Below are 56740 nucleotides of genomic sequence, written 5' to 3'. Positions count from 1 at the left end.
CCCAGTCGCCCGCCGCCGCCTCGCCGGCGATCGCGCGCAGGCCGCCGAGCACGCTGTCGGCGCGCGTGGCGCCGCCGCAGAAGAGCGGGCGCAGCTTGGGCCCGAGCGCGCTCCAGTCGTGCGTGGCCCACTCCGTGTCATCCACCGAGAGCACGACGAAGACCGCGTCGACCGCGGGCGCGGCACACAGCACCGAGAGCGCGTGGTGGATCAGGGGGCGGCCGAGCAGCGACAGATACTGCTTGGGGCGGGTGGCAGCCATGCGCGAGCCGCTGCCTGCGGCGGGCACGATGGCGAAATGGCGTGGGTGGGTGGTCTGCATGGCGCGCATTCTAGCCGCGCCGCCCGTGGCGCGGGCTTGTGCAAGCACGGGTTTCGAGGCGGGACGATCCCGGCCGGGCTGCCTATAATGGGAAATGTTCCAACGCTGACATCCCCGCAGGATTGCACCATGGCACTCGCTTCGATCCGCCCGGCAGCCGTGGCCGGGCAGTTCTATCCCCGCGACGAGCGCGTGCTGCGCACCCAGCTCGCCGAGATGCTCTCCACCGCCGTCGCCTTCGAGTCGGCGCCCGCGCCCAAGGCGATCATCGTGCCGCACGCCGGCTACATGTATTCCGGGCCGGTGGCGGCGAGCGCCTACGCGCTGCTCGCGCCGCTGCGCGAGCGCATCCGCCGCGTCGTGCTGCTCGGCCCCACGCATCGCGTGGCGGTGCGCGGCTTCGCGCTGCCGGCGGCGCAGCGCTTCGCCACGCCGCTCGGCGAGGTACCGGTCGCGCGCGGCGACTGGGAGGCCTTGCAGGTACGCGACGACGTGCTGGTCGACGACCGCCCGCACGCCGAGGAGCACTGCCTCGAGGTGCAGCTCCCCTTCCTGCAGGTCTGCCTCGAGCGCTTCGAGATCGTCCCCGTGCTGGTCGGCGACGCCTCGCCCGAAGCCACCGCCAGCCTCATCGAGAGCCTGTGGGGCGGCCCCGAGACCCTGATCCTGATCAGCTCGGACCTCTCGCACTACCTGAGCTACCGCGAGGCACAATGGTCCGACCGCGCCGCGGTCGACCAGGTGCTCGAGCTGCGCGCCGGGCTCAACCACGAGCAGGCCTGCGGCGCCACCCCGATCAACGGGCTGCTGCACGCCGCCCGCAAGCACCACCTGCAGGCCCACCTGCTGGACCTGCGCAACTCCGGCGACACCGCGGGCGACCGCTCGCGCGTCGTCGGCTACACCAGCATCGCCTTTTGTGAAGCGGAACCCCCAAGCCATGCCCGACACTGATTTCGGTACCACCCTGCTCGCGCTCGCCCGCGCCGCGATCGCCCACCGCCTCGGCCGCGGTCCCGCCCCGGTCGTCCCGGACGATCCGCGCCTGCGCGAGAAGGGCGCGACCTTCATCACCCTCGCCAGGGACGGCGAGCTGCGCGGCTGCATCGGCAGCCTACGGCGCTCGCGCGAGCTCGGCGAGGACGTGATCCACAACGCGCTCGCGGCGGCCTTCGAGGATTCGCGCTTCGAGCGGCTCGCCGCCGAGGAGCTCGACGCGGTGGCGATCGAGGTCTCCATCCTCTCCGAGCCCGAGTTCCTCGACTTCTTCGGCGAGGAAGAGCTGCTCGCCCAGCTGCGTCCCGGCGAGGACGGGCTGATCATCTTCTCCGGCTGCCACAGCGCCACCTTCCTGCCCCAGGTGTGGGAGCAGCTGCCCGAGCCGCGCCAGTTCCTCGCCGCGCTCAAGCACAAGGCCGGCCTGCCCACCAACCGCGAGGTGGTCGAGCTGATGGCCGCGCGTTATCACGTCGAGAAGTGGAAGGAGTCCGAACGGGAGGCCTCATGAACACCCAGCCCGAGCCGGCGGCCGACGCAGGCCGCCCCGAGGTCGGCAGCCGCCATCCCGCGCGCTACTGGCATCGTCTCGACGATGGTCGCTACCAGTGCGACCTGTGTCCGCGCCTGTGCAAGCTCCACCCCGGGCAGCGCGGCGCCTGCTTCGTGCGCATGCGCGAGGGCGAGGACATGCTGCTCACCACCTACGGGCGCAGCTCGGGCTTCTGCATCGACCCGATCGAGAAGAAACCGCTCAACCATTTCTACCCGGGCAGCAAGGTGTTCTCGTTCGGCACCGCCGGCTGCAACCTGGCGTGCAAGTTCTGCCAGAACTGGGACATCTCGAAGTCGCGCGACCTCGACACGCTGATGGACCAGGCCTCGCCCGCGGAGATCGCCGAGACCGCGCTGCACTGGGGCTGCCACAGCGTCGCCCTCACCTACAACGACCCGGTGATCTTCGCCGAGTACGCGATGGACGTCGCCGACGCCTGCCGTGCGCGCGGGCTGAAGACCGTCGCGGTGACCGCCGGCTACATCTCCGAGTGCGCGCGGCGCGACTTTTTCTCGCGCATGGATGCGGCCAACGTCGACCTCAAGGGCTTCACCGACGACTTCTACGTCAAGCTGTGCGGCGCCCACCTGCAGCCGGTGCTCGACACCCTGGTCTGGCTGCGCCACGAGACCGACGTGTGGGTCGAGCTCACCACCCTGCTCATCCCCGGCCACAACGACTCCGACAGCGAGATCGGCGCGCTGGCCGGCTGGGTGCGCAAGGAACTCGGCGCCGAGGTGCCGCTGCACTTCAGCGCCTTCCACCCCGACTTCAAGATGGACGACCTGCCGCCCACGCCGCCCGCCACACTTACGCGCGCGCGCCGCATCGCGCTCGACGCCGGGCTGAAGCACGTCTACACCGGCAACGTGCACGACACCGAGGGCGACACGACCCGCTGCGCGAGCTGCGGCGAGACCCTGATCGTGCGCGACTGGTACGAGATCCGCCGCTACGCCCTCGGCGCCGACGGCCACTGCCCGCACTGCGGCTGCGTGCTCGCCGGCCGCTTCGGCGCGGTGGGCGCCGCGGTGGGCGAGGCCTTCGGCGCGCGCCGCATCCCGGTCGCCATCCATCGCCGCCTTGCCTGAGCAGGCCAAACGGAACGTGAAACTGCGCAACACTCCGATCAGCATGCCCGCCCAGGGCGTCTGGCTCGACGGTCTCCTGAGCCACGCGCCCGACGTCCGCGGGCTCGCCATCCACCTCCACTCCACCGGCCACCCGCCGCTCGGCGCGGTGACGCCGCCGCTCGAGGCCGAGCTGCACGCGCATGGCTTCGCCACGCTCACGCTCGACCTGCTCACCCGCCAGGAGGTCGCGCGCGACCCCGACGCGCCCTACAACATCCCGCGGCTCACCGAGCGCATCCTGTGCGCCGCCGAATGGGCCTTGCACCAGCCACCGCTCGCCGCGCTGCCGCTGGGACTGATCGCGCAGGACACCGGCTGCGCGGCGGCCATCCGCGCGGCGGTCAAGGTGCCCGAGCGCTTCACCGCCCTCGCCTGCCTCGACGGCCGCGCCGACCTCGCCGGCGCCGAGCCGCTGCGCACGCTGCGCTGCCCGGTGCGCTTCGTGATCAGCCCGGGCAATGCGTCGAGCGCGATCCTCGAGAAGGCGTTCGGCCTCGTCGGCGGCCCGCGCCACTGGCTCGCCCTGCCGGACGCCCGCGACCCGAGGCTGCAGGAGCAGTTGCTGGCGCGGGCGGCGGCGACCTGGCTGGAGCAGCACGGGGTGGCGGCGCAGTCGGCGACGGGTTAGGGGGCGAGGACGGAAAGCGGGGGACGGGAAGCGGCCAGGGACTGCGGCGGTGCGGCGGGAACGCCCGCTTCGCGCCTGCCGGCGCTCCTACATGAACCACCGCGCGTCCAGAGGGCATGCAAAAGCGCCCGAAGGCACGAACAACCGCAGGATCAAAGGCACCACGCTCCGGATGGAATGTAGGAGCGCCGGCAGGCGCGAACAACCACAAACCCAAGGCACCACGCCCCGGGTGGGATGTAGGAGCGCCGGCAGGCGCGAACAACCACAAACCCATGGCACCACGCCCCGGGTGGGATGGGTAGGAGCGCCGGCAGGCGCGAACAACCACAAACCCAAGGCACCACGCTCCGGATGCGATGCAGGAGCGCCGGCAGGCGCGAACAATCGCCGTGCGCGCCCCGCAGCGCATTCCCCGGTGCCCGCAGCGCGCGGGATGAAGGATAATTCCCCCCTTCCCCGCACGCGTTTCCCGCGGATTCCCGCCGCATGCGTCCGACGCACACGAAGACACGATGTCCCTCTCCCTAGACGCCCTCCTCTCCCGGCTGTCCACGCAAAGGATGCCCAAGCCCGGTGGCCGCCTCGAGCTCGACCCGCTCGCCGGCTCGGCCGACGCGCTCGCCATCGCCCAGCTCGCCAGCCGCGGCCGCATGCTGGTGGTGATCACCGCCAACCCGCTCGACGCCCAGCGCCTGCAGGACGAGATCGCCTGGGTCGCGCCCGGCCTGCGCGCCCACCTGCTGCCCGACTGGGAAACCCTGCCCTACGACAGCTTCTCGCCCCACCAGGACCTGATCTCCGAGCGCCTGTCCACGCTCTACGCGATCAGCCGCGGCGAGACCGACCTCGTGCTGGTGCCGGCGTCCACCGCGCTCTACCGCATGGCGCCGCCCGCCTACCTGGCCGCCTACACCTTCTTCCTCAAGCAGGGCGAAAAGCTCGACGTCGAGCAGTTCAAGGCGCAGATGGCGCTCGCCGGCTACGCGCACGTGACACAGGTGGTGAGCCCGGGCGAATTCTCGGTGCGCGGCGGGCTGGTGGACCTGTTCCCGATGGGCTCGCCGCTGCCCTTCCGCATCGATCTGTTCGATGACGAGGTCGAGAGCATCAAGACCTTCGACCCCGACACCCAGCGTACGGTATATCCGACCAAGGAGATCCGCCTGCTGCCGGCGCGCGAGTTCCCGCTCGACGACAAGGGGCGCACGCGTTTCCGCAGCCGCTTCCGCGAGACCTTCGAGGGCGACCCCACGCGCGCCTCGATCTACAAGGACGTCTCCAACGGCATCGCGCCGGCCGGCATCGAGTACTACCTGCCGCTGTTCTTCGACGACACCGCGACGCTCCTCGACTACCTGCCCGCCGAGACGCCGGTGCTGCTGCACCGCGACGTGCCGGCGGCGATCGCCGAGTTCTGGAAGGACACGCGCTCGCGCCACGACCTGTTGAAGGGCGACCGCACCCGCCCGGTGCTGCCGCCCGAGCAGCTCTTCCTGACCGACGAGGCCTTCTTCGTCGCGCTGAAGAACCTGCCGCGCCTGGCGATCGGGGCCGAGATCACGGCCGCTGCGGCGGCCGACTCGATCCGTGCAACAGCCGAGACCCCGGCGGCCGACGCCCCCCAGGCGCTCGCCCTGCCGCCGCCCGAGGTCGCGGTCGAGCGCAAGGCCACCGACCCGCTGCACAAGCTCAAGACCTTTCTCGACGGCTTCGACGGCCGCGTGCTGCTGCTGTCGGACTCGCCCGGCCGGCGCGAGACCATGGCCGAGTTCTTCGCCGAATACGGCGTCAAGCCCGAGGCCAGCGCCGACTTCGGCGCCTTCCTCGATGGCGACGCCCGCCTCGCGCTCGGCGTCGCCCCGCTCGCGCGCGGCTTCGTGCTGCCGACCGCAAAGCTCGCGGTGCTCACCGAGACCGAGCTCTACGCCGCCACCGCGCGCAGCCGCGCCCGCCGCGACAGCCGCAAGGCGGCCACCATGGAAGGCTGGCTGCGCGACCTGTCCGAGCTCAAGGTCGGCGACCCGGTGGTGCATGTGTCGCACGGCATCGGCCGCTACCTCGGCCTGCTGCACATGAACCTCGGCGAGGGCGACACCGAGTTCCTGCACCTGGAATACAACGGCGGCGACAAGCTCTACGTGCCGGTGTCGCAGCTGCACGTGATCACCCGCTACGCCGGCGCCGACCCGGACGCGATCGACCTGCACCGCCTCGGCTCCGGCCAGTGGGAGAAGGCCAAGAAGAAGGCCGCGATGCAGGTGCGCGACACCGCCGCCGAGCTGCTCGCCCTCTACGCCCAGCGCGCCGCGCGCCCCGGCCACCGCTTCGACTTCAAGCAGCACGACCTGGAGGCCTTCGCCGAGGCCTTCGGCTTCGAGACCACGCCCGACCAGCAATCGGCCATCGACGCGGTGGTGAGCGACATGAAGTCCGGCCGCCCGATGGACCGCCTGGTGTGCGGCGACGTCGGCTTCGGCAAGACCGAGGTCGCGCTGCGCGCCGCCTTCATCGCGGTCGCCGACGGCAAGCAGGTGGTGGTGCTGTGCCCGACCACCCTGCTTGCCGAACAGCACTACCAGACCTTCGCCGACCGCTTCACCGACTGGCCGATCAAGATCGCCGAGCTGTCGCGCTTCAAGTCCGCCAAGGAGCAGGCCGAAGCCCTGCAGCAGCTGTCGGAAGGCAAGGTCGACATCATCATCGGCACCCACCGCCTGCTGCAGAAGGACGTGGTCTTCAAGCGCCTGGGGCTGGTGATCATCGACGAGGAGCACCGCTTCGGCGTGCGCCAGAAGGAGTCGCTCAAGCAACTGCGCTCCGAGGTCGACATCCTGACGCTCACCGCCACCCCGATCCCGCGCACCCTGGGCCTGGCCATGGAGGGCCTGCGCGAGTTCTCGGTGATCGCCACGCCGCCGCAGAAGCGCCTGTCGATCAAGACCTTCGTGCAGCCGTCGAGTCGCGGCGTGATCCGCGAGGCGGTGCTGCGCGAGTTCAAGCGCGGCGGGCAGGTCTACTTCCTGCACAACGAGGTCGACACCATCGAGAACATGAAGGACGACCTCGAGGAGCTGCTGCCCGAGGCGCGCATCGTGGTCGGCCACGGCCAGTTGCCCGAGCGCGAGCTCGAGCGCGTGATGCGCGACTTCACCCAGCAGCGCGCCAACCTGCTGCTGTGCACCACCATCATCGAGACCGGCATCAACATCCCCACCGCCAACACCATCCTCATCAACCGCGCCGACCGCTTCGGCCTGGCGCAGTTGCATCAGCTGCGCGGCCGCGTCGGGCGCAGCCACCACCAGGCCTACGCCTACCTGCTGACCATGCCCGGCGCCAAGCCCACCGCGCAGGCGCAGAAGCGGCTCGAAGCCATCGCGATGATGGAAGACCTCGGCTCCGGCTTCTACCTGGCGATGCACGACCTCGAGATCCGCGGCGCCGGCGAGGTGCTGGGCGAGAACCAGTCGGGCGAGATCCAGCAGGTCGGCTTCAGCCTGTACACCGAGATGCTGAAGCGCGCGGTCAAGGACCTGCAGGCCGGCAAGGAGCCCGACCTGTCGCAGCCGCTGGAGGTGGTCTCCGAGATCAACCTGCACACCCCGGCGCTGCTCCCCACCGACTACTGCCCCGACGTGCAGGAGCGCCTGACGCTGTACAAGCGCCTGGCCAACTGCGAGCTGGAAGAAGACCTGCGCGCGCTGCAGGAGGAGCTCATCGACCGCTTCGGCGAACTCCCGCCGCAGACCGCCGCGCTCGTCGAGACCCACCGCCTGCGCATGCTGGTGAAGGACTACGGGGTGAACAAGCTCGACGCGTCGGAGGCGCAGATCAGCGTGCAGTTCGCCAAGGACGCACCGATCGACCCGGTCAAGGTCATCTTCCTGATCCAGAAGGACCGCAGCACCAAGATGGCCGGCCCCGAGAAGCTGGTGCGCCGCGCCAGCCTGCCCAACCTCAAGGAGCGGGTGAAGGCGGTGAAGGACCTGCTCGACGCGGTGAGGGCCGATGAGCCGAAGGTCGACGGCGCAAAGGCCGACGGCGCAAAAGCGAAGGCGTTGAAGACCTGAGCGAGGACGCACCGTGATGCTCATCAACTCCACCGCCTACCAGCACGGCCGCAAGCTCGCCGACATCCCGGTCGAGGACATCAGCGAGTTGAGGACCTGATCAAGGAAAGACCGCGATGCTGATCAACTGCACCGCCTACCAGCACGGCCGCAAGCTCGCCGACATCCCGGTCGAGGACATCAGCGAGTACGTGCAGCAGCCCGAGACCTTCGTCTGGGTCGCGCTCAAGGACGCCAGCGCCGAAGAGCTCGCGGTGATGAAGGAGGAGTTCGGCCTGCACGAGCTCGCCGTCGAGGACGCCGACCACCGCCACCAGCGCCCCAAGGTCGAGGAGTACGACGACGAGCTCTTCGTGGTCATGCACCTGGTCGAGGAGCGCGAGGGCAAGCTCGAGGTCGGCGAGGTGCACGTCTTCGTCGGCACCAACTACATCCTGTCGGTGCGCAACAACCACGCGCGCGACTTCCTCGGCGTGCGCGCGCGCTGCGAGCGCGAGCCGAAGATGCTCGCCAAGGGCCCGGGCTACGTGCTGTATGCGCTGATGGACGCGGTGGTCGACGGCTACTTCCCGCTCATCGACAAGCTCGAATCCGAGGTCGAGGCCCTGGAGGAGCGCATCTTCACCAAGGGCGCGGGCAATACCAACATCCGCCGCCTGTACCGCCTGAAACGCAAGGTCACCCTGCTCAAGCACGCGGTGCTGCCGCTGATGGAGGCCGCCGGCAAGCTGCACAGCGGGCGCGTGCCCGAGGTCTGCGCGAAGAGCCGGCATTACTTCCGCGACGTCTACGACCACCTCGCCCGCATCAACGCCTCGCTCGACAGCATCCGCGAGACCATCGGCACGGCGATCCAGGTCAACATCTCGCTGGTCACCATCGACCAGACCGAGGTCAGCAAGCGCCTCGCCGCCTGGGCCGGCATCTTCGCCGTCGCCACCGCCTTCGCCGGCATCTGGGGGATGAACTTTGCCCACATGCCCGAGCTGGAGTGGGAATACGGCTACCTGTTCGGCCTCGGCGTGATCGCCAGCGCCAGCGCCTTCCTGTGGTGGCGCTTCCGCAAGGCGAGATGGCTGTAGCCTCGCGGCCGCCGCCGCGCCACAGGCCGCTCCAGCCCCGCCGGTTTTTTGTAGGAGCGCCGGCAGGCGCGAAAACGGCATCGATCCACTGCGACCACGTCGCAATCTGCACGACCCATTCGCGGCTGCCGCCGCTCCTACATGCCGCTCCAGCCTCGACGCTTCCTGTAGGAGCGCCGGCAGGCGCGAAAACGGCATCGATCCACTGCGACCACCTCGCAAGCTGCACCACCCCATTCGCGGCTGCCGCCGCTCCTACATGCGCTCCACCCGCGACGCCTCCTCTAGGAGCGCCGGCAGGCGCGAAGACGGCGTCGATCCGCCGCAATCACGTCGCAGTCTGCACCGCCCCATTCGCGGCTGCCGCCGCTCCTACATGCCCCTCCACCCGCGACGCCTCCTGTAGGAGCGCCGGCAGGCGCGAAGACGGCGTCGATCCGCTGCGGCCACGTCGCACCCTGCACCGCCCCATTCGCGGCTGCCGCCGCTCCTACAGGAGCCCTCGCGTGCTGCAACGTGGCTACAATCGCCTCATGTCCTTCGACGAGCGAATGCCATGAGCTTCTTCGACGACCTCGCGCTCAGCCTCGAGCGCAACCGCATCACCCGCCGCCAGGCGCTGTGGCTGCTCGGCGCTGGCGCTGCGAGCCTTTCGGGCTGCGCCACCTCCCCCGTCACCGGCAAGTCCATCCTCGTCGGCATGAGCGAGGCGCAGGAGGTTCAGACCGACGCTCAGGTCGCGCCGCACCAGTTCTCGCAGGACCTCGGCGCCATCCAGGACGAGTCGGTCAACCGCTACGTCGCCGGCATCGGCCAGCGCATGGGCGTGCTCACGCATCGCCCGCAGATGCCCTACTCCTACCGCGTGCTCAACGCCAACTACGTCAACGCCTACACCTTCCCCGGCGGCGCAATGGGTGTGACGCGCGGCATCCTCGCCGACCTCGACGACGAGGCTCAGCTCGCCGCCCTGCTCGGCCACGAGCTCGGCCACGTCAACGCCCGCCACGCCGCCCAGCGCCAGGGGCAGAACATGGTTGCGCAGGCGGCCATCGCGGGCCTCAACGTGGCGGCGCAAAACTCCGACTGGGGCGGGCTGATGAGCATGGGCGGGCAGATCGGCGCCAGCGCCCTGCTCGCCGGCTACTCGCGCGAGCACGAGCGCGAGGCCGACGCCCTCGGCCAGGAATACCTCGTCAAGGCGGGCTACCCCGCCTCCGGCATGGTGCGCCTGCATCAACTGCTGGTGTCCGAGGAGAAAGCCGCGCCCTCGCTGCTGCAGACCATGTTCTCCACCCACCCGATGAGCAGCGAGCGCATGCAGGCCGCCCAGGCCGCGGCCGACTCGCGCTACCGCATCAGCAACAGCCTGGATGCGCGCCGCGAGCGCTTCATGGACAGCACCGCCAGCCTGCGCCGCATCCGCCCCACCATCGACGCCTGCAAGAACGGCGAGACCGCGATGGCCGCCAGGCAGTACGCCAAAGCCCAGACCGAATTCCAGACCGCGCTGGCCAAGACCCCGCGCGACTACGCCAGCAACCTGCGCATGGCGCAATGCCTGCAGGCCCAGGGCCAGACCGCGAAGGCGGTCAGCTACGCCGACAGCGCGCGCGAGATCTACCCACAGGAAGCGCAGGCCTACAAGCTCGCCGGGGTGCTCGCCCTGCAGCAGCGCGACGCCGGCCGCGCCTACCAGAACCTCGACCGCTTCGACCGCCTGCTCCCCGGCGACGCCGGCATCACCTTCCTCAAGGGCATCTCGCTCGAAGGCATGGGCAACCGCCAGGCCGCCGCCCAGCACTACGTCGCCTACCTGCGCCAGAGCCAGCAGGGCAACGCCGCGCAGTATTCCTACAACCGGCTCAAGGCCTGGGGGGTGGTGAAGTAAGCCGCATCGGCTGCGCCCGCCCCCGCGGCGAACATGGCGTCACGCCGGCTGCGACACCGCGAGCTTGAGTCCGAAGCCGAGGAACACCACGCCGGTGAGCCGGTCGAGCGCGGCGACCACCGCCGGCTTCTGCAGAAAGCGCACCGAGCGCCGCGTCAGCGCGACCAGCAGCACGAACCACAGCAGCGACATTGCCACGTGGATCGAAGCGAGCAGGAAGCTGAACGACGCCATCTCCACCCCCGCCGGCACGAACTGTGGCAGCAGGGTCAGGTAGAAGATGCCGACCTTGGGATTGAGTGCGTTGGTCAGGAAGCCCTTGGCGAACGCCGAGCCCACCGTCTCACCCCCCGCCGCCACCGCAGGCGCATCGGCGCGCACGCCGCGGCTCCTCAGCAACAGCACGCCCTGCCACACCAGATAGGCCGCGCCAAGAAACTTCACCACGGTGAACACCGTGCCGGACGCCGCCAGCAGCGCCCCCAGCCCGGTCGCCACCACCGCGCCCCACAGCAGGCACCCGGCTGCGATGCCAAAGGCCGCAGCCAGCCCGCGTCGCGCACCGGCCGAGATCGACATGCGCAGCACCAGCGCGGTGTCGATGCCGGGCGTCGCGGCCAGCACCATGGCGGCGAGGGAGAAGGCGATGAGGCTCTGTTCGACGCTCATGACGGGCTCGGCGTGGGTGAAATCGGCGTATGACCGGGATAAGGGGAAAAACTGTACATATCACCTGTAACCGGTTGATCTACAACTAATCCTGATGACGTGCCAACCGCTGCAATTCTCCGTTACCCTTGCATGCTGGCACGGATACCGGAGGATCAGGATGGCGTCACTGGAGCGCACTGCATACCCGCAGTTTCTGAGCTACTACTCACCGAGTGACCTGCGACAGTTCTTTACTCTGCAGGATGAAGAAATCAACTGGCTGAAGTCGGCCGGCCGTTCTGCCGGGACCCGACTCGGACTGGCCGTCCTGCTCAAAGTTTTCCAGCACTTGCGCTACTTTCCTAGCCTCGACAAGATACCTTCCGAGGTGATCACCCACGTCCGGAATGGCCTCGGTTTCGGTGACGCGATACGGATCGAATACCCCGTCGAACGCACCCTCTTTCGGCACAAAGCCATGGTGCTGGGCTTGCTTAACGTCAAACCCTTCCATGGGCACGATGCGATGCGCCAAGCAGAACGCTTTGCCTGCGATGCGGCTGAGCTCATGGATCAGCGTGCCGACATCATCAATGGGATAATCGAGGGGGTGCTCCAGGCGCGCTACGAACTCCCCGCCTTCTCGACGCTCGACGATTTGGCAGAGAAGGCCCACGCTGCCGTGCAGAACCGGGTGTTCGGTAAGGTATTTCACCGTATCACCCCCCAACAACTCGAAGCCCTACAGGCGCTGCTGGTCACGGACAAACTGGAACGCCGCCAAAGCGAATACAACGAGCTCAAGAAATCCGCGAAACGCCCGACCCGCAAGCATCTCGATATGCTGGTGGAGCATCTGGAATGGCTGGATTCGATCACGGCGGGGGATGACGTCCTTGCAGGCCTTCCCGACACCAAGATTCGCCACTTCGCCGCCCAGGCCATGGCCTATGACGTGTCCGAGTTGCGCGAATGCGCCGAGACCAAGCGTTACACCCTGCTGGTGGCCCTGATCCGGCGCATGCAGGTGCGCGCGCGGGATCAGTTGGCCGAGATGTTCCTGCGCCGCGTGGCCACGATTCACAAACGCGCCAAGGAAGAGCTCGACCAGATCCAGTTCGGGCAGCGCGGCCAGATCGAGCGCCTGATCGGCACGCTGGATGGCGTGCTCGCCATCCTCGACGGCGAACCGGACAATGCGGCGGCCGGCGCTCAGATACGCGAATACCTTGCACCCGCAGGTGGAGTCCACGGGGTCCGCGAGACCTGTGCCCAGGTGCAGGCGACCAGCGGCAACAACTACCTGCCGCTCGTGTGGAAACACTTCAAGAGCCATCGCTCCATCCTGTTCCGGCTCGTGCATTTGCTCGACATCCGCGCCACCACCCAGGATCGGACGCTGATCGACGCTTTGAACCTCATCAAGACCTACCAGGACAAGCATCGCATCGAGTGGATTACGGAGAGCATTGACCTTTCCTTCGCCTCGGACCGCTGGCGCAAGCTCCTGCGCGAGGGCGACAGCGGCGATGGTTTCGGTCTGGGCTTAAGCCGGCGCAACCTCGAAATCTGTGTCTTCTCCTACCTCGCCGAGGAGTTGCGCTCTGGCGATCTCAGTATCGTCGGCTCGGAGGAGTTCGCCGATTACCGCGATCAGTTGCTTTCGTGGGAGGAATGCCAGGAGTTGTTACCCGCCTACTGCGACAAGATTGGCCTGCCGCAGGACGCAACGACCTTTGCCAGCAGTTTGCGCGACTGGCTCACCGACACCGCGCAGCACCTGGATGACACGTTTCCTGAATGCCGCGGCGATGTGGCCCTGACTGCCAGCGGAGAACCCGTGTTGCGCAAGCCGATTGCGCGCGAAATCCCGCCTTCGGTTATGTCGCTGCAGAACGCGCTGACCCAGCGCATGCCGGCGCGGCACATTCTGGACGTGCTCGCCAACATCGAACACTGGATGGGCTTCACGCGGCACTTCGGGCCACTATCGGGCAACATGGCCAAGCTCAAGCAGCCGGCCGAGCGCTACCTGCTGACGATCTTCGCCATGGGCTGCAACCTCGGGCCCACACAGGCGGCGCGCCATCTGGGCAACAGCGGCGTCACGCCGCACATGCTGTCCTTCGTCAATCGGCGCCACCTCTCACTGGAGAGCCTGGAAGCGGCCCAACGCGAGCTCAACGAGGTATATCTGCGCCTGGATCTCCCCAAGATATGGGGTGATGGCAAGACGGTCGCCGCCGACGGTACGCAGTACGATTTCTACGACGAAAACCTGCTCGCGGGTTACCACTTCCGTTACCGCAAGATGGGCGCCGTCGCCTACCGGCACGTGGCCAACAATTACATCGCGGTGTTCCGCCACTTCATTCCGCCCGGTGTGTGGGAAGCGATCTACGTGATCGAGGGACTGCTCAAGGCCGGCCTGTCGGTCGAAGCGGATACCGTGCATGCCGACACCCAGGGCCAGTCGGCCACAGTGTTTGCCTTCACCCATCTGCTGGGCATCAAGCTGATGCCGCGCATCCGGAACTGGAAAAATCTGACGCTGTTCCGGCCGGACAAGGCGGTGAAGTACAAGTACATCAACCGCCTGTTCGGCGACAGCGTGGACTGGAACCTCATCGAGCGGCACTGGCAGGATCTGATGCAGGTGGCCTTGTCGATCTACGCCGGCAAGATTTCTTCGGCCACCCTGCTGCGCAAGCTGGGCAGCTACAGCCGCAAGAACCGTCTGTATTTCGCGGCGCAGGAACTGGGCAACGTGATCCGCACGGGCTTCCTGCTGGAGTGGATCGGCAGTCGTGAGCTGCGCCAGGAGATCACCGCCAACACCAACAAGATCGAGTCCTACAACGGCTTTGCCAAATGGCTGTCCTTCGGTGGCGACGTGATCGCGGTGAACGAGCCGGACGAACAGCAGAAGCGCCTGCGCTACAACGATCTGGTGGCCTCCGCCCTGATCCTGCAGAACACCGTCGACATGATGCGCACGTTGGGCGACCTCCGGCATGAAGGCTGGCAGATCACGGAAAACGATGTCAGCTTTCTGAGTCCCTACCAGGTCGCGCACGTCAAGCGCTTCGGCGAGTACAGCCTGAAACTCAAGCGCAAACCCGAAGCCTGGATCGCGGACGACACCTTTCAACAAGCGGCCGCGTCGGTGCAGGACATGCGGCGCGCGACGCGCAGAGCCTGAGCATGGACATCCCTGAACCCCGTTTCGCGGTTACCCCCTACGGCGATGTTGACTCCGCAGCACTGGACAACCTGCGGCAAAGCTTTGATACCACAGCGCTACTCGAACTGGTCGACGGGCTGGCTCCGATGGCGCAGCGTTTCGACAGAACAGGGGGTGTGCGGGATGAACTGCTGCGTCTTCATCGCATGGCGCACACTGTCATCAATGGCGCGAATCCGAGCGAATCGAGCGCCGATGACCTGTGGGAAGTTGCCGCCGCCCTCATCGACGAGTTCCGGCAGATGTCCGATCACTGTCTCGAGATCGCCGCAGCTCTGCAGCCGTTGGCCGACCTGCAGCCGGATCACGACGTCTGAGCGTCGTCCGACAAGGCGCGTTCGATGCGCTGCTGACCGAAGGCATCGGCCCCGTCGATATAGCGCAGGGCAGACTTCACATCACGCCAGCCGACGTATTCCATCAGGCTCTTGACATCCCAGCCGTTGTCGTTGGCCCAGTTGGCGAAACCACGACGCAAGGAATGGCTGCTGAAGCTGTCGGCCGACAGGAGTCCCGCGCGCTCGAAAATGCTGCGCAGCAGCGGCGTGACGCTGTTGACGTGCAGGCCGTGGACACGGATTCGTCCCCATTGATCGATCCCGCGGAAGACCGGCCCTTCCTCAATCCCCGACAGATCCTTCCAGGCCGTATAGGCCGCCACGGGGCACAGACGCGACAAGGCCGGCACCTTGAAGCACCGTCCGGCCGCCTGCCGGTCGCCCTTGGTTCGAGGCAGGAAGCAGGTCATGCCTTGGGCGGGCACGAGTTCGACATCTTGCGTTTCCAGGCGGATCAACTCGTCACTTCGGAATCCGCGCCAGAAACCCAGGAGGAGTAGCGCCTTGTCACGGGTGTGGCGCAGTCGCGCGACCGCGCCCTGGGTCCCGATCGCGTGGTCCAGCCATGTCACGGCGTGGGACAGTTGGCCAATCTGTAGCGGCACCGCCTGACGGGTTTGCGGCGGATGCACGGTTTGAATGCCCTTCATGGTCTGTCGTACCAGAGGGGCCTTGGTAGGATCGGCAAAGCCGTGATCCTGGTGCCAGCGCGACAAGGCTGCGAGGCGCTGTCGCAGGGTAGCGATGGACAGCAGTTCGGCATGCCGCGCCAGATAGCGCGCGATGCTGTCCGCGCTCGCCGGCAGGAAGCCACCCCATTCCACCTCGAAGTGGCGCACGGCGGAGGTGTAGCTGCGACGCGTATTGGCGCGTGTTGCCGCGTGTACGTAGACATCGACCTCATTCATGGGAGCGTCCTGATGACCGACTCAAGCATAGCGTGCGGCGCGGGGCTGAATGTCGTTCATTTTCGGACGCCGCCGTGCGCGCCATGCACGTGCCCGCCACTGATAGGTGCTCCCGGACACGCGGGCTGTGACAACTCGTGCAGGATGCCACAGTGGGCAGCATCCCGTGCCTGGGGACATTGTTCGCGCAGGCTCTTGAGTTGCCGCTCCAGCACACGCAGTTCGCGGATACGTGCCGCGACGTGAACGATGTGCGCATCGAGCAACGTGTTCACATCGCCGCAGTTCGCGCCCGGCGCATCCTTGAAGCGCAGCAGGATGCGAATCTCGTCCAACGACATGTCCAGCGATCGGCAATGGCGGATGAACGACAAACGCTCGGCGTGGGTGTCCTCGTAGATGCGGAAATTGCCGTCCGTACGTGCCGGGGCGGCCAGCAACCCTTCGCGCTCGTAGTAGCGGATGGTCTCTACCGGGGTGCCGGTCACTCTGGCCAGCTCACCGATTTTCATCGTGCTTGTCCTCCAGGCGGGAAGGAAGATCCTACCGGCATTCTAGGTCCTTGACTCTGTAGTGACTACGGATTGTTAAATGACTGCAAGTCCAGACAGGGGAACCAAGCATGAGCAAATGCAGTGTTGGTAGTTGCGGATGTTCCATCGTGTCGCAGTCGCCGGGTGATTCGTCCCCCGACGGCCCCAACGGGAAGCTATACGGCGTCGACAGCACGGACTGCCCCACCGATGCGGCGCTGGTCCGCAACAATCTTGAACCCCTCGACGGCGTGACGGGACTCGACCTCACCGTGACCCGGCAAAGGTCGGACGTGAGCGATCGCCCCGACCCGCCGGTCGCGGCCGACGCCGCCGTGCCAGCCATCGGTGCGCCGGCACAGCGCATCGATAAGACCACTGCTGCCGTGCGCACGACGCTCGCGATCGCCGGGATGGACTGTCCGACCGAGGAGGCGTTGATCCGGAGCAAGCTCGCTGGCATGGCTGGAGTGGCGGCGCTCGATTTCAACCTCGTCCAGCGTCGGCTGAGCGTGACGCATCGTCCGGGAGCATTGGAAGCGGTCCTCGGCGCCCTGAAAGCCATTGGTCTCGAAGCGAAGGTCGAATCGGCAGGCACGGAGAGCGCAGCGCCGCCGATCAAACCCGCGCCCAAGACCCACTGGTGGCCGATGGCGCTGGCCGGAGTCACCGCGACGTTGGCCGAGGGGGTGTATTGGCTCAACGGCGGTGACCACTGGACCGTCCTGGCTCTCGCGCTGGTGTCGATCCTCAGTGGCGGTCTGGCGACCTACAAGAAAGGCTGGATCGCGCTCAGGCATCGCAATCTCAACATCAACGCACTCATGTCGATTGCCGTGACCGGCGCGATGCTCATCGGACACTGGCCGGAAGCGGCCATGGTGATGTTCCTGTTCACGCTGGCCGAGGTGATCGAAGCGAAATCGCTCGATCGGGCGCGCAATGCGATTCGCGGCTTGCTGGAACTCGCGCCCGACACTGCGACCGTATGCCAGGGCGATGGAAGGTGGGTAACCATGCCGGCCAAGACGGTGCCGCTGGAGGCCGTGGTGCGCGTGCGCCCCGGTGAGCGGATTGCGCTCGACGGCGTGGTGATCAGCGGACGTTCGACGGTCAATCAGGCGCCCATCACCGGCGAGAGCCTGCCGGTCGATAAGGCCGAAGGCGACAACGTGTTCGCCGGAACGATCAATGAAGCGGGATCGCTGGAATATCGCGTGACAGCGGAGGCGAGCCATTCCACCCTGGCCCGCATCATCCACGCGGTCGAATCGGCCCAGGGCAGCCGCGCGCCCACCCAGCGCTTCGTCGACCGGTTCGCCCGGATCTACACGCCCGTCGTGTTCGCCGGCGCGCTGCTGGTGGCCATCGTGCCACCGCTAGCTTTCGACGGCGCGTGGATGGACTGGATCTACAAGGCGCTGGTGCTGCTGGTGATTGCCTGTCCGTGTGCCTTGGTGATCTCGACGCCGGTCACGATAGTCAGCGGTCTCGCCGCGGCCGCCCGCAAGGGCATTCTGGTGAAAGGTGGCGTCTATCTCGAAGAGGGGCGCAAGCTCGCCACGCTGGCGCTCGACAAGACCGGCACGATTACGCACGGCAGGCCCGCCCAGACGGACTTCATGGTGCTGAGCGGCGACGCGAACCAGGCGCATATCCTGGCAGGCAGTCTCGCGGCGCGCTCGGATCATCCGGTCTCGCTGGCGATCGCCCGTGCCGCGGTTGAAATGGGATGGGTGTTGCGCGAGGTCGCCGATTTCGCCGCCATTCCGGGCCGCGGCGTGCGTGGCGGCATTGATGGTCACGTCTATCAGCTCGGCAACCATCGACTGATCGAGGAAATCGGCCTGTGCTCACCCGACATCGAAAAAGCGCTCGACACGCTCGAGCGCCAAGGCAAGACGGCCGTACTCTTGGCGAACCATGCAGAGGTGCTGGCCATCTTCGCCGTCGCCGACACGCTGCGCGAGACGAGCCGTCAGGCGATTGCCGATCTGCATTCCCTGGGGGTGAAGACGCTGATGCTCACCGGCGATAACACTCACACGGCCGAAGCGATTGCCCGCGCGGTGGGTATCGACGAGGCAAGGGGCAATCTGCTGCCGGAAGACAAACTCAGCACCATCGAATCACTGCTGACGCACCGGAAGGGGGGCAAGGTCGGCATGGTGGGAGACGGCATCAACGACGCACCCTCGCTGGCCCGCGCGGACATCGGTTTCGCGATGGGGGCGGCGGGCACGGACACCGCGATCGAGACCGCGGACGTGGCGTTGATGGACGACGACCTGCGCAAGATCCCCGCCTTCGTGCGCCTGTCACAGGCCACATCCGACGTGCTGATCCAGAACATCGTAGTGGCGCTCGGCATCAAGGCGGGGTTTCTGCTGCTCACCGTGAGCGGGCAGGCCACGATGTGGATGGCGGTATTCGCGGACATGGGGGCGAGTTTGCTGGTCGTGGCAAATGGACTCCGCTTGTTGCGGAGATAACCGGCACACTTGGACGGCTTACCGGCTTGAGGCAAATGCAAGAATACTGAAACCGATCGTCGTCCTGCCGGCGGCCGATCGGGCGAACGGCTTGCCGCCATGCATGCGCGCGATCGCTGCGACGATCGACAATCCGAGTCCGTGATTGGTGCTTCCGTGTTCGCGCGCCGCGTCCGCCCGGTAGAAGCGGTCGAACAGGCGTGGAAGATGTTCCGCAGGAATCACCGGCCCGACGTTGCTGACGGACAGGCGAACGCCGCCGGCAGCGTCCGGCTCGATGTCGACGTCAACCATCGACCCGCGCTCCGCAAAACGGGTCGCGTTGGCGAGGAGGTTCGATATCGCCCGCCGCAACAAACCCGCATCAAAGCCGCCGCCGCCGTCCCCGCAAACCCGAACGCTGACGCCCGCCTCCTGGAGTGCTGCATCGTGGAATTCGACCACCTCGGTCGCAAGAGCGGCGAGGCTGCCGACAGGGCTTCGGCGCGCCCGCTCGCCGCGATCGGCCTTCGACAGGAACAGCATGTCATTGACGAGACTCGCCAGGCGGTGCAGGTCCTCGAGGTTCGATCCCAGCACGTCCCGCAACTCGGGAATGCCGCGTTCGCGGCTCAGGGCGAGTTCGGTCTCGCCGATCAGTGTCGCCAGCGGCGTACGCAGTTCATGGGCGACGTCCGCATTGAAGCCTTCCAGTTGCCAGTATGCGTTGTCCAGCCGCACGAGCAGCGCGTTGAACTGCGCGACCAGCGGCTGCAGTTCCTGCGCCTGCGCGGAACCATCCAGCGGCTGTCCGACGTTTTCCGGACTGAGCGCGGCGGCTTGCCGAGCCAGGTCGCGAACGGGCAGCAGCGCGCGTTGCACGAGCCACGCCCCCCCGGCGGAGACGACCACGGCGCCGGCCAGCGCACTCGCCAGTAACGTCCACGCCAGTTGCCTCAGCAATTGGGCATCGGAACTGCTGTCGAGCGCCAATTCGGCACGCAGCACGGCCGTGCCCGACCACGGTGAAGGGATCTCGAATTCAACCCGACGCAGGTGCGCGGGGGGCTCGGGGGCCGGCGGCGTCATGTACAGGAGCGTCTCGGCGCCCTCGGTCAGCCGCAGTTTGAGGTCGGCATGGCCGATGAAGAAATCGTCGAGCTTGTGACGTAGGCTCGGCAGTTCCTCCGGTGTCGCGATCTCACGAACAAGGTGGCGGATCACGTCCTGCTTGTGCCGAAGCTCCTCGGTCTGCTTCGCAGAAAAGTTGAGGCTGGTGGCCACATACACGACGACGCAGACGAATCCGAGTCCGATGAAGGTCTGTACCGCGAGCCACCATGACAGCCAGCGGCCCAGCGAACGCGGATTGCGCATCCTCAGGGTTCCCGGTCTTCCAGCACGTAGCCCATGCCGCGCACGGTGTGCAGCAGCTTCTTCGCGAAGGGGTCATCGAGCTTGCTGCGCAAGCGCCGTACCGCAACCTCCACGACATTCGTATTGCTCTCGAAGTTCATGTCCCACACCTGCTCGGCCAGCGCGGTGCGCGACAGCACCTGACCGTGCCGGCGCAACAACAAGGTCAGCAGTGTGAATTCCTTGGCCGTCAGATCGAGCCGTTGTCCGGCGCGCGACGCCTTGCGCCGCACGAGATCGAGTTCGAGGTCGGCCAGCCTGAGGACCGTGAGATCTTGACCGGCCGTCGGAATGGCGCCACGCCGTAACAGCGCCTGGACGCGTGCGAGCAGTTCGGACAGGGCAAAGGGTTTCACAAGATAGTCGTCGGCACCCGCCTGCAGCCCCTTCACGCGATCCTCCACCTTGTCCCGCGCGGTGAGCATCAGCACCGGTACGTGCTTGCCGCGCCGCAGTTCGCGCAAGACGGCGAAGCCGTCCAGGCCCGGCAGCATGACATCGAGCAGGACGAGGTCGTAATGCCCTTCGATCGCGAGATAGCGCCCCTCGGTGCCGCTGTGCGCGACATCGACGACGTAGCTGTTTTCGGTCAGCGCCTTGCGCAAGTATTCGGCGAGCTTCGGCTCGTCTTCGACGACCAGGATCTTCATGCACGAATTATCGCGGAGGCGGTGGCGCGTCGACATTACGAATTCGTAATCGGGCTGTTCGCGATTCGACGTGAACGGTTTTCTACAGTACGCCCCGTACCCGGCACATGGCGTATGCAGCGGCCACCGCCGGGACGCATATCCCGTGTCAACGATAGGAGCCTCATCATGTCAAAAATCCGAACCGCCACCGTCCTCCCTATCCTCGCTGTCGTCCTGGTCGTGCCGAGCGTCGCTCAGGCGAACTCGGAATGGCATTTCACCGGCGGCGAGGTGGGTTACACCTCTTTCCCCGATCACGTGACGAGCACCAAGACGCGTGCTGAAGTGTTGCGTGAGCTCGAGCAGGCCAAGGCGGACGGAAGCTATTTCTACCTGCAGCGAGGCGTGCCCGTTCCATCACGCGATACCGGCCCGGGTAAAACGCGCGAGCAAGTGCTCAAGGAGCTGGTGAACATATCGCCCGAGGAGCGGGCGCGCATGGACGAACTCTACGTCGGGCAATGATCGCGGCGGTGTGAGCACGGAGCCCCTGGTCCCTCGGGGCGGGCGGTCATGCGTCGCAACGATGACGGGCAACAAGATGTTGGCAACGCTATTTTTCATTTCCGTTCGTACCGCTACAATCCGTCCCCATGCGCCGCTGGTTCGCGATTCTCTTCCTGCTGTTTCTGCCAATCCAACTCAGTTGGGCGGCTGTGAGTGCGTATTGCGAGCATGAAGCCGGTGCTGCGGCGGACCATCTCGGCCACCATGAGCATAAACATCAGGGCGAGGTCGACGACGAGTCCTGGCCCAAGGGCGGCGGAGTCGATGTCGACTGCAGTTTCTGCCATGCGGCCAGTTGCACCGCGTTGCCGAGCGGCACGGGATTGCCGACCCTCGACCTCGCGATTGCGACGATCCGCGGGGGAGCCCAAGTGTGGCTCCTTGCCGGGCATTTCTCGGAACCAGAGCGCCCCAAGTGGCGACAGCCCGCCTGATCGGCAGGGCGGTCGCATCCATTCTCATTCCGGCAGTTTCACCGTTCTGAACGGTGTTGCCGCGCGCCCATTGCGATCGAGCTGATCGCGCCCTGCCGATTTTCCGTGTGTCTTGTCATCAACGGAGAATTGGATGTTTCGAAGAATTGGCATCAACTGGCTGCCGGGCCTGCTGCTCGGACTCGCGGCCAGCGGGGCGTGGGCGCAAGCCGCGTCCCCTGCATCGCCTGTCGTAACGACGCTCAGGCAGGCGTTCGACGCCGCGTGGGCGCGTCAGCCCGAGGCGCAGTCGCTCGACATGCGCCGGGCGGCTGCGCTGGCGCGACGCGTGAGCGTCGACCGCTGGTCGGCCGAGCCGCCGGCGCTCGAAGTGTCGGGCAAGACCGACCAACTCCACCGCAACGACGGCAGCCGCGAATACGAGATCGGCCTCGCTGTGCCGCTGTGGTTGCCCGGCGAACGCGCATCGACCGCAGCCCTTGCCGATGCCGAAGTGCGTGCGAGTACGAGCCGCACGCTTGCGGCACAACTGCGCACGGCCGCCGGGGTGCGGGCCGCGTACTGGGATTGGCAGCGTGCGCGGGTCGACGTCCTGGTCGCCCGCGAGCGGCTTGCCAGTGCTCGCGAACTCGCAGCGGATGTGTCGAAACGGGTTCGGGCCGGCGAACTCGCACGCGCCGACCAGCATCAGGCGGACGGAGCGCTGGCGACCGCCGAAGCGTCGCTCGCCGAAGCCAGCGGCGCGCTCGCGGGTGCGGAACAGCAGTTGCGCGCCCTGACAGGCATGACACCAGCGCTTGCCGCGGAAGGACTTTCCGTGGCCGAAGCCGAACCCGCCCCCGCCGCCCCCCCTGTCGCCCTGGGGGCGGGGCATCCGGCCATCGCCGAGCTGCGCGATCGGGCGGAGCTGGCACAGCGCAGCATGACTCTCGCCGGGATTCAGGGGCGCGCCAATCCCGAGCTGAACCTGGCGACGACGCGTGAGCGCGGTGCATCCGGCGAATCCTGGCAACAGACGGTGACGATCGGCGTACGCATTCCCTTCGGATCCGACTCCCGCAACCGCGCCCGTGTTGCCAGCGCCAGCGCCGAGGCGATCGAAGCCGAAACCCAGCTGAGGCTGGAACGCGAACGCCTGACGGCCGAAGTGGATACGGCGCGCGTCCGCGTCGAATCGGCGCGCACCCTGGTCGCCTCCGCCGAACAGCGCGCGCAGTTGGCCCGCGAGTCGCGCGGCTTCTTCCAGAAGGCGTTCCGCCTCGGCGAAACCGATCTACCGACCCGCCTGCGCATCGAACTCGAAGCCACGGAAGCCGAGCGCCAGGTGGCGCGCACCCGCATCGAACTGGCCGCGGCCGTGTCCGCGCTGCGGCAGGCCATGGGCCTTCTTCCCGAATGAACACCAGGAACCCGAACATGAAAGCTTCCCTTACCCTGGCGGCGTGGAGCCTTGCCGCCGTCCTTGCGGGTGTCACGCCCCAGGCCCTGGCCGGTGAAGGCCACGACCACGGCGACGCCCCGGCACCCGTGGCCGGGCCGATGCTGCCGCGATTCACCGCCGTTTCGGAGCTCTTTGAGCTGGTCGGCGTGGTCGACGGCAAGCACATCACGCTCTATCTCGACCGCTTCGCTGACAACAGCCCGGTCAAGGACGCAACGCTGGAGCTGCAACTCGACGGCAAGGCGATTTCCGTCGAGCCCCATGCCGAGGGCGAATTCGAAGCCACGCTGCAGGAAGCACTCAAGCCGGGGGTCGTCTCCGTGACCGCCACCGTCGTTGCCGGACAAGACGCGGACCTTCTTGCGGGCGAGCTGGATCTGCACGAACAAGCCGCCGAGGTGCACGACGAATCGGCCGGGCCAGGCTTGCAATCTTACGCAGGATGGCTCGGCGCCGGCGTTCTCGTGATCGGACTGGTCGGCTGGGCCGCGCTGCGCAAGGGAAACGCCCGCAACCGTTCGGCCGGAGGTGTCGCATGAAACCGGGAATCCTGCTGGTCATGCTGTGCCTCGTTACGGCAAGTGCATCGTGGAACGCATTCGCTGGCGACGGGCACGATCACGGCGACGAAGGCTCCGCGCCCGTCGGCGGCAACGGTCCGCGACGCTTGCCCGACGGCAGCGTATTCCTGCCCAAGCCGGCACAACGGCAGATCGGCGTGCGCACGCTGGTCACGGAAGCGGGGGAGCTGCCCCGCACCGTGGCGCTCGCCGGCAAAGTGGTGATGGACCCCAACGCGGGCGGAAAAGTGCAGGCGCTGGTCGCCGGCCGCCTCGAAGCCGGGCCGCGCGGCTTGCCCGGAGTCGGGCAGACCGTGAAGAAGGGCGAGGTGCTGGCGTATGTCGTGCCGTCGGCGGGGCAGATCGAACGCTCGAACCAGATGGCGCAGCTCGCCGAGTTGCAGGCCGCCAAAGTGCTCGCGGAGAAGCGCGTGGCGCGGCTGAAGGAGCTCGCCGACACGGTGCCGCGCAAGGAGATCGAAGCGGCCGAGAGCGAACTCACGAGTCTCGCGGCCCGCGCGACGGCGGTGGGTGCGGGGCTCAGCAATCGCGATGCGCTCGTGGCGCCCGTCGCGGGCGTCATCGCGTCGAGCAACGCCGTCGCCGGTCAGGTCGTCGATGCGCGCGAACTGGTGTTTGAAATCGTCGATCCGAAGCGCCTGCGCGTCGAGGCGCTGGCCTACGATGCCGACACCGCCATCGATGTGGCCGGCGCGAGCGTTGCGGTGGGCGAGCAACGAGTGAGGCTCGACTTCCTCGGCGCGGCGCGCAGTCTGCGCGAGCAGGCGCTGCCGCTCGCTTTCGGTGCCGCGGGCGATTCCCTGGCGCGTTTCGCTGTCGGGCAACCGGTCGAGGTGTTCGTGCAGACGCGCAGCACGCTGCAGGGCGTGAGCGTCCCTGCAGGATCGGTGCTGAAGAACCCGGCGAACCAGATCATCGTGTGGGTCAAGACCGCGCCGGAACGCTTCGAGCCGCGCACCGTCACCATCGCCCCGCTCGATGGGGCGAACGTCGCCGTGACGTCGGGCCTCGCGGCCGGGGAGCGTGTCGCCACGAACGCGGCAACCCTGATCAACCAGATCCGCTGACGGGGAGCCTGACCGATGTTCAAATGGCTACTCGACAACAGTCTGGGCAACCGGCTGCTGGTGATCATCGCCAGCCTGGTGCTGATGGCCTACGGCGCGTTCACGCTCACACGCACGCCCGTGGACGTGTTCCCGGACCTCAACAAGCCGACGGTCACGATCATGACCGAATCCGGCGGCATGGCGGCGGAGGAGGTCGAACAGCTCATCACCTTCCCGCTCGAAACGACAATGAACGGGCTACCCGGGGTGGAGTCGGTGCGCTCCATCTCCAGCGCGGGGCTGTCCTTCGTCTATGTGACCTTCGAGTGGAGCACGGAGATTTTCCGCGCCCGGCAGATGGTGTCGGAGCGCCTGTCGGCGATGGAGGAAGGCCTGCCGGCGGACGTGATTCCGCGCATGGGGCCGATTAGCTCCGTGATGGGCGAGATCATGCAGATCGCGATCCCGATCGATACCGCTAAGATCTCGCCGATGCAGGTGCGCGAATACGCTGACTGGGTGCTGCGTCCGCGTCTCATGGCCATCCCCGGTATTGCGCAGGTCATCCCGATCGGCGGAGAAGTGCGGCAGTTCCAGGTGCAGCCAGATACGCGGCGCATGGCGGAACTCGGCATTTCGCTGGAACAGATGGAAGCGGCGATCCGCGGCTTTTCGTCGAACACCTCGGGCGGCTTCCTCGAACTCACCGGGCGTGAATACCTGATCCGCAACCTCGGACGCACCTCGAGCCTGGAGGATCTGAAGAATCTCGCGATCACGGCACGCGACGGTCAGCCGATCCTGCTGCGCCAGATTGCCTCCGTGACGTTCGCACCGGCGCTGCGCCGCGGCGATGCGGGTTTCGAGGGCAAACCGGCAGTCATTCTCGGTATCCAGAAGCAGCCGACCGCGGACACCATTCACCTCACCCGCTCGATCGAGGCCGCGCTCGACGAGATGAAGAAATCGCTGCCCGCCGGCATGGAAGCGCCGCAGGTTACGTTCCGGCAGGCGAGCTTCATCGAGGCCTCGATCGGCACGCTGCAGGGCAAGCTGATTGGCGCCTCGGTGTTCGTCGCGGCGATCCTGTTCTTCTTCCTCGGCACGCTGCGCCCGACGGTGATCGCGCTCACCGCGATCCCGGTGTCGATCTTCATGACGGCGCTGGTGTTCAAGTATTTCGGTCTGTCGATCAACACGATGACGCTCGGGGGGCTGGCGATTGCGATCGGCGGCCTGGTCGACGACGCGGTGGTGGGCGTCGAGAACGTGTTGCGCCGGCTGAAGGAGGATCGCGCGAAGCATCATGACCATCGCCTGCACCCGATCGAACTCGTGGCTCATGCAACGATGGAGGTGCGCTCGGCCATCCTCTACGCGACGATCATCATCGTGCTGGTGTTCCTGCCGTTGTTCGCGCTGCCCGGGATGGAGGGGCGGCTGTTCGTGCCGCTCGGCGTGGCATTCATCGTCTCGACGTTGGCATCGCTGGTCGTTTCGGTAACGGTGACCCCGGTCCTGTCCTTCTATCTGCTGCCGCGCATGAAGTCCCTCGACCATGGCGACACGCGCGTACTTGCCTGGCTCAAGGCGCGCTATCGCAACGGTCTGCAGGCCGTCCTCGAGCGGCCCAGGGCGGCCGTGTTCGCCGGCACAGTCGCGGTGATCGTCGCGGCCGCCGCCGTGCCCTTCTTTCCGACCACGTTTCTGCCGCCCTTCAACGAAGGCACCCTGCTGATCGGCATGCGGCTCAACCCGGGGGTGACGCTCGCCGAGTCCACCGCGCTTGCGCAACAGGCGGAGGTGCTGGTGAAACAGGTGCCGGAGGTCACGCACGTTGGTCGTCGCAGCGGACGTGCGGAACTCGATGAACATGCTGAAGGCGTGCACGTCAGCGAGCTCGATGTCGGGCTCAAGCCGGCGTCAGAACTCACCCGTTCGATGGGGGAGATCGCCGCCGACATCCGCGCCCGGCTCGTGAACCTGCCCGCTGCGATCGCGATCGGCCAGCCGATCTCACACCGCATCGACCACATGCTCTCGGGCGTGCGTTCGCAGATCGCGATCAAGATCTTCGGCGAGGATCTCGACACGCTGCGGGGGCAGGCCGATGCGCTGCGGGCGCGGCTGGCCGGCATCCCCGGACTCGCGGATCTGGAAATCGAGAAGCAAGTGCTCGCGCCGCAGATCAAGGTGCGCATCGACTATGCCGCAGCGGCCCGCTATGGCGTGCCGGCACCGCAGATCCTGGCCGCGCTGCAGAACCTCGTCGAGGGCGAGAAAGTCACCCAGATCGTCGAAGGTGGAAGGCGTTTCGCGCTGGTCGTGCGCCTGCCCGAATCGGCGCGTTCGGTCGAGGGGCTCGCGCAGATCCTCATCGAAACGCCCACCGGCCACGTCCCGTTGTCGAAACTCGCGTCGATCGAGGATGGTGACGGGCCGAACCAGGTCAGCCGCGACGACGGCAAGCGCCGCATCGTGCTGTCGGCCAATGCGCAGCAACGCCCGCTCTCGGAAATCGTCGAGGACATCCGCGCGGCGGTGGCCGACATGAAACTGCCCGAAGGCTACTTCATCACGCTCGGTGGGCAGTTCCAGGCACAGGAAGAAGCGTCGCGTCTCGTGGGGCTGCTGTCGATCGTGTCGCTCGTGCTGATGTTCGTCGTGCTCTACAGCCGCTACAAGTCGGTGCGTCTCTCGGCGCTGATCATGGCCAACATTCCGCTCGCGCTGGTGGGCGCAGTGATCGGCCTGTGGATCTCCGGCCAGCCCTTGTCGGTCGCGGCGCTCATCGGCTTCATCACGCTCGCCGGCATCTCGGTGCGTAATGGAATCCTGAAGGTCAGCCACTACATCAATCTGATGCGCATCGAAGGCGAGAGCTTCGATCACCAGATGATCCTGCGCGGCTCGCTGGAACGGCTATCGCCGGTGCTGATGACGGCGCTGGTGACGGCCTTTGCGCTGGCACCGCTGCTGTTCGAGGCCGAACGCCCGGGTACCGAGATCCTGCACCCGGTCGCGGTGGTGATCTTCTCGGGGCTCATCAGCTCGACGCTCCTCGATACCTTCCTCACCCCGGCGATGTTCTGGCTTTTCGGCCGCCGCGACGTCGAGCGCCTGCTCAACGACCGCAATGCCGAAGCGTTCTGACGCTGATCCGCTTACACAATCGAATCCTGAAAGGAGAAAACATGAAACTCTCGAAGCTCATCACGCTTGCCGCCCTGGTGGCCGTCGGTCCTGCCTTCGCGGCGGACAAGCACGACCACGCGCACGAACATGAGTCCATGCACGGCGGCCTGGTGGTCGAGGTCAAGGATGTCGACCTCGAACTCGTCGCCAAGCCGGACGTCATCCAGCTGCACCTGCGCGATCACGGCAAACCGGTTGATGTGACCAACGGCAGCGCCAAGCTCACGCTCCTGTCCGGCACCGACAAACAGGAAGTCGAACTCAAGCCTGCCGGCGACCGGTTGGAGTCCAAGGGAAGCTTCAAGGTGGGCGCCGGCACCAAGTTGGTGGCCGTCGTCACGCTGCCGGGCAAGCCCTCCACCACGGCGCGCTTCACGCTGAAGTGACGTCGTCCGCTTGCCCGCAGCACGTCGCTGCGGGCGGCCAACTCATGTAACCCAGAGGTGACCCAATGAAAACTCTTGTGGCAGGAATGGTTGCCGTTGCCGTCGGTGGACTGGGCGGCTGTGCGAGCCCCACCGTGTTCGAAGGGAAATACGCGCAGGACGATGGGTGGCGCAAAGGAACTGTTGTCGAAATCGGTCCGGCGAATAGCTTGAAGCGGCCTTCGTTCTATGACTGCAGGGCCGAGGCGTCCGACGCGGAAGGCGACAAGCCGTACGTGATGGTTGCGTTTCTGCGCAATGGCCACCCGTACGCGCGCGCCGCAAAGTTGCCTGCCGATGCGCAATTGCAGGTCGGTGACAAGGTGTATGTGAACTTCAAGGACTGCAACGCACCGATCCCGAAGCGCAGCTCATCAACATCTGACGAGAAGGACTTCAATTGATGCGCCTGTCGCGCGGGACGCCAGGGATTGTTGCGACGGATCAACGCCCCAAGGGTCCGGGTTCGCCTCGTCAGGACCAAGACGATGCATGACGACGTCCATCACGAAGCCTGGCGCGATCGAGTGGCCCCGGAACTGCTCGACGCGGTTCGCCAGGGCAAGATCCCGGAAGTGCTGAGATGGCTGGAGGACGGACTTCCCGCCGATTGGCAAGATACCGAGGGGTGCAGCTTGATCTTCCTGGCGGCATATCACCGTCGGTGGGCCGTTATTGACGGCCTGTTGGCGCACGGCGCATCAGTCGACCTGCCCGATCGTCGGGGATGGACGCCGCTCTTCTGGGCCGCTTTCAACGGCCATGCGGACATCGTTTCATTCCTGATCGGCCGTGGCGCCAATCCAGACGTGCGGAACGAGGACGGGGAGTGGCCCTTGTTCTGGGCCGTCTACAAGGGGCACACAGCAGTTGTCCGGCATCTCCTGATCGGCGGTGCGAAGCGGAACCAAATCGATGCGGACGGACACGACGAGCTCTGGCTCGCAAAAAATTTGGGCCGACAGGACATCGTTGCCATCTTGGAGGGGCCTCGAGGCCCGCGCCCAAACCGTGCCCTGCGTGGGACTTCGGACGAGGGCATTTGATTCGGCCTCTCCACCCTTGCTCGCCAGCCGCGCGGGGCCGGGAACAGCGGACCTCTAGGCAAGATCCTGGCAACGTAAGCGGTAACCGAGCGGCGTTCTTGCCTACTTCGAGCGCGGGTGGAGATCGGATCGAAGCGGATTGGCCGCGAAGTGTTGCTTCCACAGCCTTGGGGTGAGTTGCGCGACATCGGCGGCAGGGTGCTGGCCGACGCGCTGGAGCACATCGACCAGATAGGCATAGGGGTCGATGTCGTGCAGGCGACAGGTGGCGATCAGGCTCTGCGCGATCCCCACGTATTTCGCGCCGACCTCGGTCCAGCAGAAGAGCCAGTTGCGGCGGCCCATCGGCACTACGCGTAGCGCCCGCTCGAGGTGGTTGGTGTCGATCGGCACCTCGGGGTCGGCGAGGTAGACCTCGAGGGCGGCCCGGCGCTCACGCACGTAGGCCAGGGCAGTGGTTAGCGGTGAGCTCGGCAGCAGACCGTGGGATTCGAATTGGGTGTCGACCCAGTCGAAGAACCGGTCGACCATCGGCTTGGCCTGGGCGAGCCGGTATGCGCGGCGTGCCTCGCCGACGAGCTGTGCCTCACGGATGTGCTGCTCTACCGCGTAGAGCTGGCCGATCATCTCCAGTGCCTGCGCCGCCCGTTCGGGCTCGATCGACTGGGCCTCGAAGAACTTTCTTCTCGAGTGCGCCCAGCATTGCGCGCGCGTGAGCCCGCATTTTTGTGCGTAACGTTCGTAGGCCGCGTAGCCGTCGGTGAGCAGCACCGCCCCCTCGGGCGGTGGGTCGGTCCCCAGGGTCTGCGCGATGTGCTTGCCACTACGCCCCTCGTGATAGGCGAAGCAGATTTCGTCGCGCTCGCCATACACCGGCCAGAAGTAGCCGCCCTTCATCTTCCCCGGGCTGGCGCGCCCGGCCTTGATCGGGGTCTCGTCCATCGCCTTGATGCGACTTGCGCGGATCGAGTCGAGCTGGGCCGTAAAGACCGGCTCGAGCAGCGCGAGCGCCGCGTGGGTGAGCTGCGTGAGCCACGGGCGCGAGACCCGGATGCCGTTGTCCCCGAGCCGCTGATGCTGGCGGTACAGCGGCTGGTGGTAGCAGAACTTGTCTGTGATGAGCCCGGCGACGAAGCTCACGTCGGCGCGGCTGCCGTCGATCACCCCGGCGGGGGCCGCCGGGCAGTGGATCGTCTGCGTGTCGCGGCGCTTGATGACCGGGCGCACGTACTTGAGGATCACGTAGCTGCCCGGGCGCTGCGCCAGGCGATGGCTCACCTTCTCGCCGATCACCTCGAACTGTTCGGCGGTGAGGCCCTCGGTCTCGGGGTTGGCGAGCGTGATCGTCTCGACCGGGACGCGCGTCTCGTCAAAGAACAGCGCCGATTCGTCCTTGCTCTGGGCGAAGTCGGTGCGCGACGCACGACGGGTGTGTCCCGCCACGGTCTTGGCGGGGGTGTCGGGCGGCGTGTCGGGGATCGGCAACTCGCCCAGATACATCTGCGTGGTGTCGGGTGACACCACGCGCTTCTCGCTCTTCTGGCCAAAGAGCTGGCGGCGGAACCACTCGAGCTGATGCTTGAGTGCCGCAAACTCGAGCCGCATCGCATCCATGTCGCGCTGCAAGGCGACGTTCGCCTGTGCCAGTCCGACGATCTGCTCGGGCGCCCACTGGGCGGCCTCGGCAAGGGTCGGAACGGGGGTGCAGTGCGGTGCGGACATGGCGCATATTTTACCGTAGAGCCCAGCATTCATGCGGGTTTCACGGCGTTCTGGGGCAATCTGAAACGGCGCTTGGTGCGGGCCGGCTCGATGCCTTCGAGCAAGAGCTTGAGCCCGGTCCAGTCCATCTGGCGCGTGCGGACCTGCGCCCAGTTCGACACGAAGCGCCCCTGCTCGAGACGCTTGGCCCACACGCAGAATCCGGTGCGGTCCCAGTACAGCACCTTCATCTGCGTGCCACGCCGGTTGATGAACACGAACAGCTCGCCCGACAGCGGATCGCAGCCGAGCGCCTGGCGCGTGAGCGCGTACAGGCCGTCGAAGGATTTGCGCATGTCGACCGGGCGGCCATAGACATGGACGCGGACGGCGCCTTCGGGGAAGAACATCAGCCGCGCGACAGGTGAAGGATCACGCCGTCGCCCAGGTCGAGCCGCAGTTCGAGGCGGCCCGTGCCGCCGAGTTTGAGCGTGCCGGCGTCGACGAAGCCAGTGGGTTCGGACGTTGCTCCGGATCCCGGGCGCGCAGCCGGCGGCGTCTGGCTACCCAGCAGGCTCCTCCAACGCCGGAAGCTTGACTCGCTCAGCCCCTCGCCGATGCAGAACGGCTCGATCCCCAGTCCGCTCACGGCAAACCGCGCGAACACCGCTTGCCACTCCTCGCGGCTACGCCGCCGCCACTTGTTGTTGGTCGCTGTCGCCCTGATCACTGCGTGTTCCTCCCTCATGAACGTGGGAGGCATTGTTCCGCGTGGGCGCGGGCGGAAAAAGAACGCCGCTCAGTGACCGGTTACCTGGCAACAGACCCGGAACTGACCGCATTCCCGGTGCAGTTGTACCGAAAATCTCGTTCTTGCCCCAGAACGTGGCCAACAGGCGTGATAATCCGCGATTATCCCGTGTCGTAATATGCATTTTCATACGCGTACGATCATTGACAATAGTATGTACAGGCGTACCATGTAATACAGTACGTAAAAATCAGGGGTGTCGCGATGGCCAGAAGCGGGATCTACAAGTCCGAGGTGGTGCGGGCACGTGACGCGTTGCGCGCGCAGGGGCGACACCCATCGATCGACGCCATTCGGGTCGAACTCGGCAATACCGGCTCAAAGGCAACGATTCACCGCTACTTAAAGGAGATCGAAGAGGAAGAGGGCGGAACCGGCGGCACACAGGTTGCCGTGAGCGAGGCAATCCAGGACCTCGTCGGCAGGCTGGCCGGCCGCTTGCACGAAGAGGCCGATGCCCGGATCGCGGAGGCAAAAACCCGCTATACCGGCGAAATTGCCCAACTCAAGGACGCGCTCCGGCAGCAGCGCCAAGAGGGTGAAGCACTCAAGACCCAGTTGCAGCATACCGAATCCCTGTTGAGCGAGGAGAGTGACCGTCATCGCCAGACGGCACTCACGCTGCAACAGGAGACCGTGCAGCGCGCGCAGGCCGCGCAACAGGTTGCCGATCTGCAGTCACAACTGGCGCAAGGCGAACAGCACCGGCAATCACTGGAGGACAAACACCGTCACGCCCGCGAAGCCCTGGACCATTTTCGGCAGGCGGCCAAGGAACAGCGCGATCAGGAGCAGCGCCAGCATGAGCAGCAGACCCAGCACCTGCAGGCCGAACTGAGGCAACTGAATCAGACGCTCGGAACCAAACAGGATCAACTGACCGGGATCAGCCGGGACAACGCCCGCCTGGCGGCCGAGTTGTCGCAGGCCCATGCGCAGCTTCACCAGACTCAGACGGAGGCGCGATCGCTCCGAGACGAATTGTCGGTGGCCAAGGAAACCGGGCAACGCGTCGAGGCGCTGGGCCAACGCCTGGCGGAGCGGGAACTGCAGATCGAGGATCTGCTGCGCGGCAAGAGTGTGGTCGAAGCTACGCTCGCCGAACAGGCCGAACGTCGTCAAGCCCTGGAAATCGAGCTTGGGGCCGCCCGGGCGTCCTTATCCATACAGGAAAAAGTGATTGCGGACATGCATGCACAGCTTCTACGTCATGGCAGCCGCCGGAAACAAAGCGGCAAACAGGACCACGTCGCGGGAGTCGGCGAGAAAGCCGCAACGCCCACCGCACCATAATTAAACATTTAAAACATACGCTTACAGCTCGAAAGTCCTAATATTGGCTTCATCCCGGCGCCGCAGGAGCCAAAATCTTTTGTTGCAAAACAACGGTTTGCGGCGGATATGTACAGTTTTTCCCTTCATCCCGGTCATACCCCAAATCCGGCGCGGAGTATAGCGCCCCGCGCCTGGCCTACCGCCGCCCGCGGCCAGCAACTCGCCGACCTCGCGATGGCGGAAGCAGTCCGTCACATGGTCGTTGACCATGCCCACCGCCTGCATGAAGGCGTAGCACACCGTCGGCCCGACGAAGCGGAAGCCCAGCCGCTTCAGCTCGCGGCTCATGGCTTGCGATTCCGCCGTCTCGCCCGGCACGTCGGCGAGCGTGCGGCGCGCACCGTCACGCGGCACGCCATCGACGAATTTCCATAGAAGCGCGTCCAGCGAGCCGAAGCGCTCGCGCACGGCAAGCGTCGCGCGCGCGTTGGCGATCGCCGACTCGACCTTCAGCCGGTTGCGCACGATGCCGGCGTCGGCCATCAAGCGCTCGACGTCGGCCGCGGTGTAACGGGCGACCTTGTCAGCGTCGAAATCGTCGAAGGCGCGGCGGTAGTTCTCGCGCTTGCGCAGGATCGTGATCCAGCTCAAGCCCGCCTGCGCACCCTCGAGCACCAGCATCTCGAAGAGGTGACGGTCGTCGTGGTTGGGCACGCCCCATTCGAGGTCGTGGTAGGCGGTGTAGAGCGGATCGGTGCCGCACCAGGCGCAGCGGTCGGGCATGGGGAAGCTCCTGTGTGTCGCGAGGCCATGATAAGGCCGGCGGCGATATGCAATAAGAACGACCGCTTGCCGAACCCTCCAATTCACCCTGACGACCCTGAGCCGCCTGATGACATTCTCAAGCGCGACGGCAGCATGCAGGTCGTCAAGCTGCCGCCCGTGTGGACTTTTGAAACTACCCGATGTGCATTGATTCAAATACGCAATTCTTGCAAGACTTCGGGGTGAGCAACGGCAACACGGAGCAGCGTCTTGGCGGCACCCGTGGGCGAGCGACGACCCTGCTCCCACTCCTGGAGCGTTCTGGAGGACACGCCCAGGAGCTCCGCAAACGCTTGCTGAGACAAGCCCGTCTTTGCGCGAGCCTGAGCTGCTTCGGGCAACTCGACACGCGTGGTGCGCACGGCCTCGCCACGTCTCATTTGCTTGACGGACTCAAGCAAATCCTGCTGGAACTTTTCGATCTCAGAGGGCATCTTCGACTCCTTGCTTCAACTCCGCCAAGAAGGACGTGGGGAGATTGTCGAACTTGGCTTTCTTGTAAACGATCAACAACCAAATGGTCTCGGTGTTCGCGTTGAAGTAGATGACCCTGGCACCGCCGCGTTTTCCTTGTCCCGCAGATGTCCAACGCACCTTACGGCAGCCGCCACTTCCCCGGATAACGTCACCGGCTTCTGGATTGGCCGCGATCCAGTTGATGAACTCAACGCGCTCGACTTCCGACCAGACTTCGCTGGCATAGCGTTGGAAGATAGCGGTTTCAGCAACTGTTCTCACCCGCGCAATGTACGTCAATGACGTACATTGCGCAAGCGGTGGAGGCGGATTTTTCGAGAGGAAGTGCCGGCCACAAATGGAATCTGGATGCCCAGAGTGAAGATAGTGGGCCGTGCAAAATGGCGATCAGCGCAGACCGAGTACTTGTCGAAGGCCGATGACCAGTCCCAGATTGGTTACCCGCCGTTCGCGTTGGAGGAAATTTCTCAGCCGCTATGTCTCTTGATGGCCGGATCCAGCGATTCGAACCCGCTTTCACATTGCTGCCCTTGATCGCCGATCAGGGCAGACCGAGAGCGCATTCGTAGGTCGATCACACCTCCCATGCCGACAAGCAACCCCGTCTCACCGGCTCACCCACCCCCCGCACACCGGAAAGACCTGCCCCACGAAGCAGTTCGCGGCCTCGCTGCACAGATAGACGGCAAAGCCCGCGTCCTCTTCAGCCGTGACCAGCCGACCCAGCGGCACCTGCCACTTCAAGCGATCCTTGAACGCCTGCGTGGCCTGGACCTCGGGCGGGAAGTAGGTGGGGTTCTCCACGAAGTTCTGCGCGATGGCATTCACCTGGATGCCGTGCGCGGCAGCCTCGACCCCCACGGCCTGGATGTAGGCCAGCTGCGCGCCACGCGCGGCGGCGTAGCTCGAGCGCCGAGCCATGCCGCGCAGCGCGGAGGCGCTGCCCATCAGCACGATCTTGCCCGCCTTGCGCTCGATCATCTGCGGCAGGACGGCGGCGACCATCTCCCGCATGGGATGGACCAGGGCGGCGAAGGCGGCCTCCCACTCGTCGTCCGACACCTGATGGGCGGGCGTGCTCGGCGCCGGGATGGCCAGGTTGAGGACGAGGGCGTCGATGTGGCCGGCAGACTCGATGACGGCGCGCCCGCTCCCCGGCTGCCGCGGCGCGCTGCGATCCGCGATGAGCTCGGCGCCCGCCGCGGCGAAGGCCGCGCACAGCGCCGGCCCCATGAAGTCTTCGGCTTGGGTGACCAGCACCCTGCGGCCGACCAATGAAATCCCGTTCATTTCGCTTCTCCTCCACGGCAGCGCGAGCCTGCTCCCGGCCCCTGGATTCAATCCTAGGACGAAGACGTCTAGACTGCACCCGCTGGGATCGATACGGTGCTGGCGGCAAAACGCCGGCCCCTTCAAACGCCGGCCCCTTCAAACGCCGGCCCCTTCAAACGCCGGCCCCTTCAAACGCCGGCCCCTTCAAACGCCGGCCACATCTTCGCCACTCCGGACGAGGTTCTGCAAGATGCCAAGGATCGAGCCTTTCGAGGCGCACGCGGAACGCTACGACGCGTGGTTCGAGCGCCACCAGGCAAGCTATGTCTCCGAGCTGCTGGCCTTGCGAGCCTTCGTCCCGCTGAGCGGGCGCGGCCTGGAGATCGGCGTCGGCGGCGGACGCTTCGCCGCGCCGCTGGGGGTGGAGGTGGGGGTCGCCCCGTCGCGGACGATGCTGGAGCGCGCAAGGGCGCGCGGGATCGAGGTCTTCGAGGGCGCCGCCGAGCATCTGCCTTTCGCCGACGACAGCTTCGATCACGCGCTCGTCGTCACCACCTTGTGCTTCGTCGACTCGCCCGCGGCGATGCTGGCCGAGGCGCGGCGGGTCCTGCGGCCGGCCGGCACCCTGGTGATCGGCTTCATCGACCGCGACAGTCCGCTCGGCCGCGACTACGAGGCGCACCGCGAGGCCAGCGTCTTCTACCGTGACGCCACCTTCTACTGCGCGCGCGACGTCGAGCGCTTGCTGCTGGAGGCCGGATTTTCCGTGCGGTCGTGGGCGCAGACGCTGGCCCGTCCGCTCGCCGAGACCGCGAACATCGAGCCGGCGCGCCCTGGTCGAGGCGAGTGCGCCTTCGTGGTCGTCGCGGCCATGAACGACAAGCCTGCACGCTGAACACGGCGCAAAACCCGCATGCAGACCACTTTCTGGACCGCCCTGCTCACCAGCCTCGCGGCGGCTGCGGTGACCTCGCTGGGGATCTGGACCATCCGTCGCTTCACCGACTGGGGGCGCCGCAACACCGCTTATTTCGTCGCGTACCGCCACGCGTGACTTGACGAGGCCGCGAGCCCCGGCGCCATCGAGCACGACGCGCTCGCACACGCGGATGGCGTCGTTGGCAAAGCCATAGATACGGCTCGTGAGTTCGGTGACCGCGCCCTCGCCGACCGTGACCGCGTAGTCGACGTTGATCTGCCCGACACGACCATGCAGCAGGCTGAAGTCCGCCAGGTAGCGCGCACCGCGTTCCAGACGCACCTGCGCGCGGGGACGAACGACGATGCCCCCGGCCTCGCCATGCCAGTGCGTCTCCTGGTGGTGCAGCACGGCCTCTTCCATCAGCCGGATCTCGGCACGCATGGTGTGGCGAACAGGCCATGCGCCCACACCATGGCTTGGGCACCGGGCTGCAGGGTGAGCGTCAACGCGACGTGCTGCACCCCGAAGCGCTCGAACAACCCCAGGCAGAGGTGGATCGGCTAAATGCCGTCCGCGGAGGCCTCGGCCTGGACGCGCACGCCGGGCAGCGACTGCACGCTGGCGAGTGTCTGGCCATAGGCGACGAGGTGCGCCACCTGCGGAGTCGGCGGCATCGTCCAGCCGGCTTCGCCGAAAAGTCGGGTGATGGGATGCAGGTCAGTCATTGCAGGTCGGCGCGCCGGCAGCGGAGTTCGCGGACGTGTCGTTCATTCGGTTTCCTCTGCACTGCCCTGAACCGGGGACCGGCCAGCGGCTACTTCGTTCGCCCGGTCGGAGACGATGCGACCGTCGACGAGCTCGATGATCCGGTCGCAGCGGTGAGCAAGGCGCGGGTCGTGGGTGACGATCAGGAAGCTGGTTCCCAGTTGCCGATTGACCTCGCGCAGCAGCGCGAAGACCTCGTCCGCCGAGTGCGTGTCGAGGTTGCCGGTGGGTTCGTCGGCGAGCACGAGCGCCGGCGACATCGCCAGCGCACGGGCGATGGCGACGCGCTGCTGCTGGCCACCGGACAAGCGGTTGGCAAGCTGGCGCCGCCGGTCCGCGAGGCCGACACGCCCGAGCAGCTCGCCGGCGCGCTCGAACATCGCCGCGTCCGGCCGCCCGCGCGCGATCAGCAGCGGCATGGCCACGTTCTCCTCGGCGGTGAAGGCCGGGATCAGGTGGTGGTGCTGGAACACGAAGCCGATGCGCTCGCCGCGCAGGCGGGTGAGCGCGGTGTCGTCGAGCGTCGCGGTCTCGGCGCCGTCGATGACGAGCCGCCCGGCGCTCGGGCGGTCGAGCAGGCCGATGAGGTTGAGCAGCGTGCTCTTGCCGGAGCCGGAGGGGCCGATGAGGGCAGCGAACTCGCCACGCTCGAGGCGCAGGTCGATGCCGTGCAGCACCTCGTATTCGGTGTCGGCGCTGCCGTAGCGCTTGCGCAGCCCTTCGAGGTGCAGGACGGGATCAGCCACGGATCGCCACCACCGGGTCCAGCCCCGCCGCGCGCCGCGCCGGCAACAGGGCGGCGAGGATGCCGACCACGCTGGCGCCGCCTGCGGCGATCGCGACCAGCGCCGGCTCGACGCCGATATCGAACAGCGGCGTGCCGTCGGGGTTGCGCGCGAGCATCCGCCACAGCATCAGGAAGGACCAGGCCAGCGCCGAGCCCAGCAGCGACCCGAGGAAACCCACGATGCCGCCTTGCAGCAGGAAGATGCGCCGCATCTGCGCCTGCGTCGCCCCCATCGCGCGCAGGATGCCGATCTCCTTGCTGCGCTGGACCACCGACACCACCAGCACGCTGGCGATGCCGAAGGACACCGATAGCGCGATGAAGAAGCGGATCACGTCGCTCGACACCCGCTGCGAGGTGAGCGCGGTGACGAACTGCGCGTTGGTGCGGATCCAGCTGTCGGCGATCAGGCCGGATTCGGCGGCGATGCGCTGCGCGACGTCCTCGGCCTCGTCGAGGTCGTGCAGCGCGAGGTCGATGTTCGACACGCCACCGACGAGGTCGAGCAGGGTCTGCCCGGTGCGCAAGCCGACGTAGACGTTGCGCGCATTGACACCCTTGTTGCCGAGGTCGAAGAGCCCGGTGACGGTCAGCGTCTCGGCCTGGCCCTCGGCGCCGGTGAGCCGCAGCTTGTCGCCGACCTCCGCGCCGAGGTCCTTGGCCAACTCGATGCCGATCACCGTCTCGCCCGCGCCGACACGCAGCTCGCCGGCGGCAAGCCGCCCCGCCAGATCCACGACGCGGTTGTAGCGTCCGGGGTCGATGCCGAGCAGCGTCACCGCCTTGCTGGCGTCGCCGCGCACCGCGAAGGCTGGGCCGGAGGCCACCGGCGACACCGCGGCGATCTCGGGCCACCCTTCCAGGCGCGCGCGCAACTGCTGCCACTGGTCGATGGAACGCAGCCGCTGCGCCTGCTTCTGCACGCGGTTCAATGCGCCCTCCCCTGCGACTTGCGGGCGCGCCACCTCCTCCGCCGGCAACAGCACGATGTGCGCCTGAGAGCTCAGGGTTCGGCGCACCAGGTTGGCCTGCAGGCCGGACAGCAGCGCGGACATGAACACGATCACCGCCACGCCGACCCCGACGCCGACGATGATCAGCAGCGACTGCATCCGTCCTTCCTGCAGGAAGCGCAGCGCGGCGATCCACTCGAAGGGCATCCAGGACTTCATGGCGCAGCCCGCGTCCGCACCGCCTGCCCCGCCGCCACATCCACGGCCGCCGGCACCAGCGCTTCCCCGACGGCGACCCCCTCGAGCACCTCGACCCTGCCCGCACCGCGGATACCGAGCCGCACTGACTGACGCTCGGTGCGGCCATCGCGCACCACCATCACCCAGGGCTGCGCGCCGCCGGTCTCGCGCACCGCTGCCGCGGGAATCATCAGCGTCTGCTCGCGGCGCGCAGCCTCGATGTCGATCGAGACGGTCATCTCGTGGCGCAGGTAGGGCGGCGGCTCGGGGACGCGCAGGCGCACCTCGACCGAGCCGCGCAGCGCATCGACCGAAGGCGCAATGAAGGCGAGCTCCGCGCCGAAGCGCTCGCCCGGATAGGCGTCCGCCGAGGCCAGGGCGGGCTGGCCGAGGCGCAGCAGGCCGAGGTTCTTCTCGTCGATCTGCACCGTCAGCTCGGTGTCGCCCGCGGGGGCGATCGTCAGCAGCACGACGCCCGGCTGCACCGTGTCGCCCGCTTCGACCGCGCGCGTGAGCACCGCGCCCGCGGACGGCGCACGCAGGATCGCGTAGCCGAGCCGGGTCTGCGCAGCGATCTGCGCCGCGCGCGCCTGTTCGAGCGCGCTCTGCGCCAGCGCCACCTCGATGCCGTCGGGCTGCTGGCTGTCGCGTTGCAGGCGGGCGCTGGCGACCTGACTCTCGGCCACCTCCTGCGCGCGTCGCGCCTCGTCGAGCTGCGCCTGGCTGTAGAAGCCGCGCGCCACCAGTTCGCGCACGCGCCGATGCTGCTGGCGTGCCTGCAGCGCGGTGGCCTCGGCCTGGCGCAGCGCCTGCTCGGCGACCGGCAGGCCGAGCTCGCGCAGCTGGCGAAGACGCGCTTCGGCCTGCGTCACCGCGGCGCTCGCCTGGTCGACGGCGGCTTTCCATTCGCGATCGTCGAGCCGGATCAGTGGCTGGCCCGTGTCCACGGCATCGCCCTCGCGCACCTCCACCGCCATCACGCGCCCGGCGAGCTGGGGCGAGAGAGCGATGCGCTCGGGGGTGCGCACGCGCCCGCTCGCCACCACCGACTGGCGCAGGGGCCCCTCCTCGACGCGGTTCACCGTGACCGTATCGTTGCGCAAGGCGGCGAAGGCGAGCGCCGAGACCACCACCACGAGCGCGCCGACGGTCAGGCGCGATACGGACAGGCGTCGTGGCGAAGCCGCCCCGGGTGCTTCAGGATGACTTTTCGATTCGGCGCTGCGGGCTTTCAAGATGATCGGGTTTCCATGAGCGAGGGGCGTTCCGGGGAGGCGTACCCTGCCTTGCCGGGCGCGCCGGCGTCAGAGCATGAACATGAGCTTCGCGAGCAGGACGATCCCCAGACCGAATCCGAGCGCGAGGTAGTGCATCAGCTCGAAGCGATCGATGCGGAAATCCTCCGGACCGCCGGTGACGATCAGGAAGTGCTTGAGGTGGCCAACCGCGCTGCGGCTACGCGGCTGCATGAAGACGAAGGGCGAGGTCGCGAAGATGGTCAGCAGGCCGAGCGCCATCGTCATCTTGGCGGTGAGCAGCATGCCGAAGCTCGTGGAGATGAAGGACTCGAAGCCGCCAGAATTCTCCACGTAGCCGAAGTACATGTAGAAGCCCGTAATGTAGAGCGGAATCACGGCGAGCGGATAGGTTCGACGGATGCGGCGGAAGAGGTAGAACTCGACGCGCTGGAACACCTCGTCCCCGATCAGCTTGCGGACCGGTTCGAGGATCAGGACCTCCATCGCGACGGCGCCGACGAAGAGAATTGCGCACAACAGGTGAAAGAGGACGACGACCTGATGATCCATGATGTGCTCCCGAAGCAGAGAAAGTGTTAATGCGAACAGTTCGCATTTTAGTTTATTAGCACTTTCCGATGATTTGATTCAGGTCAAGACGCTTGGCTGGTTGCAGGCAAGCGCGCAGCAGCATGTCATGACTGTCGCGTTGCGATCGAACGCTCGCCTCGGTAGCTGTACAGATCGTTGCCCTGTAAAACCGACGACGCATCCTCGCGCCAGCGGCCTCCGGCCCGCCCGCTGCGGTAACGCCCCGGGGTGTGAATCCCCTGATCTCCCACCGCCAAAGGCCTTGCTCCTGGGCCCTCGTTCCCACCGGGATCGTTCATCCCTCGCGGTGCAGCCGCCGCAGGTAGAAAACCTCTCCCTCGTGCTCGAGCCTGCGCAGCTCGCCCGAGGCGAGCAGCGCATCCACCAGCGCCATGCTGCCACCGCCCTTATCCAGCAGGGCCTGGATCGCGGAGGTGCGCAGCGGATGCACCGCGCTGATCGCCAGGATCTCGACGCGCAGGTCGCCGCCGAAGGCGAACACGTCGCCCTCGTAGGCGGTCAACAACTCCACCTCGAGCCCCTTGTCCGCCAGCGTCCGAAACGCACGCAGGACGACCGCCTCGTCCGGGCCGCGCACCCCCGCGACCGCCGGCGGGCGATGTGGAATTGCGAGGTAGGCACGCCCGATGCGTGTTGTCGCGATGAAGCGCCCCAGCGCGGCGATGTCCTCGTCGCCGTCGTTAAGTCCGGCCACCAGCATCGTCTCGCTCACCAGCCGCCCGGCAAACTCCGAGGCGAAGCGCTGGATGCCGCCAAGAATGTCGGCAAGGCGCAGCACGCCGTGGGGGCGATTGATCCGCTCCCAGACGCCGGGGACGACGCTGTCGACCTTGACGCTGACCCAATCCGCCCGGCGCAGCGCCGAGCGGACATCGGCGTACCAGAGGAGCGATGCATTGCTGATCACCGCGATCGGCAGACCGAGTTCGCGCAGCGCGTCGATCGACTCGCCGAGGCGACTGTCCAGCGTCGGCTCGCCATCGGGGACGAAGGTGAGGTAATCGACCGCATCCCCGTGGGCGCGCACGGCCTCGAGCCTCATGCGCACCTGGCGCAGGATCTCCTCCGGCCGATAGGAGGGCCGCGGGCTGATCTCCTCCTCTGGCGTCGGGCCGACCTGACAGTACACGCAGGCATAACTGCAGTGCTTCGGTGGGATGTTGTTGATGCCGAGACTGCGGCCGAGCCGGCGCGACGGTACGGGGCCGAAGGCGATGTCCATGATCGGGCTCCTGATCGTAGCGGTTCGAATGGAACGGAACCTGCTTAGGCTTTTCACTGTAGTTTCGTAGATCACCGATGCAAGCCGCGTGCCCGGACGGGACGATGTACTGATGTGGAAGACGAAACCGGCTTCGCCTTGCAGCCCCGTCTCCTGGCTCGCGGCGCCAGACAGGAGACGGGCACTGGCAGCATCGACGCATGACGAATTCGTACGCCAGCGCAGGCAGTCCGTCCATTTGCACACATATTTTTCGATTGACCCCGGCGCTGCGCGGGCATACGGTATAAGCGGTGACTGATAGAGCACCGTTCCAACCGCGGAAGTCCTGTCACCGCACCACCACGCGAGAGCGCGGGAAGCAGTGCCGGGTTTCCGCACGACACGGAGGGCAACATGGAAGAGCAGGAAGCATCATGCTCGCGCGTCTCGGGAGCAGTGCCCGAAGCGCCCGTTGAATCGCAGCAGGCTCCACCGGAGCCCGCCGCTCACAAGGAGGTACCCAGAATGGTCGCACGCGTGGGACAGAAGGCGCCGGATTTCGCGGCACCGGCGTACTACCGCGGCGGTTTCACCAACGTGAAGCTGTCCGACTATGCCGGCAAGTGGGTGATGCTGTGCTTCTACCCCGGTGATTTCACCTTTGTCTGAGCAACAGAAGTGTCTGCGGTCGCAGCGCAATATGATGCTCTCCAGGCATTGGGGGTAGAGGTTTTCTCGGTCAGCGTGGACAGCCACTTCGTCCACAAGATCTGGAACGACGAGGAGCTGTCGAAGATGGTCGACGGCGGTGTTCGTTTCCACATGCTGTCCGATCAGGCAGGCAACATCGGGCGCGCCTACGGCGTCTATGACGATCAGCAGGGTATCGAAATGCGTGGCCGCTTCATCATCGACCCCGATGGTGTGGTGCAGGCCATGGAGGTGATGACCCCGCCGGTCGGACGCAAGCTCGCCGAGACGGTCAGGCAGGTGCAGGCCTTCCAGCACGTCCGCGCGACGGGCGGCAAGGAAGCGACACCAGCCGGTTGGGAGCCCGGGAAACCGACGCTCAAGCCGGGGCCGGATCTGGTCGGCAAGGTGTGGAAGGTGTGGAACCCGTCGATGGAGTGATCCGTCGCGGCAAAGGCCTAGAACCCCGCCCGCGTGGCGGGGTTCTGCTTTCGGGCCCCGCCTTCCTGGCTCATTCGGTTTCCAGCGTATTCAAGCTTCACGGCTTTCACCCGATCCGACGCAGCACGATTTCATGACAAGCACGAACCTGGCCTCCCTCCCCGCAGTCGATCGCCTGCTCGCCGAGCCGGCGCTGGTCTCGCACACCGCCCTGCATGGGCGTCGCGTCGTCACCGACGCCGTCCGCACCGCGCTCGCGGCCACCCGTGAGGCCGTGCGCAAGGGCGCCCCGCTGCCCGAGCTCACCGCGCTGCTGGCCGCGGTCGAAGCTCGCATCGACACCGTCTGCCGGCCGAATCTGCGTCCGGTGTTCAACCTCACCGGCACCGTGCTGCACACCAACCTCGGCCGCGCCACGCTGCCCGAGGAGGCGATCGCCGCGATGGTCGAGGCCGCGCGCCACCCCTGCGCGCTCGAATACGACCTCGAATCGGGCGGACGCGGCGACCGCGACGACCTCGTCTCCGCGCTGGTCGCCGAGCTGACCGGCGCCGAGGCCGCGACCGTGGTGAACAACAACGCGGCAGCGGTCTTCCTGCTGCTCAACACGCTGGCACAGCGCAAGGAGGTCGTCGTCTCGCGTGGGGAGCTGGTCGAGATCGGTGGCGCCTTCCGCGTGCCCGACATCATGAAGCGCGCCGGCGCGAAGCTCGTCGAGGTGGGCTGCACCAACCGCACCCACGCCCGCGACTACGAGGACGCGATCGGCCCGCGCACCGCGATGCTGATGAAGGTGCACACCAGCAACTACGCGGTCGAGGGCTTCACCAAGGTCGTGCCGCAGGCCGAGATCGCCGCCATCGCCCACGCCCGCGGCCTGCCCTTCGTCGAGGACCTCGGCTCGGGCACGCTCACCGGGCTGGAGGCCTGGGGCCTGCCGCACGAGCCCACCCCGCGCGAGGCGATCGCCGCCGGCGCCGACCTCGTCACCTTCTCCGGCGACAAGCTGCTCGGCGGCCCCCAGGCCGGCATCCTCGCCGGCCGCCGCTAGCTGATCGCGACGATCAAGAAGAACCCGCTCAAGCGCGCGCTGCGCGTCGGCAAGATCACGCTCGCCGGCCTGGAGGCCGTGCTGCGCCTGTATCGCGATCCCGATCGCCTGCCCGAGCGCCTCGAGACCCTGCGCCTGCTCGTCCGCCCCCAGGCCGAGATCCTCGCCCAGGCCGAGCGCCTGCAGCCGGCGCTGGCGCGGGCACTCGCCGACTGGCCGCTGACGGTCGGCGTCGAGCCGATGCGCTCGCAGATCGGTTCGGGCAGCCTGCCGGTCGATCGCCTGCCCTCCGCCGGGCTGGTGTGCCGTCCGCAAAAGAAGGGCGGCGTGCTCAACCGGCTCGAGAAGGCGCTGCGCGATCGGCCGGTGCCGGTGATCGGCCGCATCGCCGACAACGCGCTGTGGCTCGACCTGCGCTGCCTGCGCAGCGAGGACGAGGCCCGCCTCGCGACCCAGCTCGTGCAGCTCGCTCCCGCGGCGCGCACCGCCGCCCGATGAACCAGGAGAGCACACCAGCATGCTGATCGGCACCGCCGGCCACATCGACCATGGCAAGACCACGCTGATCCGCGCGCTCACCGGCGTGGACACGACCCACCTGCCCGAGGAGAAGGCGCGCGGCATCACCATCGAGCTCGGCTATGCGTTTGCGGCGATCGACGGCGATGTGACCCGTGGCGACCCGGCCGCCGCCGCGCGCACCCTCGGCTTCATCGACGTGCCTGGTCATGAGCGCTTCGTGCCGACCATGCTGATGGGCGCCGCGGGCATCGACTACGCCCTGCTCGTGGTTGCCGCCGACGACGGCGTGATGCCACAGACCCGCGAGCACCTCGCCATCCTTCACCTGCTCGGCATCGCACGCGGCGCGGTGGCGCTGACCAAGTGCGACCGCGTCGAGCCGGCTCGTATTGCCGAGGTGCAGGCAGACATCGCGGAACTGCTGGCATCGACCGCCCTCGCCGGCAGCCCGGTCTTTCCGATCTCGGCGATCACCGGCGACGGCATCGATGCGCTGCGCGCCCACCTGCTGGCGATCGCGCGGGACGAAGACGCCTGCCCACCCGACGCCGGCTTCCGGCTCGTCGCCGACCGCCGCTTCGCGCTCGCCGGCGCCGGCACGATCGTCACGGGCACGGTGCGCTCGGGCGTGGTCGGGGTGGGCGACACCCTGCTGCTGGCGCGCCCCGAGGGTTTTCGCCGCGAGGTGCGCGTGCGCGGCCTGCGCGCAAACAACCGCAAGGCAGACACCGCCGGCGCGGGCAGCCGCTGCGCGGTCAACCTCGGTGGCATCGACTTCGGCGAGATCGAGCGCGGCGACTGGCTGCTCCACCCCGCCCTCGCGCGCCCGACCGACCGCCTCGATCTGCGCCTGGAGCTGCTGGCGGATGCGCCACGCAAGCTCGGCCAGTGGGCCAGCGTCACCCTGCACCACGCCGGCGGGCATGCGATGGCACGCCTGGTGCTGCTGGACGACGCACTGGAGGCCGGCGGGCTCGCCCCGGGCGCTTCGGCGCTGGTGCAGGCGGTGCTCGACCGCCCGGTGTTCGCCTGCTGCGGTGACCGCATCGTCATCCGCGACGCCGCCGGCCGCGAGACCCTGGGCGGCGGCCGCGTCCTCGACCCTTTCCCGCCCTCGCGCCACCGTCGGCGCCCGGACCGCCTCGCGCTGCTCGCCGTCCTCGAACGACCCGACCCGGCCGAGCGCCTTGCGGGCCTGGTTGCGAGCGCGCCGCTCGGGCTCGAGCTCGACGAGCTCGCCGCCGCGCACAACCTGCCCGAGGGCCGCTGGCAGGTCTTGCTGCCGCAGGCGCACCACCTGCAAGGCAAGACCGGCGGACGCGTGTTCTCGGCGGCCGCATGGGCTGCGCTCGGTGAGGCCGTGCTGGCACGGCTGGCCGCGCACCACGAGGCCTTTGCCGACGAACCCGGCGTCGAGCGCGAGCGCCTGCGCCGCATGTGCGCCCCCCGGCTGCCCGCGCCGGCCTTCCTCGCCCGCCTCGAGGCGCTGCTGGCGGAGGGCCGCATCGCCCGCGCCGGTTCGGCCTGGCACTTGCCCTCGCACACGGTGGAGCTGGACCGCGCAGACCGTCGGCGCGCCGATGCGCTGCTCGCGCGGCTCGCCGAGGGCGCCTACGACCCGCCCTGGGTTCGCGACCTGGCCGAAGCCTGCGAGATCCCCGAGGCCGAGGTGCGCAGCCTGCTGCGCCGCGTCGCGATGTGCGGCGAGGTGTTCCAGGTCGTGCGCGACCTCTTCTATCCGCGCGCCACGGTGGCCCGCCTGGTCGGCATCGTCGCGGAGCTGGCCGAGCGCAACGAGGGCCGTGTGCGGGCGGCGGATTTCCGCGACCTCATCGGCGGCGGACGCAAGCGCTCCATCCAGATCCTCGAGTTCTTCGACCGCGTCGGCTTTACGCGTCGCATCGGCGCAGGCCATGGGCTGGCCCACACCCTTCGAGGCGAAGCGCCCGTTTCGGGCGAAAACCAGGAGGGGCGAGTTACAATCGCGCCTCCATAGGAAGAGAGGCGTTCCCCGGTGGGGCGACTGGTCTTCAAAACCAGGTGGGGCCGTCAGCCGGTCCCAGGTGGGTTCGACTCCCATTCTCTTCCGCCAGCGCCAAGGCGCGGGTCGCAACGACCCGCGAGAGGTGGCAGTACGTGACAGCCATTGGCAGCAGTGATGTGGCCATCCGCTGCGACATCGAGCCGCACTTGCCCGCCTGCTGCGTAGCCTGATTTACTTGGCGCGCTGTTTGCTTGTATCCGTTCGCAGCGCGCCCCCGCCGGCGAGGGCTGGCGGGCTCTTCCTGCTCGTAGCGGGAAAATTGCTGGCTCAGATATTAGTATTTGTTTATATTCTGAAGAATATAAATGCCGCCGAGCGCACCGCACTTGCCCGTGCGCAATGCCAGCGCCCAATTTCAACCACCTTCCGCAGGCGGGCGGCCACCCCTCGCAAGGCAACCGGAACCAAGCCCGATGACCCACCGCAAGATCCTCTACTGGCTCGCCTTCTCCGACGGCCTCGCGCTGCTCGCCCTCGTCTTCGTCGCGGTGCCGTTCAAGTACCTGCTCGACCAGCCGCTCGGCGTCAAGGTACTGGGCCCGCTGCACGGAACGCTCTTCCTGTCGCTGGCAGTCACCACGCTGGCTGCGCTCGGACGCGGGCTGCTGCGGCCCGGGCTGGCAATGATGCTGATCGTCGGAGCCTTCCTGCCGCTGGGCGCCTTCCTCGCCGACTACAAGCTGCGCCAGGCCTACCCGGAATTGCAGGCCTGATTCCCGTTCGTCCTCCCTTCTCTGTCCTCAGGAGCATTGCCATGAAAAAAACCCTCGTCGCCCTCGCCATCGCCCTTGGCTCCACCACGGCCTTCGCCGACAAGCAGGCCGTCACCGTCGTCCTCAACGCCCAGAGCCCGATGACCCAGGGCATGGCCATGGTGCTGGCCAACCAGATGCAGGAACAGGGCGCGCAGGTCGACATCCTGCTGTGCGACCACGCCGGCGACCTCGCGCTCAAGGGCGCGGGCGGCGAAGCGCTCAAGCCGAACAACGTGACGCCGGCGCAGCTGCTCGATGGCGCGATGAAGAAGGGCGCCACCGCTTCGGTGTGCGCGCTCTACCTGCCCAACAGCGGCAAGAAGCCCGAGGACCTGAAGGACGGCATCAAGCCCGCCAAGCCGGCGGACATGGCGGGCTCGATGCTGGAGCCCAATCGCAAGCTCATCGGCTTCTGACCAGCCTTCTCCGAACGCCGCCGCAAGCGCCCCACGCCATGACTTCGCATCTGCTCGCCTTCCTCCTCTCTGCCGCGACCGCCACGTCGGCGCTCGCCCAGGAGAGCACGCTTCAAGTCACCCTCACGGGGATCGGGCACGATCGCGGGAGCATGCGCGTGGGGCTGTATGACGACCCGAAGACCTTCCGCAAGGAGGCGCACGCGCTCGCCATCCAGCAGGTGCCGGCTGCGACCGGCACCGTCACCGTGAGCTTTCCTGCCTTGGCGGCCGGCCGCTACGCGATCATGGCCTATCATGACGAGGACGGCGACGGCGAGCTCGACCGCCGCTTCGGCATGTTTCCGACCGAAGGCTACGGCTTGTCCAAGGACCCAACCGTCTCCGGCCCCCCGGCCTTCGAGGACAGCGCCTTCGAGGTCGGGGCCGATCCGGCCTCCATCAGCATCGCCATCCGATACTGAGCCTGCACGCCGCGGCCCTGGGCCTTCACCCGGCCGCGGCGCAAATCTCCGCGGACACACCCCGACACGGGCGTTACAATTGCAGGCTTTCAAGGCAGCAACCGGAGTCGCCCGCAATGCCCACCCAGACCGAAAACCTCAACGTCCTCGCCTTCGACCACATGCCCTCGCCGGACGAGGTGAAGGCGCGTGTGCCGCTGACCGATCGCGCCGCGGCCGCGGTGGTGGCCGGGCGCAAGGCGGTCATGGACATCCTCGACCGCAAGGATGCGCGCGTGTTCGTGGTGGTCGGGCCGTGCTCGATCCATGACCCGGTGGCCGGGCTGGACTATGCGCGGCGGCTGAAGGCGCTCGCCGACGAGGTCTCCGACGTGCTGCTGCTGGTGATGCGGGTGTATTTCGAGAAGCCGCGCACCTCGACCGGCTGGAAGGGCTTCATCAACGACCCCTTCATGGACGACTCCTTCCGCATCGACGTCGGCATGGAGCGCGCGCGCAAGTTCCTCCTCGACGTGTGCGAGCTCGGCCTGCCCACGGCCACCGAGGCGCTCGACCCGATCGCGCCGCAGTATTACGGCGACCTGATCGCCTGGACCGCGATCGGCGCACGCACCTCCGAATCCCAGACCCACCGCGAGATGGCCTCGGGCCTGTCGACGCCGGTCGGCTTCAAGAACGCCACCGACGGCGATCTCGAGGTGGCGATCAACGCGATCCTCTCGGCAGGCAGCCCGCACAGCTTCCTCGGCATCAACAGCCAGGGCCAGTCGGCGGTCACGCGCACGCGCGGCAACCGCTACGGCCACGTGGTGCTGCGCGGCGGCGGCGGTCGTCCCAACTACGACACGGTGTCGGTGTCGCTGGCCGAGCAGGCGCTCGCGAAGGCGAGGCTGGCGAAGAACATCGTGGTCGACTGCTCGCACGCCAACTCTTGGAAGAAGCCCGAGTACCAACCCCTGGTGATGAAGGACGTCATGCACCAGATCCGCGAGGGCAACCAGTCGATCGTCGGCCTGATGATCGAGAGCAACCTCGAGGCCGGCAACCAGCCGATCCCGGCCGACCTGTCGCAGCTCAAGTACGGCTGCTCGGTCACCGACGCCTGCGTCGACTGGGCGACGACCGAGGACATGATCCGCAAGTCGGCCGCCGTGCTGCGCGAGGTGCTGCCCAAGCAGGAGCGGCGCGCATGAACCTGGTCGTGCTGGCCGAGGACGTCGACAGCGTCGCGCTCAAGAACGTCGCCAAGGTCGCCGAGGCGAGCGCGATCGAGCAGATCACCACGCGCTCCTTCCGCCTCGTCGGCGCGAAGCCTGCCGAAGGCCTGGTGGCGGCGTGCACGGCCGGCGGACTCGATCACGTGTGGCTGCCCGAAGGTCGCCAGCTGAGCGACTTCGGGCTCTTCGTGACCGACATGGACTCGACGCTGATCAACATCGAGTGCATCGACGAGATCGCCGACATGCAGGGCCTCAAGGCCGAGGTCGCGGCGATCACCGAGGCGGCGATGCAGGGCGAGATCGACTTCCGCGAGTCGCTGACGCGGCGCGTGGCATTGCTCGCGGGCTTGCCCGAGAGCGCGCTCGCCGAGGTCTTCGATCACCGCCTGCAGCTCAACCCGGGGGCCGAACGCCTGCTGCAGGGCCTGCAGCGCGCGGGCATCCGCACGATGCTGGTGTCGGGGGGATTCACGTATTTCACCGACCGGCTCAAGTCGCGGCTCGGCTTCGACTATGCCTGGGCGAACCAGCTCGAGGTGTACGACGGCAAGCTCACCGGCAAGGTGATCGGCGACATCGTGGACGGCGAGGCCAAGGCCGCGCACCTCGAGCGCGCGCGCGACGAGTTGGGCCTCAAGCCCGAGCAGGTGATCGCCGCCGGTGACGGCGCCAACGACATCCCCATGCTGCGCGCCGCCGGGTTCGGGGTCGCCTTCCACGCCAAGCCGGTGCTGCGCGACGTCGCCCACTGCTGCCTCGACCACACCGGGCTGGACGGCATCCTCGACCTGTTCGGCCCGGGCGGGGCTTAGGCGGCGCTCCACCTTCCCATCCGCAGCTTCCGGCGCTCCTGCGCCGCGAAGATGGTCGGAGCCCCGGGAGACGCGGCTATGGCCAGCGGCATCGTCGGCCACGACGAACGCCGCACCCCGTGTTCCCCGCGCTGTCCTCCTGCAGGAGCGCCGGAAGGCGCGAACAGGGACGCCCGGCTCCGTCGTTCGCGTCGAATGCTGCGCCGCCCTCTTCGCGGCTACCGCCGCTCCTACATTTTCGCGGCTGCCGCCGCTCCTACGGCGTGGCGATTCCCGCGCTCTCCGCCTCGCGCAAGCGCCCCGCCTTCATCCTCCGCTCCCCGCGCCGCCCCATGTAGGAGCGCCGGAAGGCGCGAATAGGGACGTCCGGCTCCGTCGTTCGCGTCGAATACTCCGCCGCCCTCTTCGCGGCTGCCGCCGCTCCTACATTTTCGTGGCTGCCGCCGCTCCTACGGCGTGGCGATTCCCGCGCTCTCCGCCTCGCGCAAGCGCCCCGCATCCATCCTCAGCACGCGGCTGCAGCGGCGGGCGAGCGACTCGTCGTGGGTGACCAGGATCAGCGTGGTGCCCTGCTCGCGGTTGAGGGCGAACATGAGCTCGATGATCGCCCGCCCCGTCTCGGCGTCGAGGTTGCCGGTGGGCTCGTCGGCGAGCAGCACCCGCGGGTCGGGCGCGAAGGCGCGCGCGAGCGCGACGCGCTGCTGCTCGCCGCCCGACAGGTGCTTGGGATAATGCGTAAGCCGACTGCCCAGGCCCACGCGCTGCAGCCACTGCGTGGCGATCACACGCGCGTCGTCCACGCCGGCGAGCTCCAGCGGCAGCATCACGTTCTCCAGCGCGGTCAGCGCCGGCAGCAGCTGGAAGGACTGGAACACGAAGCCGATCGACTCGCCGCGCAGCGCCGCGCGTGCGTCCTCATCGAGCGCGAAGAGGTCGCGCCCCTGCACCCGCACCGTGCCGCTCGCGGGAACGTCCAGCCCGGCGAGCAATCCCAGAAGGGTCGATTTGCCGGAGCCGGACGCGCCGACGATCGCCACCGACTCGCCCGCGCCCACGGCAAAGCGGATGTCCTGCAGAATCTGCAGGTCGCCCTGGCCGTCGGCCAGGGTGACCTGCTTGCACAGGTCATCGACCTCGATGACCGGATTGGAGAACTCGATGCCCTTGCGTTTCATCATTCCCTTCGTCTTCATGTTCTTCTTGTCCGCGCTCGCCCGCGCCGACACGATCCTCGTCTGGGGCGACAGCCTGTCGGCCGGCTACGGCCTGGATCAGGGCCAGGACTGGCCCGCCCTGTTGCAGACGCGTCTGCAGGCCGAAGGGTTCCGCCATGTCGTCGTCAACGCGAGTGTATCCGGCGAGACCTCGTCGGGTGGCCGCACCCGCCTGCCCGCCGCGCTCGCCGAACACTCGCCCACGCTGGTGATCCTGGAGCTCGGCGCCAACGACGGCCTGCGCGGCCTCAAGCCGCAACTGCTCGCGGACAACCTGGGCGCGATGATCGATGCCGCGCGCGAGGCGGGCGCGCGCGTGCTGCTGGTGGGCATGCGCATGCCACCGAACTACGGCCCGGCCTACACGCGACGCTTCGCGGAGGTCTTCGCCGACGTGGCCGAGGCGAAGAAGGTGCCGCTCGTGCCCTTCCTGATGGACGGCTTCGCCGACCGGCCCGAGCTTTTCCTCACCGACGGCATCCACCCCGCCGCCGAGGCGCAGCCTCGCATCGTCGACACTGTGTGGGCCGGCCTGCACCCGCTGCTGGCCAGCGAAGGAAAGAAGTCGGCGCGCAGATGAAGCGCGCGCCGCTTCCTGTAGGAGCGCCGGCAGGCGCGAATTCGGCGGCGATGGTCGGCACGCGCGTCGATTACGGGACCGCCCGTTCGCGGCTGCCGCCGCTCCTACAGGGGGCCTGGACGGGCGGCGGTTTCTGTAGGAGCGCCGGCAGGCGCGAATTCGGCGGCGATGGTCGGCACGCGCGTCGAATGCGGGACCGCCCGTTCGCGGCTGCCGCCGCTCCTACAAGTACATCAGCCGAAGACGACGCGGGCGGGGCCCGAGCTCATCTCGCCGACGATCGTCCCGGCCTCGCCCTGTTCGGCACGCACCGCGGCCTGCACGGCCTCGACGGCCTCCGGCGCGCAGGCGATCAACAGCCCGCCCGAGGTCTGCGGGTCGGTGACGAGCTTGCGCTGCCACTCCGGCGCATCCGCCGGCAGATCGACGTCGGCGCCATAGCTCGCCCAGTTGCGCGTCGATGCGCCGGTGGCGACGCCGTCCTGCACCAGCACGCGCGCCTCCTCGATGACCGGCAGCGCGTCGAAATGCACCGCGCCGGTCAACGACGCGCCGCGACACATCTCGAGCAGGTGGCCGGCGAGGCCGAAGCCCGTGACGTCGGTCACCGCGTGCACGCCGTCGATGTCGGCGAGCCTGGCGCCGACGCGGTTGAGCGTGGTGGTCCATCGGATCATCTGCGCGTAGCCGTCTGCCGACAGCCGCCCCTTCTTGAGCCCCGCCGACAGGATGCCGATGCCCAGCGGCTTGGTGAGGATGAGCACGTCACCCGCCTTGGCTCCCGCATTGGTGCGCACCCGTGCGGGGTCGACCACGCCAAGCCCGACCAGACCGTAGATCGGCTCGAGCACGTCGATCGAATGCCCGCCCGCGATCGGGATGCCCGCGTCGCGGCAGACCTCGGCGCCGCCCTTGAGGATCTCGCCGATCACCTCGGGCGGCAGCTTGTCGAGCGGCATGCCGACGATCGCGAGCGCCATGATCGGCGTGGCGCCCATGGCATAGACGTCCGACAGCGCGTTGGTGGCGGCGATGCGGCCGAAGTCGCGCGCGTTGTCGACGATCGGGGTGAAGAAGTCGGTGGTGGCGACGATGGCCTGGCGATCGTTGAGCCTGTACACCGCGGCGTCGTCGGCGGTGTCGGTGCCCACCAGCAGCTCGGGCGGCAGCAGGCCGGCGGGCATGGTGGCGAGCAGTTCGGAGAGCACGGCGGGCGCGATTTTGCAGCCGCAGCCGCCGCCGTGGGAGAATTCGGTCAGTCTGATTTCGTTCATGTTTCCGAGGGAGAAAGCGACACGCGGCGCAAGAGGCGCCGCGCGTCGTGTCAACACTATGCAAAAAGGCGTCGCGACCGTAGCACAGCTGTCCGGCTTTGACGAGATCATCGACGCGCGCACGCCCGCCGAGTTCGCCGAAGACCACATCCCCGGCGCGATCAACCTGCCGGTGCTCGACAACGACGAGCGCATCGTCGTCGGCACCATGTACAAGCAGCAATCCGCCTTCGACGCCCGCCGCCTGGGTGGCGCACTGGTCGCCGCCAACATTTCGCGCCACATGCTCGCGGTGCTGCAGGACAAGCCGAAGAACTGGCGCCCGCTGATCTACTGCTGGCGCGGCGGCCAGCGCAGCGGTTCGTTCGCCACCTGGCTGCGCATGGTGGGCTGGGATGCCCGCCAGCTCGAAGGCGGCTACAAGGCGTTTCGCCACCACGTCATCGCCGAGATCGCGCGCATCGTGCCCACGCTGGCGCTGCGCATCGTGTGCGGCCCCACCGGCAGCGCCAAGACGCGCGTGCTCGAGGCGCTCGCGGCGCAGGGCGCGCAGGTGCTCGACCTGGAGGACCTCGCCGCGCACAAGGGCTCGGTGCTGGGCGCCCTGCCCGACCGCCCGCAGCCCGCGCAGAAGCGCTTCGAGACCCTGCTGTGGGACCGCCTGCGCCGGCTAGACCCGGCGCGCCCGGTGTATGTCGAGGCCGAGAGCCGCAAGATCGGCCTGGTCTTCGTGCCCGAGCCGCTGATCCTGGCGATGCGGCAAGCGCCCTGCGTGCTGATCGACGCCACGCGCGAGGCGCGGCTGGCTTTCCTCGTGCGCGACTATGCCTACCTCGGCGACGACGTGGGCGCGCTGCAGGACAAGCTCCACCGCCTGCGCGAACACCAGAGCCGCGAGACGCTCGAGCGCTGGAAGTCGCTCGCCGCCGTCCACGCCCTGCCCGAGCTCTTCGCCGAACTGATCGACCAGCACTACGACCCGCTCTACCACCGTTCGCAGAACCACAACTACGTGAACTATGCCGACGCGCTGCGGGTGGACAGCGCCGACCTCAGCGAGGCCGGGGTGCGCGAGCTCGCGACGCGGATCCTGGCAGGGGCTGCGGGGTAAGGGCGTGCGCTGAACCTCGTAACGCTGCCCCCGTCCGACATGAACCGCGCGTGCCCGTGGAGGAGCGCATCAAGGCGCGAATGCCACGGTAACGAGGCCACGGCGCGGGGTTAGGCCAGGCTCGGCAGGCGCCCCGGTGCTGCGCCGCGCCTCGCGCACAGGCGCTGGATCACGGCCGGGCGCTCGACCTCGCCCTGCTCGAAGGCGAGCACGTTCCAGCCTTCGGGAAGACAGTCCACAAGCTCGCGCGGCCGGAGCAGGAAGTCGGGGTTCGAGGGCTTGCCGAAGCGCTCGTTGCCGAGCATGAAGGTCTCGTAGATCAGCAGCCCGCCCGGGCGCACCAGCTCGAAGAGCGCGGCGAAGCGCGGCCGGTACAGGTAGTTGGCGACCACCACCGCGTCGAACTGCTCGCCGCCGAGCGGCCAGTCCAGGCCCTCGAGATCGAGCACGCGCGTCTCGATCCCGGCCACACCCTTCATCGTCGCGAGCGCCGCCGCGTCCCGATCCACCGCCGTCACCCGACAGCCGCGCTCCGCGAGCCAGCGCGCATGCCGCCCGCCGCCCGCGGCGAGATCGAGCACGTTCGCGCCCACCGGCAGCAAGGCGGCAAAGCGCCGCACCCAGTCCGAGGGCACACCGCCGCTTGGATGCGCGGCGGCGCGAAGCGGGGAATCCGGGGAGAGCCTGGAAGACATTCGTACTCCTTGGGTTGGAATTTCGCCGGCCGGATCTGGACACGGGCCGGACCTCAACACCGGCCGGATCTCGCCGCCGATCGACGCAGGCGCTGCGAGGGAAAGGGGCGACGCCCGGGCGCGGTCGAAGCGGCAGGCGGCCAGAGCGTCATTCTAGCGGGGAGCAGGACCCGATACGCGGCGTCCGCGGGAGCGGATTTCCCCGCAGTATTCGAGGGCAAGCGCGCTCCCACGGCGCCTTCACGCGAGCACCCGCCGATGCGGCGTGTCGCCACCTACCCGCGGTGGGTTCTGTGCTATACAGGACGGGTCCAACAGCCACGGAAACCGTGCGGCCTGCGCGATCGCCGCCACTGACGAGGTGAGCCCCATCGTCCCGTCCAACCTGCTCCGTCAGCGCCTCGGGCCCTTGCTCGGGGCGAGCTTTGCGCTGATCGCGCCCGCTGCGCTTGGCGCGCTCGGCACGGAGCCGGCAGAGCCTCCGGCGGGCGCCGGGCTGGCGATCGGCGCGGCGCTGATCGGCGGCCTGCTGATCGGAGCCGGACTGAGTCATTTCCTCGGGCGCCGCGAGGCCCGCAAGCATCCCGACGGCGGGACAGCCGGCACCGCAAACACCACCTCCCCCGAGCGCACCTCCTCCTTGGCGCCCGCTGCCGACGCGCGCGTCGCGGCCCCTGCGGCCGACCTCCCGGACGCGACCCAAGCCATGACCGGCCTCCCGGGCGCCCTGCCCGGGCTCCTCGCCGCCGATGCGCCC

General features: G+C 67.5%; 54 protein-coding genes, 1 tRNA gene and 1 pseudogene. 34 read left to right on the top strand and 22 right to left on the bottom strand.

The window, feature by feature from the left end:
- The coding region (locus C667_RS01885; protein ID WP_004355881.1) for a 2-C-methyl-D-erythritol 4-phosphate cytidylyltransferase at positions 1-331 on the bottom strand (331 nt) is incomplete at its 3' end.
- Positions 332-451: 120 nt separating this feature from the next.
- Here C667_RS01885 and amrB point away from each other — a divergent pair.
- The 7 genes from amrB to C667_RS01850 all read left to right on the top strand — a co-directional run bounded on the left by amrB (position 452) and on the right by C667_RS01850 (position 10681).
- Positions 452-1276, top strand: coding sequence for an AmmeMemoRadiSam system protein B (amrB, locus tag C667_RS01880; RefSeq protein ID WP_004355878.1), 825 nt, complete (start codon positions 452-454; stop codon positions 1274-1276).
- The gene (amrA, locus tag C667_RS01875) at positions 1263-1829 is read left to right on the top strand and encodes an AmmeMemoRadiSam system protein A (RefSeq protein WP_004355876.1); all 567 of its coding nucleotides are present in this window, start codon (positions 1263-1265) and stop codon (positions 1827-1829) included. The genes amrB and amrA overlap by 14 nt, the downstream gene beginning before the upstream one ends.
- Positions 1826-2965, top strand: coding sequence for an AmmeMemoRadiSam system radical SAM enzyme (gene amrS, locus C667_RS01870; RefSeq protein ID WP_004355873.1), 1140 nt, complete (start codon positions 1826-1828; stop codon positions 2963-2965). The genes amrA and amrS overlap by 4 nt, the downstream gene beginning before the upstream one ends.
- A 16-nt stretch (positions 2966-2981) precedes the next feature.
- Positions 2982-3635: a dienelactone hydrolase family protein gene (locus C667_RS01865; RefSeq protein ID WP_004355871.1), complete on the top strand. Its 654-nt coding sequence runs from the start codon at positions 2982-2984 to the stop codon at positions 3633-3635.
- A 515-nt stretch (positions 3636-4150) separates the two neighbouring features.
- Positions 4151-7708 (top strand): transcription-repair coupling factor, encoded by a 3558-nt coding sequence (mfd, locus tag C667_RS01860; protein WP_245538404.1) that lies wholly within the window; start codon positions 4151-4153, stop codon positions 7706-7708.
- A 116-nt stretch (positions 7709-7824) separates the two neighbouring features.
- Positions 7825-8790, top strand: a complete 966-nt coding sequence (gene corA, locus C667_RS01855; protein WP_004355864.1) for a magnesium/cobalt transporter CorA — start codon at positions 7825-7827, stop codon at positions 8788-8790.
- A 556-nt stretch (positions 8791-9346) separates the two neighbouring features.
- Complete coding sequence (locus tag C667_RS01850) at positions 9347-10681, top strand: M48 family metalloprotease (protein WP_004355862.1); 1335 nt, start codon at positions 9347-9349, stop codon at positions 10679-10681.
- A 39-nt stretch (positions 10682-10720) separates the two neighbouring features.
- On the opposite strand, the gene C667_RS01845 is transcribed toward C667_RS01850, so the two are convergent.
- A complete protein-coding gene (locus C667_RS01845) occupies positions 10721-11350 on the bottom strand; it encodes a LysE family translocator (protein WP_004355860.1) in 630 nt (209 codons plus the stop codon).
- 160 nt (positions 11351-11510) lie between these two features.
- On the opposite strand from C667_RS01845, the gene C667_RS01840 reads away from it, so the two are divergent.
- Together C667_RS01840 and tnpC (C667_RS01835) are read left to right on the top strand one after the other, a co-directional pair.
- Positions 11511-14534: a Tn3 family transposase gene (locus C667_RS01840; protein ID WP_004355858.1), complete on the top strand. Its 3024-nt coding sequence runs from the start codon at positions 11511-11513 to the stop codon at positions 14532-14534.
- A gap of 2 nt (positions 14535-14536) precedes the next feature.
- Positions 14537-14893 carry a Tn3 family transposase post-transcriptional regulator TnpC gene (tnpC, locus tag C667_RS01835; RefSeq protein ID WP_004355856.1) on the top strand — a complete coding sequence of 119 codons (357 nt, stop codon included), beginning with the start codon at positions 14537-14539 and terminating at the stop codon, positions 14891-14893.
- On the opposite strand, the gene C667_RS01830 is transcribed toward tnpC (C667_RS01835), so the two are convergent.
- Positions 14881-15822 (bottom strand): site-specific integrase, encoded by a 942-nt coding sequence (locus C667_RS01830; RefSeq protein ID WP_004355854.1) that lies wholly within the window; start codon positions 15820-15822, stop codon positions 14881-14883. The genes tnpC (C667_RS01835) and C667_RS01830 overlap by 13 nt on opposite strands.
- Before the next feature lie 56 nt (positions 15823-15878).
- On the bottom strand, positions 15879-16334 hold the full coding sequence (gene cadR / locus C667_RS01825) for a Cd(II)/Pb(II)-responsive transcriptional regulator (protein WP_004355852.1): 456 nt from the start codon (positions 16332-16334) through the stop codon (positions 15879-15881).
- A 110-nt stretch (positions 16335-16444) separates the two neighbouring features.
- On the opposite strand from cadR, the gene C667_RS01820 reads away from it, so the two are divergent.
- Positions 16445-18847, top strand: a complete 2403-nt coding sequence (locus tag C667_RS01820) for a heavy metal translocating P-type ATPase (protein ID WP_039920561.1) — start codon at positions 16445-16447, stop codon at positions 18845-18847.
- 18 nt (positions 18848-18865) lie between these two features.
- Here the strand turns inward: C667_RS01820 and C667_RS01815 are convergent, their stop codons facing one another.
- Both C667_RS01815 and C667_RS01810 read right to left on the bottom strand, forming a co-directional pair.
- Positions 18866-20203: a heavy metal sensor histidine kinase gene (locus tag C667_RS01815; RefSeq protein ID WP_004355848.1), complete on the bottom strand. Its 1338-nt coding sequence runs from the start codon at positions 20201-20203 to the stop codon at positions 18866-18868.
- A 2-nt stretch (positions 20204-20205) separates the two neighbouring features.
- Positions 20206-20892 carry a heavy metal response regulator transcription factor gene (locus C667_RS01810; protein WP_004355846.1) on the bottom strand — a complete coding sequence of 229 codons (687 nt, stop codon included), beginning with the start codon at positions 20890-20892 and terminating at the stop codon, positions 20206-20208.
- A 168-nt stretch (positions 20893-21060) separates the two neighbouring features.
- Here C667_RS01810 and C667_RS01805 point away from each other — a divergent pair, with 168 nt between their 5' ends.
- From C667_RS01805 to C667_RS01765, 9 genes are all read left to right on the top strand, one after another.
- Complete coding sequence (locus C667_RS01805; RefSeq protein ID WP_004355844.1) at positions 21061-21399, top strand: DUF4148 domain-containing protein; 339 nt, start codon at positions 21061-21063, stop codon at positions 21397-21399.
- A 128-nt stretch (positions 21400-21527) separates the two neighbouring features.
- Positions 21528-21875: a hypothetical protein gene (locus C667_RS24575; RefSeq protein WP_075149026.1), complete on the top strand. Its 348-nt coding sequence runs from the start codon at positions 21528-21530 to the stop codon at positions 21873-21875.
- Between the two features lie 133 nt (positions 21876-22008).
- Entirely contained in the window at positions 22009-23274 is a 1266-nt protein-coding gene (locus C667_RS01795; protein WP_004355838.1) for a TolC family protein, read from the top strand.
- 17 nt (positions 23275-23291) lie between these two features.
- Positions 23292-23855: a hypothetical protein gene (locus C667_RS01790; protein WP_004355836.1), complete on the top strand. Its 564-nt coding sequence runs from the start codon at positions 23292-23294 to the stop codon at positions 23853-23855.
- On the top strand, positions 23852-24964 hold the full coding sequence (locus C667_RS01785) for an efflux RND transporter periplasmic adaptor subunit (RefSeq protein WP_004355834.1): 1113 nt from the start codon (positions 23852-23854) through the stop codon (positions 24962-24964). Before C667_RS01790 ends, C667_RS01785 begins: the two co-directional genes overlap by 4 nt.
- Positions 24965-24979: 15 nt before the next feature.
- Positions 24980-28099: an efflux RND transporter permease subunit gene (locus C667_RS01780; protein ID WP_004355832.1), complete on the top strand. Its 3120-nt coding sequence runs from the start codon at positions 24980-24982 to the stop codon at positions 28097-28099.
- Positions 28100-28140: 41 nt separating this feature from the next.
- Positions 28141-28527, top strand: a complete 387-nt coding sequence (locus tag C667_RS01775) for a hypothetical protein (RefSeq protein WP_004355830.1) — start codon at positions 28141-28143, stop codon at positions 28525-28527.
- 65 nt (positions 28528-28592) lie between these two features.
- The gene (locus C667_RS01770; protein WP_012585353.1) at positions 28593-28970 is read left to right on the top strand and encodes a hypothetical protein; all 378 of its coding nucleotides are present in this window, start codon (positions 28593-28595) and stop codon (positions 28968-28970) included.
- A gap of 84 nt (positions 28971-29054) precedes the next feature.
- Complete coding sequence (locus C667_RS01765; protein ID WP_004355824.1) at positions 29055-29612, top strand: ankyrin repeat domain-containing protein; 558 nt, start codon at positions 29055-29057, stop codon at positions 29610-29612.
- Positions 29613-29714: 102 nt separating this feature from the next.
- Here C667_RS01765 and tnpC (C667_RS01760) read toward each other — a convergent pair whose 3' ends face one another.
- Genes tnpC (C667_RS01760) through tnpA form a run of 3 tightly spaced genes read right to left on the bottom strand, consistent with a single transcriptional unit; the run spans position 29715 to position 32043 of the window.
- On the bottom strand, positions 29715-31334 hold the full coding sequence (gene tnpC / locus C667_RS01760) for an IS66 family transposase (RefSeq protein ID WP_004355071.1): 1620 nt from the start codon (positions 31332-31334) through the stop codon (positions 29715-29717).
- A 29-nt stretch (positions 31335-31363) separates the two neighbouring features.
- Positions 31364-31723 carry an IS66 family insertion sequence element accessory protein TnpB gene (gene tnpB / locus C667_RS01755; RefSeq protein WP_004355068.1) on the bottom strand — a complete coding sequence of 120 codons (360 nt, stop codon included), beginning with the start codon at positions 31721-31723 and terminating at the stop codon, positions 31364-31366.
- Entirely contained in the window at positions 31723-32043 is a 321-nt protein-coding gene (tnpA, locus tag C667_RS01750; protein ID WP_039920567.1) for an IS66 family insertion sequence element accessory protein TnpA, read from the bottom strand. Before tnpA ends, tnpB begins: the two co-directional genes overlap by 1 nt.
- Positions 32044-32328: 285 nt before the next feature.
- Here tnpA and C667_RS24570 point away from each other — a divergent pair, with 285 nt between their 5' ends.
- Positions 32329-33417 (top strand): DNA-binding protein, encoded by a 1089-nt coding sequence (locus C667_RS24570; protein WP_012585352.1) that lies wholly within the window; start codon positions 32329-32331, stop codon positions 33415-33417.
- A 21-nt stretch (positions 33418-33438) separates the two neighbouring features.
- On the opposite strand, the gene C667_RS01735 is transcribed toward C667_RS24570, so the two are convergent.
- The 4 genes from C667_RS01735 to C667_RS01725 all read right to left on the bottom strand — a co-directional run bounded on the left by C667_RS01735 (position 33439) and on the right by C667_RS01725 (position 35991).
- Complete coding sequence (locus C667_RS01735; RefSeq protein ID WP_004355817.1) at positions 33439-34182, bottom strand: DNA-3-methyladenine glycosylase I; 744 nt, start codon at positions 34180-34182, stop codon at positions 33439-33441.
- A gap of 194 nt (positions 34183-34376) precedes the next feature.
- Positions 34377-34658, bottom strand: a complete 282-nt coding sequence (locus C667_RS01730; protein WP_004355815.1) for a helix-turn-helix domain-containing protein — start codon at positions 34656-34658, stop codon at positions 34377-34379.
- The gene (locus C667_RS24565; RefSeq protein WP_004355814.1) at positions 34648-34980 is read right to left on the bottom strand and encodes a hypothetical protein; all 333 of its coding nucleotides are present in this window, start codon (positions 34978-34980) and stop codon (positions 34648-34650) included. Before C667_RS24565 ends, C667_RS01730 begins: the two co-directional genes overlap by 11 nt.
- A 327-nt stretch (positions 34981-35307) precedes the next feature.
- Positions 35308-35991 carry an SDR family NAD(P)-dependent oxidoreductase gene (locus C667_RS01725; protein WP_004355811.1) on the bottom strand — a complete coding sequence of 228 codons (684 nt, stop codon included), beginning with the start codon at positions 35989-35991 and terminating at the stop codon, positions 35308-35310.
- A gap of 232 nt (positions 35992-36223) precedes the next feature.
- Here C667_RS01725 and C667_RS01720 point away from each other — a divergent pair, with 232 nt between their 5' ends.
- Both C667_RS01720 and C667_RS25460 read left to right on the top strand, forming a co-directional pair.
- Positions 36224-36868 carry a class I SAM-dependent methyltransferase gene (locus C667_RS01720; RefSeq protein WP_004355810.1) on the top strand — a complete coding sequence of 215 codons (645 nt, stop codon included), beginning with the start codon at positions 36224-36226 and terminating at the stop codon, positions 36866-36868.
- A gap of 18 nt (positions 36869-36886) precedes the next feature.
- Positions 36887-37027 (top strand): hypothetical protein, encoded by a 141-nt coding sequence (locus C667_RS25460; protein WP_004355807.1) that lies wholly within the window; start codon positions 36887-36889, stop codon positions 37025-37027.
- A gap of 428 nt (positions 37028-37455) precedes the next feature.
- Here C667_RS25460 and C667_RS25455 read toward each other — a convergent pair whose 3' ends face one another.
- The 6 genes from C667_RS25455 to C667_RS01690 form a co-directional block, all read right to left on the bottom strand.
- Positions 37456-37620 (bottom strand): hypothetical protein, encoded by a 165-nt coding sequence (locus C667_RS25455; RefSeq protein ID WP_157302102.1) that lies wholly within the window; start codon positions 37618-37620, stop codon positions 37456-37458.
- Positions 37621-37662: 42 nt separating this feature from the next.
- Positions 37663-38406 carry an ABC transporter ATP-binding protein gene (locus C667_RS01710; protein ID WP_004355805.1) on the bottom strand — a complete coding sequence of 248 codons (744 nt, stop codon included), beginning with the start codon at positions 38404-38406 and terminating at the stop codon, positions 37663-37665.
- Positions 38399-39619 (bottom strand): ABC transporter permease, encoded by a 1221-nt coding sequence (locus tag C667_RS01705; protein ID WP_004355803.1) that lies wholly within the window; start codon positions 39617-39619, stop codon positions 38399-38401. Before C667_RS01705 ends, C667_RS01710 begins: the two co-directional genes overlap by 8 nt.
- A complete protein-coding gene (locus C667_RS01700) occupies positions 39616-40875 on the bottom strand; it encodes an efflux RND transporter periplasmic adaptor subunit (protein ID WP_245538403.1) in 1260 nt (419 codons plus the stop codon). Before C667_RS01700 ends, C667_RS01705 begins: the two co-directional genes overlap by 4 nt.
- A gap of 69 nt (positions 40876-40944) precedes the next feature.
- Entirely contained in the window at positions 40945-41448 is a 504-nt protein-coding gene (locus C667_RS01695; RefSeq protein WP_004355796.1) for a hypothetical protein, read from the bottom strand.
- A 316-nt stretch (positions 41449-41764) separates the two neighbouring features.
- A complete protein-coding gene (locus C667_RS01690; protein WP_004355795.1) occupies positions 41765-42712 on the bottom strand; it encodes a radical SAM protein in 948 nt (315 codons plus the stop codon).
- Between the two features lie 396 nt (positions 42713-43108).
- Between C667_RS01690 and prxU the strand changes: the two genes are divergently transcribed.
- The 9 genes and pseudogenes from prxU (at position 43109) to serB (ending at position 51109) form a co-directional block, all read left to right on the top strand.
- The gene (prxU, locus tag C667_RS26125; RefSeq protein ID WP_083881240.1) at positions 43109-43825 is read left to right on the top strand and encodes a thioredoxin-dependent peroxiredoxin; all 717 of its coding nucleotides are present in this window, start codon (positions 43109-43111) and stop codon (positions 43823-43825) included.
- A gap of 133 nt (positions 43826-43958) precedes the next feature.
- A pseudogene (selA, locus tag C667_RS01675) lies at positions 43959-45374 on the top strand (L-seryl-tRNA(Sec) selenium transferase).
- A gap of 19 nt (positions 45375-45393) precedes the next feature.
- Positions 45394-47394: a selenocysteine-specific translation elongation factor gene (gene selB / locus C667_RS01670; protein ID WP_004355787.1), complete on the top strand. Its 2001-nt coding sequence runs from the start codon at positions 45394-45396 to the stop codon at positions 47392-47394.
- Positions 47394-47490 (top strand) — tRNA-Sec (locus C667_RS25450). The genes selB and C667_RS25450 overlap by 1 nt, the downstream gene beginning before the upstream one ends.
- Positions 47491-47855: 365 nt before the next feature.
- On the top strand, positions 47856-48155 hold the full coding sequence (locus tag C667_RS01665; protein ID WP_004355781.1) for a DUF3817 domain-containing protein: 300 nt from the start codon (positions 47856-47858) through the stop codon (positions 48153-48155).
- Between the two features lie 41 nt (positions 48156-48196).
- Complete coding sequence (locus C667_RS01660) at positions 48197-48613, top strand: DsrE family protein (protein ID WP_004355779.1); 417 nt, start codon at positions 48197-48199, stop codon at positions 48611-48613.
- A gap of 38 nt (positions 48614-48651) precedes the next feature.
- On the top strand, positions 48652-49077 hold the full coding sequence (locus C667_RS01655) for a DUF2141 domain-containing protein (protein ID WP_004355776.1): 426 nt from the start codon (positions 48652-48654) through the stop codon (positions 49075-49077).
- A gap of 116 nt (positions 49078-49193) precedes the next feature.
- A complete protein-coding gene (locus C667_RS01650; RefSeq protein WP_004355775.1) occupies positions 49194-50270 on the top strand; it encodes a 3-deoxy-7-phosphoheptulonate synthase in 1077 nt (358 codons plus the stop codon).
- Positions 50267-51109 (top strand): phosphoserine phosphatase SerB, encoded by an 843-nt coding sequence (serB, locus tag C667_RS01645; RefSeq protein WP_004355774.1) that lies wholly within the window; start codon positions 50267-50269, stop codon positions 51107-51109. Before C667_RS01650 ends, serB begins: the two co-directional genes overlap by 4 nt.
- A 449-nt stretch (positions 51110-51558) precedes the next feature.
- On the opposite strand, the gene C667_RS01640 is transcribed toward serB, so the two are convergent.
- Positions 51559-52284, bottom strand: a complete 726-nt coding sequence (locus C667_RS01640) for an ABC transporter ATP-binding protein (protein WP_051174611.1) — start codon at positions 52282-52284, stop codon at positions 51559-51561.
- On the opposite strand from C667_RS01640, the gene C667_RS01635 reads away from it, so the two are divergent.
- Positions 52268-52903 carry an arylesterase gene (locus tag C667_RS01635; RefSeq protein ID WP_051174609.1) on the top strand — a complete coding sequence of 212 codons (636 nt, stop codon included), beginning with the start codon at positions 52268-52270 and terminating at the stop codon, positions 52901-52903. The two genes, C667_RS01640 and C667_RS01635, sit on opposite strands and share 17 nt — an antisense overlap.
- 233 nt (positions 52904-53136) lie before the next feature.
- Here the strand turns inward: C667_RS01635 and selD are convergent, their stop codons facing one another.
- Positions 53137-54177 (bottom strand): selenide, water dikinase SelD, encoded by a 1041-nt coding sequence (selD, locus tag C667_RS01630; protein WP_004355771.1) that lies wholly within the window; start codon positions 54175-54177, stop codon positions 53137-53139.
- Between the two features lie 58 nt (positions 54178-54235).
- Between selD and mnmH the strand changes: the two genes are divergently transcribed.
- Complete coding sequence (gene mnmH / locus C667_RS01625) at positions 54236-55288, top strand: tRNA 2-selenouridine(34) synthase MnmH (protein ID WP_004355769.1); 1053 nt, start codon at positions 54236-54238, stop codon at positions 55286-55288.
- A gap of 110 nt (positions 55289-55398) precedes the next feature.
- On the opposite strand, the gene C667_RS01620 is transcribed toward mnmH, so the two are convergent.
- Positions 55399-55983, bottom strand: a complete 585-nt coding sequence (locus C667_RS01620; RefSeq protein ID WP_051174607.1) for a class I SAM-dependent methyltransferase — start codon at positions 55981-55983, stop codon at positions 55399-55401.
- A gap of 361 nt (positions 55984-56344) precedes the next feature.
- On the opposite strand from C667_RS01620, the gene C667_RS01615 reads away from it, so the two are divergent.
- Positions 56345-56740, top strand: a 396-nt coding sequence (locus C667_RS01615) for a hypothetical protein (protein WP_004355765.1), incomplete at its 3' end; no start/stop codon positions are given.

Source organism: Thauera phenylacetica B4P (assembly GCF_000310225.1).
Lineage (GTDB): Bacteria > Pseudomonadota > Gammaproteobacteria > Burkholderiales > Rhodocyclaceae > Thauera > Thauera phenylacetica.
Note: the sequence above shows the minus strand (reverse complement) of the source record. Positions and strands in the feature narration are given on the sequence as shown.

Excerpts from the sequence above, each read along its gene's own strand:
- C667_RS01730 (WP_004355815.1), bottom strand. The coding sequence starts at position 34,658 with ATGCCCTCTGAGATCGAAAAGTTCCAGCAGGATTTGCTTGAGTCCGTC.
- tnpC (WP_004355071.1), bottom strand. The coding sequence starts at position 31,334 with ATGTCCGCACCGCACTGCACCCCCGTTCCGACCCTTGCCGAGGCCGCC.
- C667_RS01830 (WP_004355854.1), bottom strand. The coding sequence starts at position 15,822 with ATGAATGAGGTCGATGTCTACGTACACGCGGCAACACGCGCCAATACG.
- C667_RS24570 (WP_012585352.1), top strand. The coding sequence starts at position 32,329 with ATGGCCAGAAGCGGGATCTACAAGTCCGAGGTGGTGCGGGCACGTGAC.
- C667_RS01720 (WP_004355810.1), top strand. The coding sequence starts at position 36,224 with ATGCCAAGGATCGAGCCTTTCGAGGCGCACGCGGAACGCTACGACGCG.
- amrS (WP_004355873.1), top strand. The coding sequence starts at position 1,826 with ATGAACACCCAGCCCGAGCCGGCGGCCGACGCAGGCCGCCCCGAGGTC.
- C667_RS01790 (WP_004355836.1), top strand. The coding sequence starts at position 23,292 with ATGAAAGCTTCCCTTACCCTGGCGGCGTGGAGCCTTGCCGCCGTCCTT.
- C667_RS01655 (WP_004355776.1), top strand. The coding sequence starts at position 48,652 with ATGACTTCGCATCTGCTCGCCTTCCTCCTCTCTGCCGCGACCGCCACG.
- C667_RS01705 (WP_004355803.1), bottom strand. The coding sequence starts at position 39,619 with ATGAAGTCCTGGATGCCCTTCGAGTGGATCGCCGCGCTGCGCTTCCTG.
- C667_RS01850 (WP_004355862.1), top strand. The coding sequence starts at position 9,347 with ATGAGCTTCTTCGACGACCTCGCGCTCAGCCTCGAGCGCAACCGCATC.
- amrB (WP_004355878.1), top strand. The coding sequence starts at position 452 with ATGGCACTCGCTTCGATCCGCCCGGCAGCCGTGGCCGGGCAGTTCTAT.
- C667_RS01735 (WP_004355817.1), bottom strand. The coding sequence starts at position 34,182 with ATGCCCGACCGCTGCGCCTGGTGCGGCACCGATCCGCTCTACACCGCC.
- selB (WP_004355787.1), top strand. The coding sequence starts at position 45,394 with ATGCTGATCGGCACCGCCGGCCACATCGACCATGGCAAGACCACGCTG.
- C667_RS01640 (WP_051174611.1), bottom strand. The coding sequence starts at position 52,284 with ATGAAACGCAAGGGCATCGAGTTCTCCAATCCGGTCATCGAGGTCGAT.
- C667_RS01770 (WP_012585353.1), top strand. The coding sequence starts at position 28,593 with ATGAAAACTCTTGTGGCAGGAATGGTTGCCGTTGCCGTCGGTGGACTG.
- C667_RS01620 (WP_051174607.1), bottom strand. The coding sequence starts at position 55,983 with ATGTCTTCCAGGCTCTCCCCGGATTCCCCGCTTCGCGCCGCCGCGCAT.
- C667_RS01660 (WP_004355779.1), top strand. The coding sequence starts at position 48,197 with ATGAAAAAAACCCTCGTCGCCCTCGCCATCGCCCTTGGCTCCACCACG.
- C667_RS01695 (WP_004355796.1), bottom strand. The coding sequence starts at position 41,448 with ATGGATCATCAGGTCGTCGTCCTCTTTCACCTGTTGTGCGCAATTCTC.
- corA (WP_004355864.1), top strand. The coding sequence starts at position 7,825 with ATGCTGATCAACTGCACCGCCTACCAGCACGGCCGCAAGCTCGCCGAC.
- tnpC (WP_004355856.1), top strand. The coding sequence starts at position 14,537 with ATGGACATCCCTGAACCCCGTTTCGCGGTTACCCCCTACGGCGATGTT.
- C667_RS01785 (WP_004355834.1), top strand. The coding sequence starts at position 23,852 with ATGAAACCGGGAATCCTGCTGGTCATGCTGTGCCTCGTTACGGCAAGT.
- C667_RS25460 (WP_004355807.1), top strand. The coding sequence starts at position 36,887 with ATGCAGACCACTTTCTGGACCGCCCTGCTCACCAGCCTCGCGGCGGCT.
- C667_RS01845 (WP_004355860.1), bottom strand. The coding sequence starts at position 11,350 with ATGAGCGTCGAACAGAGCCTCATCGCCTTCTCCCTCGCCGCCATGGTG.
- C667_RS01665 (WP_004355781.1), top strand. The coding sequence starts at position 47,856 with ATGACCCACCGCAAGATCCTCTACTGGCTCGCCTTCTCCGACGGCCTC.
- amrA (WP_004355876.1), top strand. The coding sequence starts at position 1,263 with ATGCCCGACACTGATTTCGGTACCACCCTGCTCGCGCTCGCCCGCGCC.
- C667_RS25455 (WP_157302102.1), bottom strand. The coding sequence starts at position 37,620 with ATGACTGACCTGCATCCCATCACCCGACTTTTCGGCGAAGCCGGCTGG.
- tnpB (WP_004355068.1), bottom strand. The coding sequence starts at position 31,723 with ATGTTCTTCCCCGAAGGCGCCGTCCGCGTCCATGTCTATGGCCGCCCG.
- mfd (WP_245538404.1), top strand. The coding sequence starts at position 4,151 with ATGTCCCTCTCCCTAGACGCCCTCCTCTCCCGGCTGTCCACGCAAAGG.
- C667_RS01795 (WP_004355838.1), top strand. The coding sequence starts at position 22,009 with ATGTTTCGAAGAATTGGCATCAACTGGCTGCCGGGCCTGCTGCTCGGA.
- C667_RS01725 (WP_004355811.1), bottom strand. The coding sequence starts at position 35,991 with ATGAACGGGATTTCATTGGTCGGCCGCAGGGTGCTGGTCACCCAAGCC.
- C667_RS01765 (WP_004355824.1), top strand. The coding sequence starts at position 29,055 with ATGCATGACGACGTCCATCACGAAGCCTGGCGCGATCGAGTGGCCCCG.
- C667_RS01815 (WP_004355848.1), bottom strand. The coding sequence starts at position 20,203 with ATGCGCAATCCGCGTTCGCTGGGCCGCTGGCTGTCATGGTGGCTCGCG.
- C667_RS01810 (WP_004355846.1), bottom strand. The coding sequence starts at position 20,892 with ATGAAGATCCTGGTCGTCGAAGACGAGCCGAAGCTCGCCGAATACTTG.
- C667_RS01650 (WP_004355775.1), top strand. The coding sequence starts at position 49,194 with ATGCCCACCCAGACCGAAAACCTCAACGTCCTCGCCTTCGACCACATG.
- C667_RS01775 (WP_004355830.1), top strand. The coding sequence starts at position 28,141 with ATGAAACTCTCGAAGCTCATCACGCTTGCCGCCCTGGTGGCCGTCGGT.
- C667_RS24575 (WP_075149026.1), top strand. The coding sequence starts at position 21,528 with ATGCGCCGCTGGTTCGCGATTCTCTTCCTGCTGTTTCTGCCAATCCAA.
- C667_RS01635 (WP_051174609.1), top strand. The coding sequence starts at position 52,268 with ATGCCCTTGCGTTTCATCATTCCCTTCGTCTTCATGTTCTTCTTGTCC.
- C667_RS01840 (WP_004355858.1), top strand. The coding sequence starts at position 11,511 with ATGGCGTCACTGGAGCGCACTGCATACCCGCAGTTTCTGAGCTACTAC.
- selD (WP_004355771.1), bottom strand. The coding sequence starts at position 54,177 with ATGAACGAAATCAGACTGACCGAATTCTCCCACGGCGGCGGCTGCGGC.
- C667_RS01780 (WP_004355832.1), top strand. The coding sequence starts at position 24,980 with ATGTTCAAATGGCTACTCGACAACAGTCTGGGCAACCGGCTGCTGGTG.
- C667_RS01690 (WP_004355795.1), bottom strand. The coding sequence starts at position 42,712 with ATGGACATCGCCTTCGGCCCCGTACCGTCGCGCCGGCTCGGCCGCAGT.
- C667_RS01805 (WP_004355844.1), top strand. The coding sequence starts at position 21,061 with ATGTCAAAAATCCGAACCGCCACCGTCCTCCCTATCCTCGCTGTCGTC.
- serB (WP_004355774.1), top strand. The coding sequence starts at position 50,267 with ATGAACCTGGTCGTGCTGGCCGAGGACGTCGACAGCGTCGCGCTCAAG.
- C667_RS01820 (WP_039920561.1), top strand. The coding sequence starts at position 16,445 with ATGAGCAAATGCAGTGTTGGTAGTTGCGGATGTTCCATCGTGTCGCAG.
- cadR (WP_004355852.1), bottom strand. The coding sequence starts at position 16,334 with ATGAAAATCGGTGAGCTGGCCAGAGTGACCGGCACCCCGGTAGAGACC.
- mnmH (WP_004355769.1), top strand. The coding sequence starts at position 54,236 with ATGCAAAAAGGCGTCGCGACCGTAGCACAGCTGTCCGGCTTTGACGAG.